The organism is Acinetobacter sp. LT1, assembly GCF_059800965.1.
Genome location: NZ_JBBAXE010000026.1, coordinates 1 through 50,536 on the forward strand (window position 1 = coordinate 1; position 50,536 = coordinate 50,536).

General features: G+C 40.4%; 43 protein-coding genes and 2 pseudogenes. 21 read left to right on the top strand and 24 right to left on the bottom strand.

Annotated elements, in window-relative coordinates:
* From WBW42_RS18185 to WBW42_RS18200, 4 genes and pseudogenes are all read right to left on the bottom strand, one after another.
* Window positions 1-391: pseudogene (locus tag WBW42_RS18185) on the bottom strand (ShlB/FhaC/HecB family hemolysin secretion/activation protein); the annotation flags it as partial.
* Between the two features lie 123 nt (window positions 392-514).
* Window positions 515-1,978, bottom strand: coding sequence for an amino acid permease (locus WBW42_RS18190; protein ID WP_000042090.1), 1,464 nt, complete (start codon window positions 1,976-1,978; stop codon window positions 515-517).
* A 397-nt stretch (window positions 1,979-2,375) separates the two neighbouring features.
* On the bottom strand, window positions 2,376-3,470 hold the full coding sequence (gene astA / locus WBW42_RS18195; RefSeq protein ID WP_032056787.1) for an arginine N-succinyltransferase: 1,095 nt from the start codon (window positions 3,468-3,470) through the stop codon (window positions 2,376-2,378).
* Window positions 3,467-4,702 (bottom strand): aspartate aminotransferase family protein, encoded by a 1,236-nt coding sequence (locus WBW42_RS18200; protein WP_032056788.1) that lies wholly within the window; start codon window positions 4,700-4,702, stop codon window positions 3,467-3,469. The genes astA and WBW42_RS18200 overlap by 4 nt, the downstream gene beginning before the upstream one ends.
* 135 nt (window positions 4,703-4,837) lie before the next feature.
* On the opposite strand from WBW42_RS18200, the gene WBW42_RS18205 reads away from it, so the two are divergent.
* The 9 genes from WBW42_RS18205 (at window position 4,838) to WBW42_RS18245 (ending at window position 14,577) form a co-directional block, all read left to right on the top strand.
* On the top strand, window positions 4,838-5,260 hold the full coding sequence (locus WBW42_RS18205; RefSeq protein ID WP_002120489.1) for an Lrp/AsnC family transcriptional regulator: 423 nt from the start codon (window positions 4,838-4,840) through the stop codon (window positions 5,258-5,260).
* A gap of 328 nt (window positions 5,261-5,588) precedes the next feature.
* Entirely contained in the window at window positions 5,589-7,019 is a 1,431-nt protein-coding gene (locus WBW42_RS18210; RefSeq protein WP_032056789.1) for a gamma-aminobutyraldehyde dehydrogenase, read from the top strand.
* A gap of 28 nt (window positions 7,020-7,047) precedes the next feature.
* On the top strand, window positions 7,048-7,818 hold the full coding sequence (locus tag WBW42_RS18215) for a nuclear transport factor 2 family protein (RefSeq protein ID WP_016802970.1): 771 nt from the start codon (window positions 7,048-7,050) through the stop codon (window positions 7,816-7,818).
* A 55-nt stretch (window positions 7,819-7,873) separates the two neighbouring features.
* A complete protein-coding gene (locus WBW42_RS18220; protein ID WP_001277426.1) occupies window positions 7,874-8,593 on the top strand; it encodes a FadR/GntR family transcriptional regulator in 720 nt (239 codons plus the stop codon).
* A gap of 65 nt (window positions 8,594-8,658) precedes the next feature.
* Window positions 8,659-9,366 (top strand): cache domain-containing protein, encoded by a 708-nt coding sequence (locus WBW42_RS18225; RefSeq protein WP_005075618.1) that lies wholly within the window; start codon window positions 8,659-8,661, stop codon window positions 9,364-9,366.
* Window positions 9,367-9,552: 186 nt separating this feature from the next.
* Complete coding sequence (locus WBW42_RS18230; RefSeq protein ID WP_032037926.1) at window positions 9,553-10,884, top strand: APC family permease; 1,332 nt, start codon at window positions 9,553-9,555, stop codon at window positions 10,882-10,884.
* 18 nt (window positions 10,885-10,902) lie between these two features.
* Window positions 10,903-12,348, top strand: coding sequence for an NAD(P)/FAD-dependent oxidoreductase (locus tag WBW42_RS18235; RefSeq protein WP_163114265.1), 1,446 nt, complete (start codon window positions 10,903-10,905; stop codon window positions 12,346-12,348).
* Between the two features lie 145 nt (window positions 12,349-12,493).
* Entirely contained in the window at window positions 12,494-13,852 is a 1,359-nt protein-coding gene (locus tag WBW42_RS18240; protein ID WP_080777183.1) for an amino acid permease, read from the top strand.
* Between the two features lie 365 nt (window positions 13,853-14,217).
* Window positions 14,218-14,577, top strand: a complete 360-nt coding sequence (locus WBW42_RS18245) for a hypothetical protein (protein WP_002120526.1) — start codon at window positions 14,218-14,220, stop codon at window positions 14,575-14,577.
* Window positions 14,578-14,734: 157 nt separating this feature from the next.
* Here WBW42_RS18245 and WBW42_RS18250 read toward each other — a convergent pair whose 3' ends face one another.
* The 3 genes from WBW42_RS18250 to WBW42_RS18260 are packed head-to-tail and all read right to left on the bottom strand — an operon-like array spanning window position 14,735 to window position 16,469.
* Window positions 14,735-15,415, bottom strand: coding sequence for a DUF799 domain-containing protein (locus WBW42_RS18250; protein WP_025465434.1), 681 nt, complete (start codon window positions 15,413-15,415; stop codon window positions 14,735-14,737).
* On the bottom strand, window positions 15,412-15,780 hold the full coding sequence (locus WBW42_RS18255) for a DUF4810 domain-containing protein (protein WP_005070471.1): 369 nt from the start codon (window positions 15,778-15,780) through the stop codon (window positions 15,412-15,414). The genes WBW42_RS18250 and WBW42_RS18255 overlap by 4 nt, the downstream gene beginning before the upstream one ends.
* Window positions 15,781-15,797: 17 nt before the next feature.
* Window positions 15,798-16,469: a CsgG/HfaB family protein gene (locus WBW42_RS18260; protein WP_032056792.1), complete on the bottom strand. Its 672-nt coding sequence runs from the start codon at window positions 16,467-16,469 to the stop codon at window positions 15,798-15,800.
* A gap of 298 nt (window positions 16,470-16,767) precedes the next feature.
* Between WBW42_RS18260 and WBW42_RS18265 the strand changes: the two genes are divergently transcribed.
* A complete protein-coding gene (locus WBW42_RS18265; protein ID WP_000735016.1) occupies window positions 16,768-17,238 on the top strand; it encodes a hypothetical protein in 471 nt (156 codons plus the stop codon).
* Window positions 17,239-17,369: 131 nt separating this feature from the next.
* On the opposite strand, the gene WBW42_RS18270 is transcribed toward WBW42_RS18265, so the two are convergent.
* Complete coding sequence (locus WBW42_RS18270) at window positions 17,370-17,921, bottom strand: TetR/AcrR family transcriptional regulator (RefSeq protein WP_032056793.1); 552 nt, start codon at window positions 17,919-17,921, stop codon at window positions 17,370-17,372.
* Between the two features lie 920 nt (window positions 17,922-18,841).
* On the opposite strand from WBW42_RS18270, the gene WBW42_RS18275 reads away from it, so the two are divergent.
* Both WBW42_RS18275 and WBW42_RS18280 read left to right on the top strand, forming a co-directional pair.
* Window positions 18,842-19,930, top strand: a complete 1,089-nt coding sequence (locus WBW42_RS18275) for a YjgN family protein (RefSeq protein WP_032056794.1) — start codon at window positions 18,842-18,844, stop codon at window positions 19,928-19,930.
* A 20-nt stretch (window positions 19,931-19,950) separates the two neighbouring features.
* The gene (locus WBW42_RS18280; protein WP_032056795.1) at window positions 19,951-21,051 is read left to right on the top strand and encodes a M48 family metallopeptidase; all 1,101 of its coding nucleotides are present in this window, start codon (window positions 19,951-19,953) and stop codon (window positions 21,049-21,051) included.
* A gap of 11 nt (window positions 21,052-21,062) precedes the next feature.
* Here the strand turns inward: WBW42_RS18280 and WBW42_RS18285 are convergent, their stop codons facing one another.
* The gene (locus tag WBW42_RS18285) at window positions 21,063-21,386 is read right to left on the bottom strand and encodes a hypothetical protein (protein WP_080777072.1); all 324 of its coding nucleotides are present in this window, start codon (window positions 21,384-21,386) and stop codon (window positions 21,063-21,065) included.
* A gap of 529 nt (window positions 21,387-21,915) precedes the next feature.
* Here WBW42_RS18285 and WBW42_RS18290 point away from each other — a divergent pair.
* Window positions 21,916-23,193, top strand: a complete 1,278-nt coding sequence (locus WBW42_RS18290; protein ID WP_032051454.1) for a tyrosine-type recombinase/integrase — start codon at window positions 21,916-21,918, stop codon at window positions 23,191-23,193.
* Between the two features lie 3 nt (window positions 23,194-23,196).
* Here the strand turns inward: WBW42_RS18290 and WBW42_RS18295 are convergent, their stop codons facing one another.
* From WBW42_RS18295 to WBW42_RS18315, 5 genes are all read right to left on the bottom strand, one after another.
* Window positions 23,197-24,045 carry an IclR family transcriptional regulator gene (locus tag WBW42_RS18295; RefSeq protein ID WP_032051453.1) on the bottom strand — a complete coding sequence of 283 codons (849 nt, stop codon included), beginning with the start codon at window positions 24,043-24,045 and terminating at the stop codon, window positions 23,197-23,199.
* A gap of 117 nt (window positions 24,046-24,162) precedes the next feature.
* Window positions 24,163-25,380: a CaiB/BaiF CoA transferase family protein gene (locus WBW42_RS18300; RefSeq protein ID WP_032051452.1), complete on the bottom strand. Its 1,218-nt coding sequence runs from the start codon at window positions 25,378-25,380 to the stop codon at window positions 24,163-24,165.
* 12 nt (window positions 25,381-25,392) lie between these two features.
* Window positions 25,393-26,595, bottom strand: a complete 1,203-nt coding sequence (locus WBW42_RS18305; RefSeq protein ID WP_032051451.1) for a 3-oxoadipyl-CoA thiolase — start codon at window positions 26,593-26,595, stop codon at window positions 25,393-25,395.
* A gap of 12 nt (window positions 26,596-26,607) precedes the next feature.
* Window positions 26,608-28,125, bottom strand: a complete 1,518-nt coding sequence (locus WBW42_RS18310) for a 3-hydroxyacyl-CoA dehydrogenase (RefSeq protein ID WP_032051450.1) — start codon at window positions 28,123-28,125, stop codon at window positions 26,608-26,610.
* A gap of 3 nt (window positions 28,126-28,128) precedes the next feature.
* The gene (locus WBW42_RS18315) at window positions 28,129-28,905 is read right to left on the bottom strand and encodes an enoyl-CoA hydratase (RefSeq protein WP_032051449.1); all 777 of its coding nucleotides are present in this window, start codon (window positions 28,903-28,905) and stop codon (window positions 28,129-28,131) included.
* Between the two features lie 270 nt (window positions 28,906-29,175).
* Here WBW42_RS18315 and WBW42_RS18320 point away from each other — a divergent pair, with 270 nt between their 5' ends.
* The 7 genes and pseudogenes from WBW42_RS18320 to WBW42_RS18350 all read left to right on the top strand — a co-directional run bounded on the left by WBW42_RS18320 (window position 29,176) and on the right by WBW42_RS18350 (window position 37,967).
* Window positions 29,176-30,330, top strand: coding sequence for an acyl-CoA dehydrogenase family protein (locus WBW42_RS18320; protein ID WP_032051448.1), 1,155 nt, complete (start codon window positions 29,176-29,178; stop codon window positions 30,328-30,330).
* A gap of 200 nt (window positions 30,331-30,530) precedes the next feature.
* On the top strand, window positions 30,531-32,249 hold the full coding sequence (locus WBW42_RS18325) for an electron transfer flavoprotein-ubiquinone oxidoreductase (RefSeq protein WP_032051447.1): 1,719 nt from the start codon (window positions 30,531-30,533) through the stop codon (window positions 32,247-32,249).
* 467 nt (window positions 32,250-32,716) lie between these two features.
* Window positions 32,717-34,348, top strand: a complete 1,632-nt coding sequence (locus WBW42_RS18330) for a flavin-containing monooxygenase (protein WP_223848685.1) — start codon at window positions 32,717-32,719, stop codon at window positions 34,346-34,348.
* 67 nt (window positions 34,349-34,415) lie between these two features.
* On the top strand, window positions 34,416-35,849 hold the full coding sequence (locus WBW42_RS18335; protein WP_032051445.1) for an NAD-dependent succinate-semialdehyde dehydrogenase: 1,434 nt from the start codon (window positions 34,416-34,418) through the stop codon (window positions 35,847-35,849).
* A gap of 61 nt (window positions 35,850-35,910) precedes the next feature.
* Complete coding sequence (locus WBW42_RS18340; protein ID WP_050676141.1) at window positions 35,911-36,852, top strand: helix-turn-helix domain-containing protein; 942 nt, start codon at window positions 35,911-35,913, stop codon at window positions 36,850-36,852.
* Window positions 36,853-36,954: 102 nt separating this feature from the next.
* A pseudogene (locus WBW42_RS18345) lies at window positions 36,955-37,074 on the top strand (helix-turn-helix domain-containing protein); the annotation flags it as partial.
* Between the two features lie 290 nt (window positions 37,075-37,364).
* Entirely contained in the window at window positions 37,365-37,967 is a 603-nt protein-coding gene (locus tag WBW42_RS18350) for a sce7726 family protein (protein ID WP_005088780.1), read from the top strand.
* Here the strand turns inward: WBW42_RS18350 and WBW42_RS18355 are convergent.
* The 6 genes from WBW42_RS18355 to WBW42_RS18380 all read right to left on the bottom strand — a co-directional run bounded on the left by WBW42_RS18355 (window position 37,906) and on the right by WBW42_RS18380 (window position 44,577).
* Window positions 37,906-38,985: a beta family protein gene (locus tag WBW42_RS18355; protein WP_005088778.1), complete on the bottom strand. Its 1,080-nt coding sequence runs from the start codon at window positions 38,983-38,985 to the stop codon at window positions 37,906-37,908. The genes WBW42_RS18350 and WBW42_RS18355 overlap by 62 nt on opposite strands.
* The gene (locus WBW42_RS18360; RefSeq protein ID WP_005088776.1) at window positions 38,972-40,216 is read right to left on the bottom strand and encodes an ImmA/IrrE family metallo-endopeptidase; all 1,245 of its coding nucleotides are present in this window, start codon (window positions 40,214-40,216) and stop codon (window positions 38,972-38,974) included. Before WBW42_RS18360 ends, WBW42_RS18355 begins: the two co-directional genes overlap by 14 nt.
* 2 nt (window positions 40,217-40,218) lie before the next feature.
* Entirely contained in the window at window positions 40,219-40,692 is a 474-nt protein-coding gene (locus WBW42_RS18365; RefSeq protein ID WP_005088774.1) for a DUF6932 family protein, read from the bottom strand.
* Window positions 40,693-40,788: 96 nt separating this feature from the next.
* Window positions 40,789-42,225 carry a Tn7-like element transposition protein TnsE gene (locus WBW42_RS18370; RefSeq protein WP_130136408.1) on the bottom strand — a complete coding sequence of 479 codons (1,437 nt, stop codon included), beginning with the start codon at window positions 42,223-42,225 and terminating at the stop codon, window positions 40,789-40,791.
* A 27-nt stretch (window positions 42,226-42,252) separates the two neighbouring features.
* Window positions 42,253-43,530, bottom strand: coding sequence for an ISL3 family transposase (locus WBW42_RS18375; protein WP_000610830.1), 1,278 nt, complete (start codon window positions 43,528-43,530; stop codon window positions 42,253-42,255).
* Window positions 43,531-43,542: 12 nt separating this feature from the next.
* The gene (locus WBW42_RS18380) at window positions 43,543-44,577 is read right to left on the bottom strand and encodes a permease (RefSeq protein WP_000098298.1); all 1,035 of its coding nucleotides are present in this window, start codon (window positions 44,575-44,577) and stop codon (window positions 43,543-43,545) included.
* Between the two features lie 111 nt (window positions 44,578-44,688).
* Between WBW42_RS18380 and WBW42_RS18385 the strand changes: the two genes are divergently transcribed.
* A complete protein-coding gene (locus WBW42_RS18385; RefSeq protein WP_008294929.1) occupies window positions 44,689-45,003 on the top strand; it encodes an ArsR/SmtB family transcription factor in 315 nt (104 codons plus the stop codon).
* Between the two features lie 392 nt (window positions 45,004-45,395).
* On the opposite strand, the gene WBW42_RS18390 is transcribed toward WBW42_RS18385, so the two are convergent.
* The 4 genes from WBW42_RS18390 to WBW42_RS18405 all read right to left on the bottom strand — a co-directional run bounded on the left by WBW42_RS18390 (window position 45,396) and on the right by WBW42_RS18405 (window position 49,662).
* The gene (locus WBW42_RS18390; protein ID WP_032051442.1) at window positions 45,396-46,139 is read right to left on the bottom strand and encodes an SDR family NAD(P)-dependent oxidoreductase; all 744 of its coding nucleotides are present in this window, start codon (window positions 46,137-46,139) and stop codon (window positions 45,396-45,398) included.
* A 473-nt stretch (window positions 46,140-46,612) separates the two neighbouring features.
* Window positions 46,613-47,485, bottom strand: coding sequence for a transporter (locus WBW42_RS18395; RefSeq protein WP_050676140.1), 873 nt, complete (start codon window positions 47,483-47,485; stop codon window positions 46,613-46,615).
* A 125-nt stretch (window positions 47,486-47,610) separates the two neighbouring features.
* A complete protein-coding gene (locus tag WBW42_RS18400; RefSeq protein WP_032051439.1) occupies window positions 47,611-48,669 on the bottom strand; it encodes an alcohol dehydrogenase in 1,059 nt (352 codons plus the stop codon).
* A 90-nt stretch (window positions 48,670-48,759) separates the two neighbouring features.
* A complete protein-coding gene (locus tag WBW42_RS18405) occupies window positions 48,760-49,662 on the bottom strand; it encodes an alpha/beta hydrolase (RefSeq protein ID WP_032051437.1) in 903 nt (300 codons plus the stop codon).
* Window positions 49,663-50,536 lie beyond the last annotated feature (874 nt).

The window sequence follows — 50,536 nt, forward strand, 5'->3', positions numbered from 1 at the left end:
CATTTTGGGCATAGTTCACGATGTTATGTAAACTTTGGGTTCCAATACATTTACCCAAAACATTCTGTGGGTGTTTTTTTATAGCTTTAACCACAAAGTTAAATTGCTGTAGTTCAGACTCAGACTGATCATTTAAAGGGATAAAACTAATTTTTTTAACCACTACGCATGGGCTTTCTTTAACAACTAAATGCTTAAAATCCTGTAATGGCTTGGTGTTTTGGTAAGGAGTTTGCTGAGCAATTTGGTCTTGTAATTGCTGGTTAAGCTCTTTTAAACGTTGATCTTGAAGCACCTGACTGGGCAAAGAAACGTCTTCGATGGCATAGACATATTGGTGGAAACCCGCAAAAAGAATAATAGAAGAAGTTATAAAGTTCTTAGTTAACATCTCATATACAGAATTGTACGTATAATCACATTATTTTACATAAACACAATATATATCTCAATATTTAAGAGCATAAAAAAAGCTAGACACACGCCTAGCTTTAAAAGCATTTCATCTTCTAGATTAAATATAATCAACCTTTTGAGCTTTCAAGATATCAAGCTGCAACATCTTTTTCTTTTTATATTTATAGGCAATAAATAAACCAATAAACCAGATTGGTGAACACTCAAGTGCAATTAAAGTATCATGGTCTAAAGCCAAAATTACGATAGTAAACACTAAAAACAACATGGTCATCCAAGCCATAAATAACCCACCCGGCATTTTATATTTTGACTGGATATGTAGCTCAGGACTTTTCTTACGATAATAAATATAAGAAAGCACAATCAACATAAACGTAAAAATACATAAAATTGAAGTCAGCGCTGAGATAATCGTAAATGCTGTCATGACATTTGGAACAATAAATAAAATAGATGTTCCAACCGTTACACACGCCATTGAAAATACGAGTCCTCTAATTGGAACTTTTCTTTTTGAGAGTTTACTAAAGCTTTTAGGTGCGTCGTTGTCTAAAGCTAAACCGTATAACATACGGCTAGTCGCAAAGATCCCACTATTTGCAGAAGATAAAGCTGAAGTCGCAACAACAAAGTTGATTAAACCTGCCGCAATTGGTAACCCGACCAAAGTAAACATTTCTACAAATGGGCTTTTTTCTGGTGAAACTTTTGCCCAAGATGTGACCGCAATAATACAAACCAACGCGCCCACATAGAACAATAAAATGCGTAAAGGTATAGAGTTAATTGCTTTCGGAAGTGATTTATGCGGATCTTTAGTTTCAGCAGCAGTTGTACCGACAAGCTCAATACCCACAAATGCAAAGATGGCAATTTGAAAGCCTGCCAAGAAACCGGTTACACCATAAGGAAACATCGACTCTGTTTCAAACAAATGGCTCATTGAGGCCTTAACCCCATTTGGAGAAGTAAATCCGGTACCAATTAAATAAATACCAGCCAGAATAAACAGAATAATTGCAGTAATTTTGATGAGTGAGAACCAAAACTCGAGTTCACCAAACAATCGAACGGCCACAAAATTGAGTATGGTCAAGATCGCTAATGATGTAAATGCTGGAATCCAGACGGGTAAATCAGGATACCAAAACTGCATGTACCCTCCGATCACAATTACGTCGGCAATCGCAGTAATAATCCAGTTACACCAGTAGGACCAACCAAGGAAAAACCCCGCCCATGGACCGAGATAAGCTGTTGCAAAATCGGCGAATGTTTTAAAATTCGTGTTCGCAAGCAACAATTCACCCATTGCCCGCATCACGAAGAAAAAGAAGAAACCAATAATTAAATAGGTTAAAACAATTGAAGTACCCGAAACACTTAATGTTTTCCCGGAACCCATAAATAATCCAGTACCAATTGCACCACCGATTGCGATCATTTGAATATGACGATTTGTCAATGAACGCTGCAATTTCTCTTCTTCTTGCTCAGTCATATGTTGACTACCAAGAAGATCTCCTTCCAGGAACTGCTTTCCGTTATTCTTACTCATGTAATATTTACTCCAATTTATAGCAACCGTCGTAAATGCTTTAATAATAAACAAATTATATGATTATTAATTTAGTCCATTAAACCATTCTAAAATATTATTAAATCACTTAAGACCTTATAAATTCCTTTTTAAAAGCCATCACCTATAACAATAAAAATTATTCATCATTCCTTTCCTTCATTATTATATTAACCTGATCTCCAAAATATAATTTCGATAAACAATTAAAATATATAAACTAATTAATATTTTATTGATTTACCCTTTATATAAAAAAGCAGGCTAATTAATTCCAGCTCAGAGAGCAAGATTGTATTTATCCATATACCCATCTTGCGCTAGCGATAATATATTATTCCCTCTTAAATTTGGTGAAATGTATAGTAATTTCCGCTTAATTAACAGCCATTCGAAAATGTTCAGTGGCTTTGAGTTTATTGACCACTTCTGGACTCGAAACTTGTTTAACATGAACACTTAGCACCCGAACTAAAGAGCCATTTTCAACATTCAATTGGTTTGCCTGTTCTTTTGTTAACTGCAATATGTTCTGATGAGGCTGGCTATACACAAGAATGGCGCGATAATTTTCATAGTCATCATTAGCCACAATGTAAGCTTCATCCCCTACAGCGATATTTTCAGGTTGTTCAATTTGAACCGTTACAGACTGACTTTCTTTAATCGCTCTTAAATTTTCGATATCCGCTTGCAGCGTTGCACCACCATCAAAAATATCGATATAGCCTTTATAGCGTAGCCCCTCTTCAAGCAAGAGGTTGTAGGCTGGTCGAGTATTTGGGTGCACAATGCCAATCGCAGCTTTAGCATCGTCAGGTAACATATCGACATAGAGGGGATGTCTTGGCATCAGCTCAGCAATAAAAGCCTTCTGCCCTACACCACTTAAATAATCGGCCTTGGTAAATTCGATATTAAAAAACTTGTGACCTACCGCATTCCAAAATGGTGACTGTCCATTTGCATCAGAGTATCCACGCATTTCAGCAACAATCGTTTCTTCAAAATATTGACGGAATGCTGAGAGAAATAAGAAACGGACTTTAGATAAAAATTTGCCATTTTTATTTAAGCGATAGTCAGGATCTAAAAATAAAGTACAAAGCTCACTACAGTTGGTATGGTCATTACTCAAATATAAAGTAGGTAAAGCGTTATAAACACTTAAGGGTTCAGATGCATGAACTTGTGTTCCTACATGGAAGTTATACCAAGGCTCTTTTAAGCCAAGTGCGACTTCAATACCGCAAACACCGACAATTTTATTGAGTTCAGTATCTTCTAAAACAAATAAGTAAACCTGATCTGCCTTTGGAAGTTCGCCTGCGACTGTCTTACACGCCCGTTCAATACGAGCAGTAAGTTTTTCCATATTTGGCTGCAAAGATGTCAAACCAAAACCTGCCTTTTGCGCCAACAGGTAAAGGTCATTAACATCTTTAGGTTCGATGTAACGAATAATCATCATGCTGCTTGTTCATCCTTTTGAATTTCAACAAAGCGAGCAAGCGCATGTTCAAAGCGTTTTAGGCCTTCATCAATATCAGCAAATGGAATGATCAAAGAGGGCGTAAAACGGACAACATTTGGACCAGCAATAAGACTCAGTAAACCTTCTTCGCCCGCAAGGTTATTGATGTCTTTTGCTTTACCAGCGAATTCATCTTTTAACGCACAACCAATCAATAAGCCTTCACCGCGAATAGTTTTAAAGACTTCATATTTTTCATTTAATTGATTTAAAGCTTTTTTATAGTAATCATGACGCTCCTTAACGCCATTCAGTACTTCAGGCGTATTAATAAACTCAAAGACTGCACCAGCAACCGCACTTGCTAACGGGTTACCCCCATAAGTCGTACCATGTGTACCGACTGAAAAATGCGGTGCAAATTTATCAGTTGTTAGCATTGCACCGACTGGAAAACCACCACCTAGTGCTTTTGCAGTCGTTAACACATCTGGAATAACACCAGAGTTCATGTAAGCATACAGTGCACCTGTACGGCCAACACCGGTTTGTACTTCATCAAAAATCAGCAATGCACCAAACTCATCACACAGTGCACGTAATCCCTTTAAAAATTCTATGTCAGCAGGAATAACGCCGCCTTCACCTTGGATCGGCTCAACAATCACGGCACAAGTTTGCTCATTAATGACCGCTTTTGCAGCTTCTAAATCATTAAAGGCAACATGGTTGATACCGTTTGGAAGAGGTGCAAAGTCTTGTGAATATTTAGGTTGACCACCCGCTGAAACGGTAAATAAGGTACGGCCATGGAATGCATTGTTAAATGCCACAATGCCACTTTTGCCAGCAACACCGCTGTCTAGTCCAACTTTACGAGCTAGTTTTAATGCCGCTTCGTTCGCTTCTGCACCTGAGTTACAGAAGAATACTTTATCTGCAAATGTATTTTCAGTGAGTTGTTTTGCAAGGCGTAGAACGGGTTCATTTGTATAACCGTTACCGACATGCCAAAGTTTTGTTGCTTGTTCTGTTAAAGCATTTACTGCCACTGGATGCGCATGACCTAATGCGTTTACTGCAATCCCGCCTGCAAAATCGATATATTCTTTATTTTCTTGATCCCAAATACGTGAACCCTCTCCACGTACCGGAATGAAATTTGCCGGTGCAAAAACTGGAACCATCCACTCGTTAAAGTCATTACGAGAAACTGCAAAATTATTCATCTTATCTAGTCCATTAAATTGAATTATTAGGCTTAACCGATGCCCCTATTATTCAAAATCAAATTGATTCACAAAATTTGTAATTCAGTCAAAAATGAATTAATTTTTACAAATCTGATAATTGACAATTACAATATGGATAACATTGATCAAATTATTTTAGGTTTGCTTAAAGATAACGCACGGATGTCTGTTACCGAGTTAGCCGAAAAAGTTCACGTTTCACGGGCAACGGTAAAAAAGAGAATCGAATATTTAGAGTCTTCGGGCATCATTACTGGATATACGGTACGGTTTAAACCCAATGCCGAACGCAACGTCATCCGTGCATGGATGAGCATTATGGTTGAAGGGACCAAAGCGCAGTCTGTGATTAAAGAATTACGCCTAGAAAGTGCCGTGGAATGTCTACATAAAACGAATGGCAAATGGGACATTTTGGTCGAGCTACGCTCTGATACTTTAGAAAACTTCGACAAAGTTTTAGAAAGAATTAGAAATATTTCAGGTATTTATAACAGTGAAACTAGCATTCTGCTTGCGAGTCATAAAACTTAATCATTCACTTTAATTTCAAATTATAAGCTCAAAAAATTGATGAGCTAAGTATAAATCTTGGCTCCTCAAGCTGCTCTCGATTAGAAAATTATTCAATTATCTTTCATTAAATCTACTGAACTAGTACGACAATCAACTTCTCCTAAAAATCGTCAATAAATTTTTAATTTTTTTAAATAATCAAAATCAAAAACTTAAAATCCAATTTGATTTAAATTCCTACTTTTTTCACTTACTCCCCTCATCAAAGCATTTGACAGAAAATTTAAAACATAATACATATAGTATTATATGTTATATGTTAAAACCTAAGGACAAGGTATAAAAAATGGCTAAAACTCAACTACAACACTTCATTAACGGCGAATATGTTGCTAGCAAAGGAAATGATTTCTTCGATTTGGTAAGCCCAGTCACTGGTGAAGTTTATGCGCAATCACCGAATGCGACCGAGGCAGAAGTTGATGCAGCTTATGCTGCTGCAAAAGAAGCATTTAAAATTTGGGGACGTAGTACACCATCGACTCGTCAAAAAGCATTACTGAATTTAGCAGATGCTATTGAAGCAAATGCTGATCGTTTAATTGAGGCACAAAGTCGTAATACGGGTCAGTTAAAACATTTAATTGCATCGGAAGAAGTGGGTGCATCAGCAGATCAGGTTCGTTTCTTTGCAGGTGCTGCTCGCCTACTCAATGGCACTGCTTCAGGTGAATATTTAGAAGGTTTAACCTCTTCTATTCGCCGCGAACCTGTCGGTGTAGTTGGGCAGGTTACACCTTGGAACTATCCACTCATGATGGCTGTTTGGAAAATTGCTCCAGCTTTAGCCGCAGGTAACACCGTAGTACTTAAACCAAGTGATACAACGCCTGAAAGTACGCTTTTACTTGCTGAAATTGCTGCACCATTTTTCCCTAAAGGTGCATTTAACGTGGTGTTAGGCCAAGCTCAGGTGGGTTCAAAAGTTGTATCACATAAAACCCCTGCTCTCGTTTCGATTACAGGTTCAGTTCGTGCGGGATTACAAGTTGCAGCTTCTGCCGCAGCAAATCTGGCGAAAGCGCATCTTGAGCTTGGTGGTAAAGCACCTGTAGTGGTTTTTGAAGATGCCGACCTCGATAAAGCAGTTGAAATGATTGCATTAACGGGCTATTTCAACGCAGGCCAAGACTGTACTGCGGCAACACGTGTGATTGTGGCTGAATCTGTTCATGATGAATTTTTAAGCAAGTTAGTTGAAGCTGCAAAAAATACTCGTTTTGGTGAACCCGATGATCAAGACGCACTTTATGGCCCACTTAACAATGCCAACCAATTGAAAAATGTTAAAGCCTTTATCGACAACTTACCTGCTCACGCCAAAGTTGAAACAGGTGGAAAACAAGCAGACCGTCCAGGCTTCTATTTTGAACCAACTGTTATTAGTGGCTTAAAACAACACGATGAAGCAATTCAAAATGAAATTTTTGGACCAGTGATTACCGTTCAAAAATTTACCGATGAAAATGATGCGATTGAAAAAGCCAACGATGTTGAATATGGCTTAGCTTCAAGTGTTTGGACTAAAGACCATGCCCGCGCAACTCGTCTTTCTCGTGAACTCGATTTCGGTACAGTTTGGATCAACACCCATATTCCTTTGACCGCAGAAATGCCACACGGCGGTTTCAAAAAATCAGGTTATGGTAAAGATTTATCTGGCTACGGTTTTGAAGAATATACCCGTGTTAAACATGTGATGAGTTCAAACGAATAATAACAATGCGTTTTGAAAGGAGATCAAAATGAATAAGCAAGAAATGAAAGACTTGGTGACTAAAGCCCATCACGAGCTCTTTAATTTGCACGATACCACTGCTCTGGACCGTTATTTTTCTGAAGACTTTATAGAGCACTCACCACTCGTTGCAAATGGCATTTCGGGCCTTCGCCAATTGGTAGAAGACTGTCCTGACATGCAACACGAAGCTGTGCGTGTATTGGCAGATGGTGACTTGGTTGCAATTCATGGCCGCTTTCAGGGTCTAGATGAAAACCCTTTAGTTGGTTTTGATATTTACCGAGTGAAAGATGGCAAAATTGTGGAACATTGGGATGGTCTTGTGGCAGAAGCTGCGCCGAATGTGAGTGGTAGAACCCAATTAGATGGTCCAACTGAAATCGTCACTCACCATGATCCAGAGAAAAACCGCGAGATTGTGACCTCGTTCTTTAAGAAGTCATTAATTGATGGCAATTACGAAGCATTCAAAGAATACACTCACGACGATCAGTTCATTCAACATAGTCCAGACATTGGCGATGGTGTTAAAGCAGTTATTGATTTTTTGAACAATATCCGTAATGAAGGACAAGGTTTGGTATACTCCAAAACGCATCGCTCCATTGCTGATGGTCAATTTGTCTTGACACATTCCGAAGGAAGTATTGCCGGAAATCGACATGCCTATTTTGAATTATGGCGTGTGGATAATGGCAAAATTGTTGAACTTTGGGATGCAATACCAGCTGTGCCTGAAGATGAACAGGCAGTCCATCAATATGGCGTGTTTTAATCATTTATCCGTTTCATTAAGCTAAGTCTCTGACTTAGCTTTTAGAGAATTCGCCATGTCAGCATATACGATAATTTTTGCACCTATCGCTCAGGCAACTCGATCGGAACAAGTTGTGGAACGCTTGGAAAATGCAATTATCTCTGGATTGCTCAAAAGCAATGAACAGCTTCCTAACGAGGCGGATCTAGCTCGCTTAATGGGAGTGTCACCCATTACGGTCCGTGAAGCTTTAAATACTTTACGCGTAAAAGGTCTGATTGATACACGACGCGGGCGAAACGGCGGAAGCTTTGTTTGTGAGTTGCCCTCAGATTTACTTTTAAACAAGCACCCTCTGCGTCAGGCTTCCAATGAATATCTAGCTGATTTAGGCGAGTTTCATAGTGCAATTTTAAGCCATGGTGCATATTTGGCAGCACAAAGAACTACTGAATATGAACTAGGTAAAATCAAAGAGCTTATTGATCAATTTGAACAGGCCGTTGAACCAGACACACGTGCCCAACTTGATTTACGTTGTTTGTTAACACTTACCTCTTTTGCTCAATCAGCTCGACTGGCAAATCAAGAGTTAACCATACAAGCCGAATGGGCACCGCTCATTGCTGTGCTTTACCAAGATGATCAATTTCATCAACTGGTCGTCGCTCAATACCACCAACTTTTATCATCTTTTGTTCAAGGCAATGAAGATGATGCTGTTATTCAAGCGCGAAAAATCATTTCGATGCTAACAGACCAAATGCTTCGATATAAGTTATCTATCGAATAAAAACAATAAAGTAGAGCACTTATAAAATATCGAGTGAGAAATACGGAATTTTAGGAGTTATAGGAATGACCCAACATTTAGATATAGAAGAGCTTCAAAATTTGTTAAAGACGGTGGTTGAAGAAACGACAGCCATTACAGAAAAGCTGGCAACTAAAGCGAGCAAAATTCTTTCAAAACATGAACCTGAAAAAACAAAAGACGTTAAGCTTTCAGGTTCAGAACGCACGGCTTTGCAAAAAGAAATTAAAAAGGCCTTACAGGAAAGCCATTACAGTCAGGGTATTGGTTTTGCAAGTTATAGCCCTGCAACGCAAGAAGAGCAAGATTATTGGACACTCGAATGGTGGTATAAAAAAGAAGATCAGTTACAACAAGCTAAACTTGAAAACTATCAAAATGCTCAGCGATTTTTAGATTTCCGCTCTTTTGAATGGTTCCATAAACCTGCTCAAAACAAAAGTCCGTGCATCCATGGGCCCTATGTCGACTATATTTGCAATGGTGCATACACCATCACCCTTGCCCATCCAGTCATGATTCGTGATCAATTTATCGGTGTAATTGCTACCGATATTTTAGTTTCCGCACTCGAAAAAATTCTTATGCCGAAACTTAAAAACATAAAACAAAAAGCAATTGTGATTAACGACTCTTCTCGAGTGATTACTTCAAATGATATCACCATCAGAACAGGCACATTATTTAAAGGCCAAAGCCCCGAGCAGTTTCTGGCACGACCGTGTCAATCTTTTCAATTGGTCGTGATCTAGAGTTATATCAAAGATATAAGTATTTGATCTTGCTTTAGGGCATCACCAAGGCGAAACGGCCCCCCACTTTTGTACAAACTTTCTCCAAATAGACGTGTTTATTCAAGTCTAGGGGAAGTTTTGGCTCAAAAATAGCATCGCTTTTCCGGATGAAAAGCAAAACAACGAATTTGAGGTTGAAATGACATGGAAAATAAAACGTCTTCCTTAAAAAAACTGTCTCTTTGGCAAGTCACGATTATTGGTATTGCCTACATGACTCCCATGACAGTGTTTGATACTTTCGGTATTGTCTCTGGCATTACGAATGGACATGTACCACTGGCCTATTTACTCGCACTTGGCGCCATGCTACTCACCGCTTGGAGCTATGCAAGATTCAGTAAAAATTCTGAAAAATCAGGCTCGGCATATAGTTATACAGCTGAAAGTTTAGGGCCTAAAAGTGGCTTTTTTGTCGGTTGGTGCTCTCTGCTCGACTATTTGTTATTACCTCTCATTAATGTTTTGCTAGCCGCAATTTATCTCACAGCCCTTATTCCAAGTCTGCCTTACTGGTTCTGGGTAATTGTGTCGGCAAGCCTAGTCACTTTAGTAAACTGTTTCCGCATTCGGTTACTCGCCAATTTAAGCCTGTTGTTTGTGTTTGCACCGATCATACTCATGGTCATTTTTGTTTATTTAGTGATTAAGGGTATTGGCTCAACTCAAGGTTATGAGCATGTGCTTACATTGGCGCCACTCTGGCATGAGCACCAATCTTTACTCCCTCTCGTTGCGGGTGCCTCAGTTTTGTGCTTTTCATTTTTGGGCTTTGATGCGGTTACCACGCTTTCTAATGAAACCAAACAACCTACCAAAAATATTCCTCGTGCAGTCATGTTAACGACTCTCGCTGGTGGGCTGATTTTCTTCACGGCCGCTTGGTTTATTCAGCTTTATTTTCCAAACAATCTTCGTTTTCAACATCCTTCAGAAGCGTTGCCTGAAATTGTACTTTACGTTGGTGGTGCTTTTTTTCAATCCGTATTTTTATGCGGACAAATTATGAACACAGTCGCCTCTGGCCTTGCTTCACATGCCAGCGCTTCGCGTTTACTGTATATAATGGGTACCGATAATATTTTCCCTAAAAAGTATTTTGGGACAATTCATATTTCATTAGGTACACCGTTTTTTTCGGTTTTGTTTGTTGGTCTTATTTCAATGTCAGCGGTTTTTCTAGACTTAGCGCAAGTCGTCAGCCTAATTAGCTTTGGTGCCCTAGTCGCTTTTACAGCCGTGAATTTCTCTGTTTTTATGAAGTTTTATATTAAAGATAAACAGCGTTCAGGGTTTAAAAATAAATTTCTAAACCTATTTTTACCGCTTATATCAGTCTTTAGCATTATTTGCCTCTGGCTTAATCTCGATTCATCTTCACTCATGTTTGGTTGTTTCTGGTTAGCTTTGGGTGTTCTCCTATTTATCTATAAAACGATTAAAAAACAAAGTATTGCTATTAGTAATGCTTATTAATTTTTAAGGAACTTTATTATGAAAATTATTTCTAAACCTCAACTTTTAAAAGACGTGGAATATAAACCAAGTAAATCTCTACAAGTGGGTAAAGAGTGGAGCTGGTTAAATCCAAAACATAAAAAATTTGATACATCCACGGTTAATGACACTTCGGTAGATAACCCTGCAAACTATTATGAAAGCTCACTTTCTGATTGGCATACATTTGACAGTTTAAAAGCTGATATTGAATGTGATGTGGTGGTTATTGGCGGTGGTTTATTGGGTTCATCTACGGCCTTACATTTAGCTGAACAAGGCGTAGAGACTGTTTTATTAGAAAAAAACCGTGTAGGTAGCGCAGCTTCTGGACGCAATGGCGGACAACTCACCCCTGGTTTAGCTCGCTGGGAAGCTCAAGAAATGGCCGATCGCTTGAGTTATGAAGATGCCAAAAAACTCTGGCATTTTACCTCTACAGAAGCGATGCAACTGATTGATGACATTTCGGAAAAATACCAACTCAACTTTGACCGCAAATACGGCCACATTACCGCCGCCGTTCATGAAGGGCATTTAGTTGGTTTAACACAAGGCGCCGATGCACGAAAATACTTAGGTGAAGACCATACCCGCATTGTGGGTAAACATGAACTCATGGACTATATTAAATCTGACTACTATACAGGTGGTTTAATTGATGAGTTAGGTGGACAAATTCATCCTTTAGCTTTAAACCGTGGCTTAATTTATGGCTTTTACCAAAATGGCGGTACTGTTTATGAGCAAACAGAAGTCCTTTCAATAGAAGAAAAAGCAGATGGTATTTATGTTCAAACTGCAAATGCGGTCGTAAAAGCTAAAAAGTCTGTAGTTTTAGCAGTACACCATGCTTCATTTAAACTTTTATCAGAGCAAAACAATACCACAATTCCGTTCTATACTTATGTTGCGACGACTGCCCCGCTAGAGCTTGATACAAAAGAGCTTTTACCATTTGGGCATCCGGTCTATGACACTCAGTTCCAAATTGATTACTATCGCCCCGTATTTAATAACCGCTTATTGTTTGGTGGCCAAGGCACTGGCACATGCTGGGGTCCAGAGAAAACATTAAATTATCTAGAGCATCGAATTCACACTGTTTTCCCTCAAATTAAAAATCTAGAGATGGATTTTGTCTGGAGTGGCACGACCGATTTAACCGTAAATGGTGCAGTCGATAGCCGTAAGTTTGGTAATAAGTTCCCGATTTATGCTGTTCACGGCTGGAGTGGTCACGGCGTTGCTCAGACGGTACGTATTGGTAAAGCCATCGCGAATGACTTTGTTGGGCAATCTAACGACTTCGAAATGTTATCTAAAATTGATCATCAAAATATTATTTTTGGTCGTACCCTTGCTCCCGTTGTTATTCCCCTCGCTAAAAGCATGTATGGCATCGGCGCAATGATTAATCCGGGCAAAATGGTATCTTTCTAATTTATAAAATAACCGATTTCAAAAAGGGATCCGTATAGCTTTGTACGGATCCTTTTTATTTAGCTGAGTAAAATCCTTTTCAAACTAGGTTATCCCTAACCAATCTATTACAATAGCGCCAGCTTTTTTATTCAGCGCATATATTTTGAGCAACTCATCTTCCCAATTAAAACGCGGACTTAAAAATCGCCATATCCAGTTGATCGCTATGGGTGGTGCTGTCGGGACAGGTTTATTTTTAGGCTCTGCACAAGTCATCCAGTCTGCTGGTCCTTCTATTATTTTAGGTTATGCCATTGTCGGTTTGGTCGCATTTTTAATTATGCGCCAAATGGGTGAAATGATCGTAGAAGAACCTGTGGTCGGTTCCTTTAGTTACTTTGCACAAAAATATTGGGGGAAATTCCCCGGTTTTTTATCGGGCTGGAACTATTGGGTTGTTTATATTCTGGTCGCGATGACCGAATTGACAGCAGTTGCTAAATATGTGCATTATTGGTGGCCCCACATTCCTGCTTGGATATCAGCCTTATTTTTCTTTGTTTTGGTCACATGTTTGAACTTAGGCAACGTTAAATTTTACGGTGAATCTGAGTTTTGGTTAGCCATTATTAAAGTCGCAGCAGTCATTGCCATGATCGTGTTTGGCTTATATTTATTGCTTACCGCGGGTAGTGACTCTATCGCTAGCTTTGCAAACTTATGGCAGCATGGCGGATTTTTTCCGCATGGGTTCTCGGGCCTATTTTATATGCTCGCCTTTTTAATGTTTGCTTTTGGCGGAATTGAACTGATTGGAATGACTGCTGCTGAAGCTGAAAATCCAGAAAAAAGTATTCCACAAGCCATTAACCAAGTCATCTTTCGAATCTTGATTTTCTATGTGGCTTCGCTTGCTATCATCATGTCGCTTATTCCGTGGAATCAGCTTGACCTTGGTGGTTTAGATAAAAGCCCATTTGTCATGATTTTTAGTCAGCTTGGCATTGGTTGGGCAGCGCATTTGCTTAACTTTATTATTTTAACAGCCGCACTGTCTGTTTATAACAGTGGTATGTATGCAAACAGTCGTATGTTATATGGCCTAGCAGTACAAGGTCACGCATCCCAAATTTTTACAAAAGTCAGCAAACAAGGGGTTCCAACGCCTGCTGTTATCTTTTCTTCTATTCTGATTTTTGGTTGTGTATTACTGAACTATTTTATCCCAGAAGAAGCTTTAAGCTATCTCATGTACATGGCTGTAGCTGCACTGGTTTTAAACTGGGCAATTATTAGCTTTACTCATTTAAAGTTTAAACACGCCATGAAGCTTGAAAATAAAGTTGCCAAATTCCCTGCTCTATTTTCACCCTTGAGTAACTATATTGTTTTAATTTTTATTGGCATGATTTTATACATCATGTGGACTCAAGGATTTGAAAAATCGGTGATTTTAATTCCAATCTGGATTACTTTCATGTTTGGATTATATAAATTTTTGAGTTGGAAAAAAGCTCTCTAATATTCAAAGAAGGCTTATTCAAATAGGATAAGCCTTTTATCATTTACCAGCTTGTCACCCTAAGTAACTTCAGAAAAACCCTTCACATTCTATTCATCATTATTGAATTTCTCTCTGCTAGACACATGAATATGTAAACCTTAGTCATTCTAAACATTGGTATTTAATGAGATAATTATTAAAGTACAAGTGTTTACATGATCTATAAATATTTGTGTCAATGTTCAGCTAAAATCAAAACAGACCAGTTTATCGTTACGATCACTCAATAGGCAAAAGATACTGCATCGCAAGACAGGTTCTTTACCCACTTTACTGATTTAGCCCTCAACTGTGTCACTCAATGATGAAAGACAGGAAATTTTATGGAAAAAGCTCTGCAATGTCCTAAGTGTGGTTCTACAGAAATTGAAGCACGTGACCATGACAAATTACTTAGAACAACTGGCGGTGTTTTACTCACAGCTGCCGGTACAACGGCAGGCACTGTAGGTGGCGCTGCGACTGGTGCTACTGTTGGAGCAGCTATTGGTACTGTTGCTGGTCCTTTAGGTGTAATTGTTGGCGGAACTGTAGGGACTTTTGTTGGTGCCATTAGTGCAGGAATTACTGGCGGTGTAGTTGGTAATATTTTTGGTAAGAAAGCTGGCGTAATAATCGACAAGAATATTTTTCAAGATTATCGCTGTTTAAAATGTAAATACCGTTTTAAGCAAAAGAAGTAATTTAAATTAAATAGGAGAACTAGTTACTCTAGCTCTCCTACCTAATCAAAAAATTTATAAACTATCTGGAATAATAAATTTTTATCTAGCATTTCATATAATTAAACTAGATTGCAGCCTATTTTTAATAAAGTAAAACTTTAGTTAAGACTTTAATTTACTTAGCTACTACTCCATCTTGTTGATATTTTGGTGAACGTGGACCATATAACAACCCCATACCCGGATTATAAGTCGTCGGGGTAAAAAGTTGAGTATTTACCATACTCGCTAATGGATAAGCCCGATCAGTAAAGCTGCCAGCAATCTGTTCAACTAAAGCACCGACGACCATTCCAATTAAACCCGCATTACCATCATTACTTGCTTGAACAAGTTTTTTCTCACCTGTCCAAATCACATCTCCAGTTTTTAAATCAACAAGCTTTGCATCAGCACTTACTGTCGCGACACTCTGAATCACTTGGTATTTAGAACCATATTCTTTAATTCGAATATATAAAGCTGCGTCTGCACCAAAAATCTCTTGTAATTTCTGAGGTGCAATAGACTGAGCATCACTGCCATTAGTAACCCCATTCTCTTTAAACATATTGTCTACGACAGAGATTGGGAAAACGTAATAACCAGCTTCTGCCACAGGTGCCACCACAGTAGGCCAATAACTATAAGTCGCTTTTACATCAGGCGAATCATTGACTGGAGGCAATACCAAAATCGATTTTGGCATATGAGCTTTATAAGCTGTAATATCTTTATTAGGTGGTGGAGTAACGGCACATCCAGTAAATGCAAGGCTAGAGATAACCAAACCAGCAATTAGAAATTTCTTCATCATGATTTTGCATTCCCACCATTAGCATTCATTTTTTGCAATAAGCGATCCATTAAAACTGTAGATTCTGGATATACTTGTCGTTCAAGCTGGAAATACTCAATTGCTTTTTGAGAATTATTCTCTTGTAAATACAATAATCCTAAATGCGCATATAAACCTGGCGGAACGGCTAAGCCCTTGCCTTTAGTTTTCTCAATTTCAGCTTCTAATTTTGTGATTTGCGTACTTGGTGTCGCTTTCTCAGGTGAGTTATACATCAAATAGGTTTGATGAGTATAAGTTCCCCAATTATATAAAGGTTGAGGACCAGCGGCACACCCAACCAATCCCATAGCAAGAAAACTGCTTAAAAGAATTTTTTTCATTTAACACATATCCAAAATTATTGAATTGACCAACGGTTATTTTGAATATCTGTTACAAGATTATTAACTGCTTCACGAACAGCTAAATCAAGTACTTTGCCATTTAAAGTCGAATCATAAGAAGCTGTAGAGCCAAAACCTAATACTTCACGAGCACCTAAGGCATATTCACCCGCACCTTGTACGGAATGCACGACTTCAGATGTTTTTACATCAACGACATTTAGATTAACTTTTGCATAAGCAACTTGTTGTTTACCGCGCCCTAAAATACCAAATAACTGTTGATCACCTACTTCTTTACGACCAAATTCAGAGACATCACCAGTAATAACGTAACGAGCACCTTTAATAGATTGAGCAGTATTGCTATAACCTACTTCTTGTTTAATTTCTGATAGATTGTCACGGTTTAAAACTGAAAAATAGCCAGTTTGCTGTAAATGTGTTTCAAGAATAGTTTTCGCCTGCCCGCCTAGACGGTCTACATTATCAGAGAAAACACCTCTCATATAACTAGAGCGATTATCAAACTTACCAATAGAAATAGGAGTTTTTACTCCGGTATATTTTGTTGTAGCAGTAGCAGCAGTGACTTGTGGACTTTGTATCGTTCTTGAAGTTTCAGTAGTTGAACAAGCAATTAAACCGAAAGAACTCGCCATAGTAATGATTAATATTTTTTTCATGTTTACTCTATAAAGATAAATAAATACAAAGAATACATATTATATACAAAAAGACTATCAAATAAGCGAATAAATTAGGACGCTAATAAAAAATTTACTTAATTCGTTTAAATAATTTTTAAAGAAGCAAAAAATTTATTCTATAGATAGTTAATTATATGAAACCTATTATTAGTAAATTAATTATGGTTTGCCGTGTATAGAAAAATCTATCTATGATTTAAAAATCAGCTACTTACTTTACGCTTTAAAGAAGATATGAAACAATTATGCCCTAATACAACTTCTGAAATTACAAATGAAAAAATTATTACTTTTAAGCTTAGTTAGCATTTTCAGCTCATATAGTTTTGCAGAGGACAATAGCTCGATTTATCGGGGACTTGGTACTGGTCCTGAAGATTTTTTAAAGTTTCAAATTCTTAAACAAAAAGGTTTCCTAGCCAAAAAACCTAATATTTCAAGAGCAGACTATAACGATATATACAAACTCAAAAAACCTTATGAATTTATGGGACAAAACGTTGTGCTTATTTCAGATGAATATATGTCTGAATATGTGGGCTGTTGTGTGAGTGAAGGTTGGGGAGCTGTATTTAAGCAAACCACCAATTTAAAATTAATTGAAAAATTTGCAAAAAAGAATCAATGTAATATCGCTCCGATAGAAACCGATAGCACTTACTATGGGTTTAAAATTAGTTCTCTGCCAAAAGGTAATTACTATGAATTATCCTGCCGCGAACGTGATTTAGATGAGTCTCAATAAGTCAAAATTAAACTCTGAAAATAAGAGCCAATATTCCTGTTTAACTTAAAATATCAGACCCATATAAACTAAGTGAGCAAGATGCTTTTGAACTACCTTTTCAAAAGCATCTTGTTCCAAAGCACTATTCATCAAGTTATTTTAAAAAACCGCTCCAACACCTCATCCCTCTCACTCAAACTATTGGTACTTAAAAACCCAAACATCAAACCATCTATTAGATTTAAAACCATATCGGCATCAGGTTTTAAGGCACGAGTTTCCAAACTAAAAATTAGGTCAAAAAGTTCTTTAAGTAGCCATTTTCTATATTCAATCGCCATGCGGTAAGCCCTTGGGTAAAGCAGTTTTAATTCAAAAATAGCTTTAAACAAAAGATGGTAAAAACTATTTACATCAACATGTAAACGGACAATTTCTTTGAGTTTATCGGCTGCGGTTGGGTAGCGGTGTGAATAGACAATTGCCAGCACTTCTTCTTTGAGTCGGCTTTTTTGAAAGATTAGGCACATTTCAACAAGTCGTTCTTTCGAGTGAAAGTAGTTATAAAACGTCGCTTTTTGAATTTTGGATTTTTTGATAATCAGGTCTACACCTGCATTATGAAATCCATGCGTGGTAAAGAGTTGGATGGCGGTTTGAACAACCTGTAATTTTTTGGAAGATATTTCTAAAGTTGGCATAGTTTTACCGTTATAAATTCTTGTTGTTTCTAAATGAGATAAAAAGCCTGTGCCCTTTTTGGGAGAAAAAAGGCACAGCAAAGCCGTAAGACGGTGCTTGGCACATCTCAAGTTTTGTAGTTGCTAAGTTTTAAGTAAAAATGACTTAAAGCCTAAAAACCTTATGGCATTCAAACTGCTTTAAATTTTTAAGTTGTGTCGTTATAGCTTTTGGCAAAGGCTGCCAAGAAATAATGAATGTGCAAAGCCAACTCCTTTTTTATTGGGAGTTCTGCCAAATCATTAAAATTATGGTGGCAGAACGAAAGGGGGTTCGCAGACTGGTCATAGATCCAGCACACCCGTGGGTGTCCCCCTCCCGTTCCACCGTAGAGGGGGCACGAGGGGCTAGACACTAAAGGTATAAAACCTTTAATGCTTCTATGAGACGGTCTGCGACAACCGACTGGCAATGTGGCCAGCATGCGAAGAATAGTATTCAACTCTCTTACAGTCAAGCACACAAAATGACATTTGTTTTAAATTAGATCATTAAAAAGTAAGGATAAATAATGAATGAGTTATTGTTAAAGTTGGGTTTATAACGGGATTGAAATTTATATAGATATATTAGTTTCAACAGGTAAGATTAGAATATAAAAAATGGTAAATGATGAAATTAATGATGTAGAAAGTTTTTCTTAGAATTACTACTAAATTTACAATCACAATAAGTCACCGATGCCTTTAAACCTATTATTTATACTTCTCGCGATAAGCTTTCTGCTCGAAACAACTCAATAAGAATATAATGGTAAAAATAGTTGTTTGCTTTTCATTCTATTTATTTCAATTTATAAAAAATATATAATATTCTCAATAGTTTTCTAATTATCTATTACATTCAATCAAGATCATATATTTTCAATAAAGAGAATAAAATGCAAGACCAAGCTTTAACCTCTCTTCCTCAAGATGTAAATGAGGATCAAAATATTACAACTCCACCAATTTCACATTCAGGAATTCATCATTTTAAATTTCATGGGAATGCCTCAGAATATTTTGGAATCTGGATCGTTAATATTCTTTTGACTATTATTACTTTGAGCTTATATGCACCTTGGGCCAAAGTTCGTCGCCTACGCTATTTTTATGGCAATACAGAATTTTTTGAACGCCGCTTTGATTTTACAGGGATTCCAACCAAGATTTTGATTGGACGTTTAATTGCATTAGGAATTTACGTCGTATTTGCAATTTCATCACAGTATTCAATGATTGCGACTGTGGTTGGACTAGTTGCACTATATGCAGCAGTACCTTGGCTAATTCGCGCTACTTTACGTTTTACGGCAAGAAATAGTAAGTTCGGCAACGCACGTTTTTATTTTGGTGGAACGATAAAAGAATCTTATAAAGTCTTTCTTTTAAGTATATTGGTATATATTTTCACTTTAGGAATCTTTACACCTGTAGCTATTTGGCTATATAAAAAATATTATCTTAACAACTTATATGCTGGCCAACTAAATTTTAAATTAAACGCGAAATGGTCTGCATATATGGCTGCAGTTTATATACCAGTTTTTATTGCAATTGGTATAATTGCTATTTTTTCAATCATTTACTTTGCTATGGCAGGAACAATTTCTGGGTTCTCACCGAATGCTATATTCTTCGGAATATTTACGGTATATGCATTTATTGGATTATTTATTTATCCATTAATTGCTGCACGTATTTTTATTACGACATGGAACAATACTACAGTTGGAAACAGTCAATTTAAAACAGACTGTAACCAATGGCGTTTTGCATGGATTGTAGCATCGAACTGGATTGTAAAAATCTTAACCATAGGTTTAATGTCTGCTTGGGCTGCAGTTCGTATTCATAAATACCAGATTGAATCGATGAGTTTAATTTTATTAGATGATCCAGATCAAATGATGAATCTAGCTCAACAAGAACAAAGTGCTTTAGCTGAAGAAATCAGTGATATTTTTGATATCGACATCTCTTTATAACAATCTGAGTTTAATAATTTATGTCCCACGCAGTAGATATCACTTTCTATGATGGCCTAGTGTCTAAACCATACCCTGCTCAGATTTCAGCTCAATCTGAATCTGAAGTTCTAATTCGGTATGGTGAGCAATTAGAACTTCAGCGTCATTATCAATATACTGATATGAAATTGATTGGTGCGCTGGGACAGTTACACCCAGTAATTGAATTATCTGATGATGCACGAATTGAGTTTCATAGCGCATTACCAGAATGGTTTAATTACACAACTAAAAAGGTTCAACATTCGATCTGGAAATTTGAACGCTCTCCGGGTCTTATTCTTTTTAGTGTAATTTTTGTGATTACTTTTGCGATCAGTCTAGTCAAATGGGGGGTACCAGCAACGTCCCATTATCTTGCTTTTCAATTACCTGAGAATACTTTAAAGAAACTAGGTGATGAAGCCGAGAATTATGTATTAAATAATTGGACTGCACCCAGCCAATTAGCAAAAACTCAAAAAGATCAAATTACTAAACAGTATTTGAATACTGTTGCTGAAAACAAACCAGCCAAATTAGTCTTCCGTCAAGGCGACCAGTTAGGAGCAAATGCTGTAGCGCTACCCAATAATACGATTATTATCACAGATGAACTGATCAAATTGGCACATACGAATCAGGAAATCTTGGGCGTATTAGCCCATGAACAAGGTCATTTGGTTTATCGCCATAGTTTGCAACAAGGCTTAACGAGTTTAGGCCTAAGTATATTATACATTGCAATGACAGGAGATAATTCAGACTTATTTACGTCCTTACCTGCTGCTATGATTGGTGCAAATTACTCACGTAAATTTGAGTCCGAAGCCGATCTATATGCTTTACAGCTGATGGATAGGAAGCATATAGAAGTCTCGCACTTTGCAAATTTCTTACAACGTTTAAGCGATACAACAGAAGAAGGTATCGATAAAAAGAATCAGGCCAACCCAGCAACTTCTCAAGAAGAATCTTCAGCTAATAAACTATCTACAGCTGTTCTTGATACTTTATCCTCTCATCCTGCAACCGAAGAGCGTATTCGAATGGTTCATGATTATGAGAAAAAACAGAAAGGCGCACAAAATAATTTATAGGTACACAGAGTCTATCTAGAAAATTTATGGTCTTTAGGAAGTGGAGCATCACATGGTTGATCCGTCTTTACATTGACCATTTTCACAGGTCCATCATTGTAGATTGTTACCTTGCAGCCTTTTACGACATATTCCTGTTGAATACCACCGTACATTTCATCCTCAGAAACAGCAGATGCAACATCACATGCCTCTTCAGCACGGCATGCAGTCTCCCCTCCACCAGCCTCTACAGCTTCTGCTCCAGCAGCTTCCATTGCGTCTCGAGCACTCTCCTGTACTTCAGCATCTACAGCCTCTATCTTTGCTGCATATATATTTGAAAGATTTATCATAAGAAAAATTGCAAGAAATAACTTACTACAGTGATTTATTAAATTCATGAACTATCCATATCTATTAATTTAAATTTGGTACATATCAGGCGATTTTACTTTGCAAGTTAGGGATGTAAAGGGCTTAGTATTATAAGGAGCTATTCTACCCATAATTATACATATAGCAGCAATAGTCGCCCCTAAAGAATTCATCAAACAATTAAAAGATATTGACCATTATGAGGGTGCGATCAACTACACAATATAAAATTAAACTGAAATCAAAATCTGTCTAACACAATCCAAATTTTTATGGAGGGTAAGATGCGGGATAAAATAATAGATATAAAAAAAGCCCCTGCTTTTAACAGGGGCTTTTCGAATTTGGCGGAAGCGGTGTCCGTCTAACAGCAGTCCAAAGCAATCTAACACAATATTAAAATAAATTATTTTTCATATACTTAATAATTTAATCATCCAAAACCGTCTTGTCTAATCCAATCATTTCCAGTATTTTATGAGGGGTAGGTTGTGGGGTAAAAATAATATGCCAAAGAAATCTAAAGAGCTATCTGCTCTCAGTGTAGCAAAAATCAAAAAGACTGGTCGACATTCTGTAGGCGGTGTTGATGGCTTATATCTAAATGTCGAGGGTAATTCCCGTGTCTGGATTTTGCGTGCTGTTGTGGGTAAACGGTTGGATAAAGATGGGAAGCTAAAACCTCATCGCCGTGATATTGGTATTGGTCCCTACCCTGAAGTTTCTTTAGCAGAAGCTCGTGCTAAAGCCACTGAATTAAGATTACAAATACGAAGTGGTGTTGATCCAATTGCACATAAACAGGAACAGCTCGACAAGCTTCATATTCAAAAGCTTAGAAACAAGACATTCATTGAATGTGCAAAAGTCGTTATTGCTAATAAAACTCGTGAACTCAAAAATGAAAAGCATATCGGACAATGGACATCTACATTAGAAACCTATATCTACCCAACTCTAGGTGATATCAGTATTGGCACAATTACTAAAGTTGATATTGCCGAAGTTCTTAGACCTATCTGGATTGAAAAGAACGAAACAGCTAAACGTATTCGTGGTCGTATCGAAACTATTTTTGATTATGCTAAGGCTATGGGATATTTTGTTGGCGATAATCCTGCTGAATGGAAAGGTAATCTAGAACCAATCTTAGGTAACTTAAAGCAAGAATCACGCCCTCATCCATCTTTACCTTACGAACAAGTTGCTGGGTTTATCCAGCATCTGAGACAGAAAAAAGGGATTTCACCTAAAGCTCTAGAATTTGTAATTTTAACTGCCTGTCGTTCTGGCGAGGTTTTTGGTGCAACATGGCAAGAAATTGATTTTAAGAATAAAGTTTGGATCATTCCTAAAGAAAGGATGAAAGCAGAAAAAGAACACCGTGTTCCCCTATCCCAACAAACCATTAGTTTGCTTGAATCAATTCAAGAATATACTCAACCTCAAGACTTCATTTTCCCTGCTCCTCGTAGTGGCGAAATGCTTTCGGATATGTCCTTAACAACCTTAATCAAGCGGATGCACGAACAAAAGTTAAAAGAAAATGGCTTAGGCTATATTGATCCTAAACAAAATCGAGTGATTACAACACATGGTTTCCGTTCAACATTTCGTGATTGGTCAGCCGATAAAACTGATTATCCTCGTGAAGTCTGTGAGCATGTACTAGCACATAAACTACCCGATGAAGTAGAAGCAGCTTACTTACGTGGAGCTTATCTTGAGAAAAGGAAAAATTTGATGGCTGATTGGGCGAGTTATGCCACATACATAGAAGCCTGACATTCAGCCAATTTCCGCTTTAATATTATTCACCATCAGAATTAATCTTGGTGCAATATCTTCTTCCAGTTTCTCACGGCTTAATACAAAACTTGGCCCACCACAATTGAATACTAAAAGTCCGTGTTGTTCATGCAATAAGGGGACAGCAACTGAATTTACATCTTTCTGCCATTCTCCAATCGAAAAACAACAGCCATAATCTTGGAAATCTTTAAATGCTTTGTCTAACTCTCGATTAATTTTAATCCAGTCATCTTTATTCTTTTCCCGAATGGCATTTAACAGAAAATCGCGCTCATCCGCAGGCATCGCAGCGAGACAAGCCCTGCCCATGGCACTTAAATGGATCGGCAAATAAGTACCGACTGGACGGCGCATTGTTACATTACCTTTACCCTGCACCACATCTAAATAAATCATATTCAGCCGATCACGTGTGGCCATGGCAACCGCTGCACCAGCATAATCTGCTAGCTCCTGCATATGAGGATGGGCTATCGAACGAATCGAAACATTGGCAAGCATTGAATAGCCAAAAGACAGTACCCCTGATGACAATTGAAATTTATTCGAGTTCGGTACTTGCTTAATATATCCTAAACGTGAAAGGGTATGGGTTAAGCGGGTAATGGTCGCTTTAGGTAATCCTGTCATCTGGGACAATTCCTGATTACCTAAATGTTGATATTTGGGTGTAAAGCAACGTAATAATTCTAATCCTCTAGCTAATGCGGTCACATATTGACGGTCATTTTCATCCTGCATATCTTCAATCGGATTCAATAATTCATGACGTAATGGCGCCAAAAGATTTTCTGTCTGTTCTGAATCAATCACGTCATTCGTCATATTATTCCTGCCTAATTAAGCATACTTTGTTCCGCACTGCGGAAATTATAATTCATTTATTATAATTAGGGCAAAGGATAGTCTTCGACAGAATCTCCTTTGCCCAATATTTAAATATTACCCGATGATACCTCTCTGCCTAAGTTCAGCAATCTTTTCTGCATCCAGAATGCCACTTAAGATTTCATCAGTATGTTCACCCAGCATTGGCGGTGCTTTCTTATATTCCACCGGGGTGCGTGACAGTTTAATGGGTGAACCAATCACCGTTAACTTCTCCTTCAACGGATGCTTCATATCAACCAACATATTGCGCGCAATCACCTGAGGCTCCTCAAATGCTTGCTGTAAATTGTTGATTAAACCCACCGGAACTTTTATCGTGTGAATCGCATCTACCCAGTGCCGTGCAGAATTGGTTTTAAAATGGGTGCCGAGTAATTTATCCATCTCTTGACGATGCTGGATTCGTAACGCATTGCTTAAGAAACGCGGATCATTCTGCAGCTCCGGCAAACCAATGGCCTGACACAGCGCAACGAATTGCTTGTCATTTCCACAGGCAATAATAAAGTCCTGATCGGCTGCTTTAAACACTTGATAAGGCACAATATTCGCATGTGCATTGCCATAACGTCCAGGTACTTTACCCGAAGATAGATAATTCATGCCTTGATTGGCTAACGTTGCAACCTGTACATCTAATAACGCCATATCAATATACTGACCCAGACCTGTCATGGTGCGGTTCAAAAGTGCTGCTTGAATCGCAATGGTGGCATAAAGCCCAGTCGTCAGGTCGGCAAAAGCCACACCCACTTTTTGCGGCCCACCGCCCGGAAGGTCATCTTTCTCTCCGGTCACAGACATCAAACCGCCCATACCTTGAATGATAAAATCATAACCCGGTTCTGGCGCACGTGGACCGGTTTGGCCAAATCCGGTAATCGAGCAATACACTAATTTCGGATTAATCGCTTTTAAGCTGTCATAATCCAGACCGTACTTTTTCAGTGAGCCCGCTTTGTAGTTTTCAATTAAAACATCCGAACCTGCTGCCAGTGTACGAACTAATTTCTGACCTTCCAGTGTGGCAATATCAATTGCGATAGAAAGTTTATTGCGGTTAGCAGACTGGTAATAGGCAGCTTCCTGCGTATCTTCACCCTGATCATCCTTCATCCATGGTGGTCCCCACAAGCGGGTATCATCACCTGTTTTGGGACGTTCAACTTTAATCACTTCAGCACCCAAATCCGCCAGAATCTGACCACACCAAGGACCTGCCAGTACGCGGCTTAAATCCAATACGCGAATACCTTCCAATGCACCCATTTTTTATTCCTTTTATGTGCGCTCAATCACCATGGCGAGACCTTGTCCCACACCAATACACAAACTGATTACAGCATATTTTTTGCCGCTACGTTGTAATTCACGTGCTGTCGTTAAGGCAAGACGCGCTCCAGAGGCTCCTAATGGATGTCCGACTGCGATTGCTCCACCATTTGGATTAACACGTGGGTCATCAAAATCGATATCCAAACCTTTTAGACACGCCAATACCTGAGATGCAAAGGCTTCATTGATTTCAATAATATCCATGTCATCTAAAGTGAGATTGGCACGTTTCAGCGCGAGTTTAATGGCATCTACAGGACCAGCACCCATAATACGCGGTTCAATTCCTGCAGCACCAGAAGACAGGATTTTGGCCATCGGTTTGATTCCCAGTTTTTGTTCAGCCGCAGTAGAACCAATAATCAGGGCAGCTGCACCATCATTGACGCCGGATGCATTACCCGCTGTCACCACGCCACCTTCAAATAAAGGCTTGAGCTTTTGCAAGGCAACAAAATCTGAACTTGGACGTGGATGCTCATCGATTTCCACCAGTTTTGGAGACAATTTACGCCCTTGAGACACCTCAACACCTACGATTTCACCAGCGAAAAAACTTGCTTGTTTGGCAGCCTCATATCTCGCTTGGGAAGCGGCTGCGAAACGGTCTGCATCTTCACGCGTTACACCATATTCAACCGCCACGTTATCGCCCGTTTTAGGCATCGTGTCATCACCGAACTGCTTTTCGATTGCCGGGTTCGGGAAACGTGCACCGATAGTTGAATCAAAGACTTTAAGATCACGGCTGAACGATGTTTCTGATTTGGCAAATACAAAAGGAGCTCGAGACATGGATTCCACGCCTCCGGCCAGGATGACCTCACCCTCCCCACAGCTAATTGCACGTGCAGCATCTATCAACGCAGCAAGGCCGGAAGCACATAAACGGTTAACAGTTTGTGCCGGAGTTTTTACATCCAGACCTGCCAATAAGGTCGCATGACGCGCAATGTTACGGCTGTCTTCACCGGCCTGATTGGTATTACCCAGAATCACATCATCAAAGATATTGGCTGGAAGGTGATTTTTTTCTACCAGTGCCTTGATCACATGCGCTGCCAGATTGTCTGGACGGATAGAGGATAACGCACCTGCATGACGGCCAAATGGAGTACGCAGGCCATCGTAAATATAGGCATTTAACATTGTATTAATCCTTTAAATTGTTGAGGTATGAAGCAAAGACAAGTTTAATCGGGCGCGACGCTGCAACCATGGACTTGGACGGTAACGTGGATCACCTGTGTTCTTCGTAATACGTTCCAGAATCTGCAGAATACGTGATGCACCCAGTACGTCCCCCCATGAGATCGGACCATGTGGGTAGCCCAAACCAAGTTTCACTGCCTTATCAATATCTGCTGCAGTTGCAATACCTTGTTGTGCGATATCGCAGGCCAGATTGATTACCATGGCTAATACACGCTGCGCGACAAATCCCATGCTTTCATCAATCACACTGACACCATGGTTATTGGCCGAAAAAATTGTATGTGACTGATCAATATAAACTTTTTTGGTTGCAATCGATGGCATCAAGGTTCGGTGGTTCGCAAAATCGGTGAGCATATCGATACTAACTGCTCGTGTTGCATCGACACCAAAACGCAAAGCTGCAGATGTCGTGTCTTCACCGTAAGTAGCCAGTAAAATTAAACTATCTGCACCCGGTTGCGTGGCTGTATCTAATGTTAATCCTTGCGCTTGCAGATAATTTGTTAGGATGGCTGCATCCTGCTCTAAATCTGTTTTGATCCAGACCGCATTAAATGTTGAAACCTGAGGTACAGTCTGACGAGGCTCTTCATTGATTTTTACGCCATCAACGTATTTGTAGAAACCCTCACCGACCTTACGGCCGACTTTTTTACCTGCCAGCATCTGACGAGTTAAAGCGCTCGGGCGGTAACGCGCTTCCTGATAAAACTGATTGAAAATGGACTCCATCACCGGATGAGAAACATCCAGTGCCGTCAAATCGAACAGTTCGAGTGGTCCCATGCGGAAACCAGCTCCTTCGCGTAAAATCCGGTCAATTTCACTGGGTGAAGTCACACATTCGCCCAGTATTTTCAGCGCTTCAGTACTATAAGCACGACCAGCATGATTAACGATGAATCCTGGTGTATCTTTAGTCCGGACACCCAAATGTCCCATGCGGTTCGCCAGATCCAGTAAGTCGACTACGACTTGCTCATCTGTAGCCAACCCCGCAATCACTTCCACAATTTTCATCAGTGGAACCGGATTGAAGAAATGGAAACCTGCGATACGGCCCTGATGCTGACACGCAGATGCAATTGAGGTCACAGATAGTGAGGATGTATTTGAAACCAGAATAGTTTCTTCAGCCACAATCCTTTCAAGCTGTTTAAACAAAGTTTGCTTGATTTCCAGATTTTCAATAATTGCTTCTACGACCAGATCAACGCCAGCAACCTCTTCAATGCTTTCCAAGATAATCAATCGGGCTAAGGTATCCACAAGCTGCTGTTCGGTTAACTTTCCTTTAGCAGCTAGTTTGTGCAAGGTTACTTTTAATTTTTCCAAGCCTTGCTCAGCAGCGCCGGGTTTAGCATCAAATAAACGGACCTCAACACCCGCCTGTGCTGCAATTTGCGCAATACCCATTCCCATTACGCCTGTGCCAATCAAGGCCATTTTTTGAATCGTCATGACTTATTTTCCTTGATATTGAGGGCTTCGCTTTTCGAAAAAGGCATTGACGCCTTCTTTTTGATCTTGTGTATCAAATAAAATTTGGAAGGCTTTACGCTCTAATGCCAAAGCACCATCGAGTGGCATATTGGCACCTAGTGTTGTGACTTCTTTGATCTGTTCAACGGCAATCGGTGAGAGTTGGGCAATCTGTGTCGCAATTTCAACCGCTTTAGCAAGGGTTTGATCATCCTCAACCACTTCGGAAACCAACCCCATTTTGTCAGCTTCTTCTGCAGAAAAGATCTTTCCTGTTAACACTATTTGCATGGCTTTAAACTTCCCTACCGCACGCAGTAAGCGTTGGGTACCACCAGCACCTGGCATCAGCCCCAATTTGACTTCAGGCTGACCAAACTGGGCTGATTTTCCGGCAATAATGATGTCTGCATGCATTGCAAGTTCACACCCACCACCCAATGCATATCCATTCACAGCAGCCACAATCGGTTTAGGGCAATCAATAATGGCCCGCCAGTACTGTTCCGTATGGCGTAAATACATGTCTACGGTTTTTGCAGTGGTGAAGTCCCGGATATCCGCACCTGCTGCAAATACTTTTTCACCACCAGTAATGACAATTGCGCGGACTGTATCAGATGCAGCGAGCTGCTCAAACATTGCTGCGAGCTGTTGGCGCAGTTCCAGATTCAATGCATTTCTAGTATCTGGACGATGTAGTTCAACAATGGCCACACCATTACTTTGAATATCTAAATTCAATATTTCATTTTCCATAACAACCTACATGTTTCGCATAGCGGTTTATTTAAACCAAATATACCTGTTTTTTTGCAACAATAAAGCCCACAGGAACATAGTTTTAAATTAAAAATTGGCTAAAAATATTTAAAAAACACAAATAAAATACCGCACAGCGGTATTTGATATCAATATTATTGCATTTATTTTTCCATTCTGTCATATTATTTTCATTCCAAAGCATTAGATCACCCCTGCATGAAGCAGAGATGGCTAAATTTACCTATCTAATACAAGGGCTTAAAAATGATTCGCGATCAAGACACATTAAATCAGCTGGTTGACATGATCCGTCAGTTTGTCGATGGCGTTCTTATTCCCAATGAAGAAATTGTTGCGGAAACCGATGAAATTCCAGCTGAAATCGTGCAGCAAATGAAAGAACTGGGTCTTTTTGGTCTCACCATTCCTGAGGAATATGAGGGTCTTGGCCTGACCATGGAGGAAGAGGTTTACATTGCATTTGAACTGGGACGTACCTCTCCTGCTTTCCGTTCACTGATCGGCACTAACAATGGGATCGGTTCATCAGGCTTAATTATTGATGGCTCCGAAGAGCAGAAACAGTATTTTTTGCCACGTCTGGCAAGTGGTGAAATTATTGGTTCATTCTGTTTAACTGAACCTGATTCCGGTTCAGATGCTGCCTCTTTAAAAACCACAGCGGTGAAAGATGGTGATCATTACATTTTAAATGGCACTAAGCGTTACATCACCAATGCACCGCATGCGGGTGTCTTTACTGTCATGGCACGTACCAGTACCGAAATTAAAGGTACAGGTGGAATTTCAGCCTTTATCGTGGACAGTAAAACTCCTGGTATTTCCTTGGGTAAACGTGATAAGAAGATGGGCCAAAAAGGTGCACATACCTGTGATGTGATTTTTGAAAACTGTCGTATTCCTGCATCTGCACTCATTGGTGGTGTTGAAGGTGTAGGTTTTAAAACTGCAATGAAGGTACTTGATAAAGGCCGTATTCATATTGCTGCATTAAGTGTAGGTGCTGCTACGCGTATGCTGGAAGATTCCCTACAATATGCCGTTGAGCGCAAACAGTTTGGTCAAGCGATTGCGAACTTCCAGTTGATTCAAGGTATGTTAGCCGATTCTAAAGCTGAAATTTACGCAGCAAAATGTATGGTATTAGATGCTGCCCGACTTCGTGATGCTGGACAGAATGTCAGCACGGAAGCATCTTGTGCCAAGATGTTTGCCACTGAAATGTGTGGCCGTGTCGCAGATCGTGGCGTACAGATCCATGGTGGTGCGGGTTATATCAGTGAATATGCTATTGAGCGTTTTTACCGTGATGTACGTTTATTCCGTTTGTATGAAGGTACAACGCAAATCCAACAGGTCATTATTGCCCGCAATATGATCCGTGAAGCGACTCAATAATTGTATAACAGGTATTGAGTGTATCTAAAAGGACGGGATTAGTGATTTAAGCTATAACTTGAATACTAATCCTGACTTTTTGATGGCAAGGCTATAAAACCTCCTAGCTCATTTTATCTCTAAGCTAATCACAGCTGAAAGATATTTTCAGTCTTCATCCTTACCAGACAGTTCACAATACAAAATTGGATTTTATGAATATGCAAGAACAAGAAATCGAACGCGAATCAATGGAGTTTGACGTCGTGATTGTCGGCGCAGGACCGGCCGGTCTTTCTGCAGCGATCAAGATCCGTCAACTTGCAATTGAAAACAACCTGAACGATCTGTCGGTTTGTGTGGTGGAAAAAGGCTCTGAAGTCGGTGCGCACATCTTGTCCGGTGCGGTACTGGAACCACGTGCCATGAATGAGCTGTTCCCGAACTGGAAGGAAGAAGGTGCACCTTTAAATGTTCCAGTGACCGAAGACAAGACCTATTTCCTGCTCTCGGATGAAAAATCACAAGAAGCGCCACACTGGATGGTGCCTAAAACCATGCATAACGATGGCAACTATGTTATCTCGCTCGGCAACGTAGTGCGCTGGTTGGGTCAAAAAGCGGAAGAGCTGGAAGTATCTATTTTCCCGGGCTTTGCCGCTGCTGAAATTCTGTACCATGCAGATGGTTCGGTGAAAGGCATTCAAACCGGTGACATGGGCATTGGCAAGGATGGCGAACCGACCCATAACTTTACTCCGGGCTATGAACTGCATGCCAAATACACCCTGTTTGCTGAAGGCTGCCGTGGCCACCTCGGCAAGCGTTTAATTGCCAAATACAACCTCGATAAAGATTCAGATCCACAACATTACGGTATCGGTATCAAAGAGCTGTGGGAAATCGACCCGGCGAAACACAAGCCAGGTCTGGTGATGCACGGTGCCGGCTGGCCATTGTCTGAAACCGGTTCTTCAGGCGGCTGGTGGTTGTATCATGCGGAAAACAATCAGGTGACTTTGGGCATGATCGTCGATCTGTCTTACACCAACCCGCATATGTATCCGTTTATGGAAATGCAGCGCTGGAAAACCCATCCGCTGATCAAGCAGTATCTGGAAGGTGGCAAACGTATTTCTTATGGCGCGCGTGCGGTAACCAAAGGCGGCTTTAACTCGCTACCGAAATTTACCTTCCCGGGCGGATCGCTGATTGGTGACGATGCCGGCTTCCTGAACTTTGCCAAAATCAAGGGCTCACATACCGCGATGAAATCCGGCATGCTCTGCGGTGAAGCAGTGTTTGAAGCCATTGCTGCCGGTGTGGAAAAAGGTGGTGACCTTGCGGTTGCGCGTGTGACGGAAGGCGAAGACTTGTTTGCCAAAAAACTGACTTCTTACACCGACAAGTTCAATAATAGCTGGCTGAAAGAAGAGCTGTACAACTCGCGTAACTTTGGCCCGGCCATGCACAAGTTTGGTCAGTGGCTCGGTGGTGCGTTTAACTTTATCGACCAGAACGTGTTTAAGGTGCCGTTTACCCTGCATGACCTGGTGACGGATTTCGGTGCGCTGAAAACCGTCGATGCGGTGAACTTCAAGCCGAATTATCCAAAACCGGATGGCAAACTGACCTTTGACCGTCTGTCTTCGGTGTTTGTATCCAACACGGTGCATGAAGAAAACCAGCCAGCGCATTTAAAACTGACTGACACTTCGATTCCGGTGAATGTCAACCTGCCAAAATGGGATGAACCGGCGCAGCGCTACTGCCCCGCGGGTGTATACGAAATCATGGAAAATGATGACGGTTCGAAACGCTTCCAGATCAATGCAGCCAACTGTGTGCACTGCAAGACCTGTGACATCAAGGATCCTTCACAGAACATCACCTGGGTAACACCGGAAGGTGGTGGTGGTCCAAACTATCCGAATATGTAAGTCTAATCACTTCAAGGAAGAGGTTTCCCATTTCCCTTCTTTCTAGCAGATGAAGAAGCTTGCAACTAAAAGAGATTGTTTGGATCAGTTACCCAAAATCGTTGAAAAGATTTTAACTCTTCGATTTTTATTTTTTAGGTAATCCTAGCCCTCTCGGGGGCTAGGATTAAAAATTTTAAGTTATTCCAACACGAATGACAAATTGTTCAATGCAAAATAAAAACATACAATATATAAATATATTTTTTAATTAAAACATAAGATTACAATAAAATAAGAATTTTTATTTGGAGTTTGTTTTTTTTCTACAATGATCATTATGTACAATTTTTAGGTTCACCCCATCCAAGCCTTGTGATTGCATTCCTGCGATTCTTTATTCAATGAATAAGCAATGCTATTAATCAGCAATGAATAACCAGCACTGCAGATTTTGAATAAATTCACATGTCGTAATGGAGATTATCATGTCACAAAAAATGGATTTTGATGCTATCGTGATTGGTGGTGGTTTTGGCGGACTTTATGCAGTCAAAAAATTAAGAGACGAGCTCGAACTTAAGGTTCAGGCTTTTGATAAAGCCACGGATGTCGCAGGTACTTGGTACTGGAACCGTTACCCAGGTGCATTGTCGGATACAGAAACCCACCTCTACTGCTATTCTTGGGATAAAGAATTACTACAATCGCTAGAAATCAAGAAAAAATATGTGCAAGGCCCTGATGTACGCAAGTATTTACAGCAAGTGGCTGAAAAGCATGATTTAAAGAAGAGCTATCAATTCAATACCGCGGTTCAATCGGCTCATTACAACGAAGCAGATGCCTTGTGGGAAGTCACCACTGAATATGGTGATAAGTACACGGCGCGTTTCCTCATCACTGCTTTAGGCTTATTGTCTGCGCCTAACTTGCCAAACATCAAAGGCATTAATCAGTTTAAAGGTGAGCTGCATCATACCAGCCGCTGGCCAGATGACGTAAGTTTTGAAGGTAAACGTGTCGGCGTGATTGGTACGGGTTCCACCGGTGTTCAGGTTATTACGGCTGTGGCACCTCTGGCTAAACACCTCACTGTCTTCCAGCGTTCTGCACAATACAGCGTTCCAATTGGCAATGATCCACTGTCTGAAGAAGATGTTAAAAAGATCAAAGACAATTATGACAAAATTTGGGATGGTGTATGGAATTCAGCCCTTGCCTTTGGCCTGAATGAAAGCACAGTGCCAGCAATGAGCGTATCAGCTGAAGAACGCAAGGCAGTTTTTGAAAAGGCATGGCAAACAGGTGGCGGTTTCCGTTTCATGTTTGAAACTTTCGGTGATATTGCCACCAATATGGAAGCCAATATCGAAGCGCAAAATTTCATTAAGGGTAAAATTGCTGAAATCGTCAAAGATCCAGCCATTGCACAGAAGCTTATGCCACAGGATTTGTATGCAAAACGTCCGTTGTGTGACAGTGGTTACTACAACACCTTTAACCGTGACAATGTCCGTTTAGAAGATGTGAAAGCCAATCCGATTGTTGAAATTACCGAAAACGGTGTGAAACTCGAAAATGGCGATTTCGTTGAATTAGACATGCTGATATGTGCCACAGGTTTTGATGCCGTCGATGGCAACTATGTGCGCATGGACATTCAAGGTAAAAACGGCTTGGCCATGAAAGACTACTGGAAAGAAGGTCCGTCGAGCTATATGGGTGTCACCGTAAATAACTATCCAAACATGTTCATGGTGCTTGGACCGAATGGCCCGTTTACCAACCTGCCGCCATCAATTGAATCACAGGTGGAATGGATCAGTGATACCATTCAATACACGGTTGAAAACAATGTTGAATCCATTGAAGCGACAAAAGAAGCGGAAGAACAATGGACTCAAACTTGCGCCAATATTGCGGAAATGACCTTATTCCCTAAAGCGCAATCCTGGATTTTTGGTGCGAATATCCCGGGCAAGAAAAACACGGTTTACTTCTATCTCGGTGGTTTAAAAGAATATCGCAGTGCGCTAGCCAACTGCAAAAACCATGCCTATGAAGGTTTTGATATTCAATTACAACGTTCAGATATCAAGCAACCTGCCAATGCCTAAATATATGGGGGGCATCCCCCATATTCCATTTTGTTTAACATCAGTCATATGCCAGGGATGTCTTATCATGAACTATCCAAATATACCTTTATATATCAACGGTGAGTTTCTAGATCATACCAATAGAGACGTCAAAGAAGTTTTTAATCCAGTGAACCATGAATGTATTGGACTCATGGCCTGTGCATCACAAGCAGACCTGGACTACGCACTTGAAAGTTCACAACAGGCTTTTCTAAGGTGGAAAAAAACTTCTCCTATCACCCGTAGTGAAATCCTCAGAACCTTTGCGAAACTAGCGCGTGAAAAAGCAGCAGAAATCGGGCGCAATATTACCCTTGATCAAGGTAAGCCCCTGAAAGAAGCCATTGCAGAAGTCACTGTCTGTGCAGAACATGCAGAATGGCATGCAGAAGAATGCCGACGCATTTATGGCCGTGTTATTCCACCGCGTAACCCAAATGTACAGCAACTAGTAGTCAGAGAACCGCTGGGCGTATGTCTGGCATTTTCACCGTGGAATTTCCCGTTTAATCAGGCAATTCGTAAAATTTCTGCTGCAATTGCTGCCGGCTGCACCATCATTGTGAAAGGTTCTGGCGACACACCAAGCGCGGTATATGCGATTGCCCAGCTATTTCATGAGGCGGGTTTGCCGAATGGTGTGCTGAATGTGATTTGGGGTGACTCAAACTTCATTTCTGATTACATGATCAAATCGCCGATCATCCAAAAGATTTCATTCACAGGCTCAACCCCGGTGGGTAAAAAATTAGCCTCGCAAGCGAGTCTGTATATGAAGCCTTGCACCATGGAATTGGGTGGTCATGCACCGGTCATCGTCTGTGATGATGCTGATATTGATGCCGCTGTTGAACATCTGGTCGGTTATAAATTCCGTAATGCAGGACAGGTCTGTGTATCACCAACCCGTTTTTATGTGCAGGAAGGTATTTATAAGGAATTTTCTGAGAAAGTGGTGTTAAGAGCCAAACAGATCAAAGTGGGTTGTGGCTTAGACGCATCCTCAGATATGGGACCATTGGCTCAAGCTCGCCGCATGCATGCAATGCAACAAATTGTTGAAGATGCGGTTCATAAAGGCTCAAAATTACTGCTTGGCGGAAATAAAATTTCTGACAAAGGCAATTTTTTTGAACCAACGGTACTCGGTGACTTGTGCAATGACACCCAGTTTATGAATGACGAGCCATTTGGTCCGATCATTGGTTTGATACCTTTTGACACAATAGACCATGTCCTGGAAGAAGCAAATCGATTACCATTTGGATTAGCCTCTTACGCTTTTACCACATCCAGCAAAAATGCGCATCAAATCTCATACGGACTGGAGGCTGGCATGGTTTCGATTAACCACATGGGATTGGCGCTCGCTGAAACACCTTTTGGTGGTATTAAGGATAGCGGTTTTGGTAGTGAAGGGGGTATCGAAACCTTTGACGGTTACCTCAGAACCAAATTTATTACGCAACTCAATTAGAAATGGATCTTGGTGTGCGTAGGCACACCAATTCTCTTTTGACTTTAAGGATGAAAGTTAAATGAGCACAGACAAAGCAAATACGCTGATCAAACCCGAAGATGTCGTGTTATGGATTCCGGGTAATGTCACAATTGACAGCATGAATGCCGGTTGGGAAAACATTGCAATCAGAGGGTACGAATATACCAACCTCGATGTGCATATTCCTGCCATGCGTGACTACATGATCGTCAACTATAAAAAAAGTGCGGCGGAAATGCGTAGAAAAGGCGATGCCTCTTGGGATACCCAAGTGGTTAAGCCGGGTTATGTCTCCTTGTTGACCTGTGGTGAAGATTCCCGCTGGGCGTGGAATGACCATATTGCCGTCACCCATGTCTACATTTCGCATGACTCCATCACCTCAATGGCGAATAAGGTGTTTGATTATGATATCGCTTCGATCCGAATCAGAGACGAAGTCGGTGTGGAAGATCATGTTTTACCTGCTCTGACTTCACTTTTAGAACTAGAATTAAAGCAAGGTGGTTTAGGTGGAAACCTGTATTTAGAGAGCATTAAAAACCAGATCGCCCTGCATTTACTCCGTCAGTATGCCAAATTAGATTTTAAGGAAGGACAGTGCCGTTCTGGTTTTACTCCCCTACAACGCAGACTGTTATTAGAATTTATCAATGAAAACATGAGCATTAAAATTACCCTCGAAGATTTAGCGGGATTAGTCAAGATGAGCGTGCCTCATTTAATGAGAAAATTTAAAGTCGATTTTGGTAATTCCCCTGCTGCCTACATCATGAATCTCAGGGTGCAATTTGCTAAACGTTTGCTCACTTCAAAAAAAGAAATTCCACTGAAAGTGATTGCCAGTGAAGCCGGTTTTTGCGATCAGAGCCATATGACCCGAGTATTTCAAAAATTTTTTGGGAAAACACCCATCGAAATCAGACAGGAACACACCAATCTCGTGTCTGAAAATTCAGTCTCCTCTATTGTTTTTTGAGTACTAAGAGCCACGCAAGAACCTGATTTTCAATAAAGCATCCACTGAAAACCAGTGTGGACTTACATGCATTATTTATGCAAAATAACAAATGTCATGTGAGTATCAAGATATACTTTCTATCGCTATCAAGAACTTGCCAGTACAGGCAATATGGATGCACTCATCAACCAGAGTCGCAGAACTCCAAATTTAAAAAACCGAGTGGATGAGCAAACTGAATAAGCTGTTGTTGATTTTGCAATCCAATATCCAGCTTATGGTCAGCTATGGTCAGACAAAATAGTTGTTAACTAAAGAACAACCAAAATCAAAGTGTTAGATAAGTTCTTTGCTATATAAATGACAAAATAGTTTTTAACTTAAAATAAAAAATTTAAAACTTCCTATTTTCATAATTACAAAATAGTTGTTAACTGTCTACGGAAATTGTTAGTCTTTCTATCGTCTAAGTTTTCTACATTGTATAATACATCTTTAAATATAGGTGAAGTTTAGATACTTTAAAGAAAATGAATGCAACAAATGATCAAGATATTCGTCATGCTTTACACAGTAGATTGCAAAAGCAATACTACGTTAAAGACGATCATTTAGTCGTTGATGAGCTATCTTTAGAGCATGGTCGAAATCGAGTAGACATAGCAGTGTTTGATAACTGTATTCATGGCTATGAAATTAAGAGTTCTAAAGATAATCTACTTAGATTACAAAATCAGTTATCACAATATTCAAAAAGCTTGCAAAAAGTCACCTTTGTTGTAGCAGAAAATCATTTTAAAGATGTAATGATTTCTACCCCTGAATGGTGTGGGCTTATTCTAGCCACTAAAGGTCCTAGAGGTGGCGTAAGTTTTCGTTCTATTAGGCGAGCTAAACTTAATCCAAATGTAGACTTCATTAGTCTAGCTCATATCTTATGGAAGTCAGAAGCTATTGACCTACTGTATCAATATGGTATTACAGAGAGACTTGAATATAAAACTAGAAAAGAATTGTATAAGCAATTGAATCAAGTTATGACTGTCCAACAATTAGCCTTGGAAATTAAAACTAAATTATTGAAGCGTGGTAACTGGAGAGTTGATGAACAACCTTTGTCATATGATGGTTGATTGCCACTTGCTTCCATGTTCCTAGGTTTCCAAAGTTTGCTTTACCATTAGCAGTATCATGAATTCGTTTATCCCCATCAGAGAAAGGAACTCCTTTGTAACCTGGTAGTCCAATAACATTTGCACAAAGAGAAACCATTTGGATCTCATTCCCTCTAAATGCTTTAGCTTTTAAGACGTGCCAATGCTGAGGCAGTGTATAAATTAATTTTGCTGATGGGTTGACCTTCCGCATATCCATAGGAGGGAGAAACTCTATATCATCAGTTGTGTAATCTCCAAAAGTTGGTAATTTATCTTTGAACTTCTTTATAAGATAAGGATATAGCATCCATTCATGGCGAGTAAACAACCCACCAGGCTGTTTAATCTCTCTTAGATTCAGTGAATGTGCTGCTATAACAAAAGAACGATAACTTTTGATGTTGTTTATCTTATTAACTTTCATAAAGATTAAGTTGGAAAACAAAGCATATGGCTCAAATTTATCAGGTGTTTTTAAATCAATAATCAAATCTATATTATTTATATTTAAATCAAACATCTCCAATACTTGATCAATTTCACCATTTATATTTGGCTTATCTAAATCTTCAAGAAAAAGTCTTAAAGCAAGGCCGCAATTTTGTGTACTAATAATTGATTTAATTTCTGTTAAATACCATTTAGACTTTTCGAAAGAAATAACGGGAATTAGTTTACATCCCATAGCAAGACTCTTGGTATATACATATTTTATAACATTTTCTCCATTGTCCATGATTCCTTGTTCAATACTGTCATGAAAGTCTAGAAGAGCAAGTCTAGAACCCCATTTGTCTTTGAGCCGTTTTGGCATCGGCTCAATATGTTCTTGAATGGTTTTCTTTAATCGCTTTTCTTCAAAATCATATTCGATTGGAGGCATTATTATATAAGGGGTGATAAGATCCTTAATCTCTTTTTTGAGTTTAAACAATGCTTGGTATTCACTTTGTCGCCACTTTAAGAAAGGAACATAATGGTTACTCAGAATCATATTCATCACCCCAGAATAATTTTCTTACTTGCTTTAATCCAACTTTTTCATTAAAAATTTGATAATTATTGTTTTCTCTTCTTAATCTACCAGCAATAATACTTGGGTGAATATTTAGATTTCGGGCATCTTCATTTAAGGCATCTTCATTGATATAGAACCTACACATGCACATATCCCATTGTTCTGAAGGAATTAGGTTGTTCAGTGCAAAGTTGTCAGCTTCAATCTCAACCTCATCTTTAGTTATACCTACGTCTTCATCAACTATAGAGGTGCGTTCCGCATTCAGATGAAGAAAAATATGACCTAATTCATGGAAAAGAACAAACCAAAAATTATCTAGGCGATCTTGTCTTAATGTGAGCCCTATTACAGGGATTGAAGTATTTGGCAAAAGCATTGCAGCACCATCAAGATATGTAGATGGTAAATGTGGCTCTACAATTAGTATAATTCCTTTTGATAAAAGAAATTCTTGAGCTTCTAAAGGTCCATTTGAATTAGTAGAAATTCTAACTAAATGATTTAGCCAAGATGAATCTTTATTAAATTTTGGCACCTTAATTTGCTTTGTTATCTCTTTTGCTTTACTGAGAACCTGAATCTGCCATGCAAGCAATGAGTATTCATTGGGGGAGTTTCCATTAAAGTGAAACTTTCTATGTAATGCTAATTCATATTGCTCGTTACCAAAAAGATCTGTAAATCGTGCTTTGATTGCACTTATTGGATCAATATTGCCTGATAATAACCATTTACGTTTTAACATTTCTTTAATTGGAAATTTATTCCAATCAATTGGAGACGTATGTACAGTTAAACTATTCGATATTTTTTCTTCTAAAAAGTCATTTATTCTTAATAAAGAAATAGAATCTAAATGTCTATAAAGGTAGTCTTCCTGTCTTTTTATTTCCTCAATACTAACATTTAAAAGTGCAGCTATATCTTCTTGAGAAATATCATTAGCTATTCTGATATAAACTAGATTTTCTGGGTATTTAAGTATTTCCTTTTTTACAGGAATTTTGTGTTTAAATTTTTGGCTAATTTCTAAGAACTCATCACGCTCTTCAACTAATTCATTTAAAAATACATTTAAAGAATCTAATTCTAATTTTGATATAAAGGGAGCGACAGAAGTATCTTTCTCTACTTCAATAATTGTAGCTTGTATCTGCTTAATTTTTTGCTCTGTTAGACTTAATTCAAAAGAGTTTAAAATCATTTTTACACTCCCTGATTCATTAAAGAAAATTCGGCTTGAAGATCTATTACAATAATCCCTTTTTCCTGATTTGTATGTTTTTCATTCTTAAAAAAGTCTTTAAACAATTTGCCTGATGCTCTTTCTGTACAGTTGGGGAAGAGCTCTCCTCCAAATCGTGCTTTTTGGGCAGTAGTCCCATTACTTAAATCTAGAAAAATTGGATCAACAATATTAAAGTCAACCTGTTCAATGCTCCAACAAGCATCAAAATCACCAGGCATATCTTTTTCAGTGACATAGCTTCCATCAAGGTATAAATACTTACATCCTGACCGAGCGAGTAAATTAGCTGCGTTTACAAGTCCATTAAATAGATTAAGTCTATGCGGATTAAAGGCTAAGGTTTGTTTAACCTCTTGTAATGTAGCAAGATGTTCACCAGGAGGTAAAATCCGCCATGGTGCCCCACATAGTGTTTGAAAACTAGGTAGCATAATTCTTGGTTTTGTTTATTGAATGAACAAATTATAGCAAAAGTTAAAATATTTTTCCTTATCATTTGGTCTGATAAACTGATAATTTTCCTTGATTTAAAATAGATCCTTTAACACATTCATAATTCTTACAGCCCAATTATTAACAGCTTCTGAAGAGTCATTTCCTTGTGATGAAAACCGTGGATGGACAATATGAGTATGGGCATTTGCACCAAATACATCATCAAACAAATCATTTGGCCATGACAGTGATTTTGCGACTAGATGAGTCTTAATTTTATCTAAATAAATCTTCCAATCATCGGTTGTCAGGTAGATTAACTTAGTTGATATACTTTTTACCCCATCTGATGTATCTAATTCAATGAGAAGAAAGTCATCACTTCTATAGCAAAGGTGAACAAACTTAATGGTTCGTAGTTTATCTTTACTGATTCTATGACACTCGGAACGCCCAACTTTCGTAAGCTCATGGGTAAGTGATTCATATAGCACACATTGATGTGTAGATTGAAGCACTTGTATCATCGAGTTGAAATCATGATAGCGTTGGGCATATTTCTGATCATAATTTGTGTAGTCCTTTTTCCCTCCTACATCTGCCGCAGGTAAATCGCCTGCACTATTTGCCTCGTCTGTACTCGCTAAATGACCAGAAGCCGATTCATCATTTTCAGCATCCGTGCTTTTCTGTCCTGTTATTTTGGTTTTCCCTTTCTTGTTGATGGTCAATGGTTTTTTGAAACTCACCCATGACTCATTACCATCCAAAATACGAATTCCGTGCTCTATGGACGCTGTCGTACCATCTTCAATTGTAGGGTCAAGCGTACTACTATATTCGGGTTTGTAGCCTTGTTCCGATTGTTGTCCTTCCGTCTTGATTTGAGTGAAAGATGGGTGATCAAAACTAATGTCAGTAGGAATATCAGTATCGATTTCTATGCCAACAATTTCTTCAACAAGAAAAGCATCTTGTGACCTATTATATCTTCCTCGAAAATGGAGTGTCCAACCGTCCATTGAGGGTGGATCAAATTGAAAAATCCATTTCTTCCATCCATCCTTATCAATCAGTTGAGTATTAAAATAACGACAAATGCTTTCAAATGACTGTTTGGCATTAGGATCAAGTAGTAACCAGGCTAATAGACATTGGGTTCCCTTTTGATTTACAAGTTTTAAAGGCATTGTATTTTCTAAAAAGACAATTACTGTTTCCTCATTATCTTGGCATATTGCAAATTCATTTTGAATGGTCGTTGTACTGAGGCTTGCCCGACAAAAATAAGAGTTAATGAGAAAAAGTGTTCTTGCAAGCTCAAACTGTGGTAGATGAATAGTGACCTGATTGGGTCCTTCTATAATGAAACTAGTTTGTATTCCCTCAAAATATGTAAGATTTGAATCCGTTGATAATTCATCAAAATCTTTTAAAAGAGAGGGGGTTAGAAAATTCTGATCAGACAAAGTAATCACTAGATTCGGTTTAGATAATTGGGTATACGGATTTAATGGTTGATGGGGCACCTTTACCCCACCAACCTGATACCATTATCAGATGGTTGATAGATCGACTCCGTAGTTGAGTTCCTCTGCGAAGTCCGGCAGTCCGTAACCGATGGTTTTCTTGTAGAAAGGAGAGACCTTCGCAGTCGGTGCCTTCTTCTTGTGCTTCGTGGTGTAGAGCATTCGTGCCCGCATCACCTCGAAGGAGTAACCGCGCCCTTCACGGTTCTTGTCCTTGGCCAGTCGGTTGATGGACTCCGTGTAAGCGTTGGTGACGGGCATGTCCGTCTCGAAGTAGGTCATGGTCTCTTCGCGCCAGTTTCCCACTGCCCTGACCAGATCGCTCCAGACTTCCTTTTGGCCCTTCGGGATGGTGGCTATCCACTCGTCCAGGGCGGCTTCTGCCTGGAGCCGTGTGGTGGCGTCCCAGATGCCGTAGAAGCGCTCCTTGTGCTCGTAGGCGGCCAGCAGTTGCGGGAACGCGCCTGTCCAGGTCTCCATGATGAGGCGCTCCCGGTCTGAGACTTCGTGAGCGCGTTTCAGCAGGATTTTCCGGTCTCCCTTGAGAGTCCGGCTCTGGGACGGTTTCAGCTCCTTTCTGAGGCCCTTGCGCACTCTCTCTAGGGCATCGTTGGCCATGCGCACCACATGGAACTTATCGACCACGATACGGGCCTGGGGCAGCACAGCCTTGACCGCTGCCCGGTAGGGGTTCCACATGTCCATGCTGACGATCTCGACCTTCTGCCGGTCTTTCAGCTTCATCAGGTAGTTGGTCACCACGTCCTGGCGGCGGGTGGCCAGCAGGTCGAGCAGGGTTCGCTCCTCAATGTTGGTCAGAATGCAGCGGTAGCGCTTGTTCAGGTATAGCTCGTCAATGCCCAGGATGCGGGGCGTCTCGAAGCGGTGCCAGCGCCCCAGGAACTCGGCGCGGGCGTTGAAGATGTCGCGCACCGTCTTCTCGTCCAGGCCGGTCTGTGCCGCCACAAAGGTGTAGGGGTGGTTGAAGGATTCCTTCTCCACGTACTCATGCAGCCGCAGTGTCATACGGAATCCGTCCACCATCTCCGGTAGCTGGGGCCTGAATGTTGTCTTGCAGGCCCGGCAGGTGTATCGGCGGCGGACCACCCAGAGAGTGACCCGCTTGCCGTGGATGGGCAGATCACGATAGGGAACGTCACGCTTGCCGAACCGCACGAACTCACCCTGCACGCCGCACCCCTCGCAGGCTACTGGTGTAGGTGCTTCAAGCCGAAAATGTATGTCTTCATTCTGCTCATCAGAATCCACCAACTGGTACCCAGGAAGGCTTAACGAATTAATCATCTCCCGCCTTGATCAGAAAAACAGGTAGGTGGCGTAACCGGCAATCATCGCCATAGCAAAAATGACTGCTAAAAACGCCGCTAAAAGCTTCAGCGTGAACAAAGAGCGCAACAGAATGAGCTCAGTCAGGCTGGCTCCGGCACTGCCGATGATCAACGCTAGCACCGTCCCGGCACCCACGCCTTTGGCCATCAGAGCCGCTGCCAGAGGTATGACGGCTTCAGCGCGAATATACAACGGCACGCCGATGACAGCGGCAACTGGAATGGCAAAGGGATTATCTGGGCCTGCATACTGCTCCAATAAGTCAGTGGGCATGAAACCATAGATCACGCTGCCAATCGCAATACCGATGAGCAGGTAAGGCAACACATCGATAAAGTCCGACCAAGCTTCCCGCCACACACCACTGTACTTCCCTTCTTTCTTAACCGTGACAGTGGGTTGACTGTCACAGCATTCGCTAGACGTAGAGACTGTTGTCTTCCTATCAGCCCCGCAAGAAGCCGTCTTCGGAGTGGTGTCGCAGCTGTTGGTGCCGCAACTCGATGCGGTCGATGTAGCACTGCACGGGCTTGCTGATGAACTACATCCACTGCTCTCTTGTGTCGCCGTCCGGCGCACATAACGCTCGAAGCCAAGCGTGTGAAGCAGCCATCCGGCACCTACCGCGACCACCAAAGCGGCGAGCACATAGATAGCAGTAAGTGTCCATCCAAACGTGGCAACCAGCAGGCCGACGACGATAGGATTCAGCAACGGAGATGAGAAAAGAAACACCATCATCGGCCCAAAACCGGCCCGTGCCCGAATCAACCCTTTCAACATGGGGATAGTCGAGCAACTACAGAAGGGCGTTATAGCTCCTAAACCAGCAGCAAGAAAATAGCCTCGCTTCCCACTGGAAGTCAGTAACGCTTCCACCTTGGATGGTGGGATGTGACGTTGAAGAACTCCGACCAGCAAGCTAATGCCAATGAATAAAACCGATAGCTCGATAGCGAGAAAGGCGAACATGCCTAGAGCGTCTTGGAGTTGAGATGACATTCAATATTACTCCTATATTTCTAGTATTGTCGAAATGATGTACGCAGCCTACTTGCGTTTATCCGACCTGTCAACTATAATTCTAGAAACATCGAATTATTGGGGCGTGCTATGGATCACGAAAAGGTTGCAGCCAGCTTAGCTGAGCTAGGGAATAGTCACCGACTGTCCGTGTTCCGCTTTCTGGTCAAAGCTGGCCATGATGGGGCTTCGGTCGGAGATATCCAGAAGGGGCTGGGTATTCCTGCTTCGACGCTATCACATCACCTTGCGCGCATGGCCAAGGTAGGGCTGATCCGGCAGGAGAAACATAGCCGCACGATTGTCTGTATATCCGAGTATGGGCACCTAGAGAATTTGATCGGTTTCTTACAAGAGGAATGTTGTGCAGGTGTCCGGATTGCGCATGAACCAGAACCGCTTTGACGCTTGCCCAGCTCTCGCTGTCCTCCCTAGTCAGCATCGCTATGAAGACTCAGGCGAAGGTGGAAACAGAAAATTGGCAGTAGAGTAGGCTGAAGAGGATCAATCAGATAATCCGCTGAGAAAGATTTTCTTCTTTACATCTTTGGCATTTTATCAACCAGAAATTCCGGATACCCTTTATGTTTTGCTAGTACACGAAACTCTGCAATTTGCAATATAGTGATAGCTAATCACTATGAATGGTAAGATACAAGCTAGTACACATAAGAAGATATTACTTCTTCTCAGGCAGATTCGCAGCAAAGAAAAATTTTCCCTTACAACAATAGATAAAAGAAAAGAGGGTATCACCCCTCTTTCCTCTTTATATGGGGGTATCTTCTACTCATTTTTTATTTCGAGGTATATGCACCATCGACCACATACTGACTACCGGTCACAAATGAAGCATCATCAGAAAGTAGGAAGGCAACAACCTGAGCAACTTCTTCCGGCTGTCCCAAACGACCAATCGGATGTAGTTTTACCATTTCTGCTTCTTCAAATTCTGCAATCAAAGGCGTTTTGATATAGCCAGGATGTACTGAATTAATGCGAATCCCTTTATCTGCATATTCCAATGCCGCCGCTTTCGTTAGACCCGTTACGCCATGTTTTGCAGCGACATAGCCTGAAATATTTTGAATCCCGATCAAGCCTGCAATAGAAGCGGTATTGACAATCGCTCCGCCCCCTGCGGCCAAGATTGCAGGAACTTCATAATGCATGCTGTAGAAAACCGCATTCAAGTTCACATCAATCACACGACGCCATCCTTCAATGCTCAATTCTTCGGTGGAGTTAACTTCACCCAGAATTCCCGCATTATTGAAGGCCAAATGCAGTGCACCAAAAGTGCTGACCGCAAACTCGACTGCAGCTTTCATGTCTTCAGGCTCAGCAGTATTGGCCTTATTCGCAGCCGCTTTCCCGCCTAAAGCGACAATTTCGTCCACAACTTTCTGTGCTGCTTCCAGGTTAATATCTGAAACCACTACACTTACACCCTGTTGAGCCAAAAGCAGTGCGGTGCTTTTACCAATACCTGAACCAGCGCCAGTAATTAAAGCGACTTTATTGTTGAATTTATTTGACATATTTTTTTCCATTTCAAATTTTAAGCATCAAAGCTTGTTTCATATTTTAAGATTCAAGAAACCAGATCCGGTAGATGACTCGTCTGCCAAGCGACAACCCGTCTGATATCAGGCTTGCGATTCACCCTGTAGACGGTTTTCATTCCTAAATTCTGTATTTCCAAGTTATATAAACAAAAGTGCTAATCTATGGGGAATTCCCAGGATCCAAACAAATAGAATGCCATGAAAGCATCTTTTGCCAAGCGCTGTGCTGTATGTTTCCTAGACAAACCACCAACGATAACTGCAACTTTTTGAACTCCTTACAATTTCCTTATTTTCTTTCCCCTTCATCGCATAAAAATAGTTTTTGCATTCACAACAAAATCAGCATGAATAGTTTTTAAACTCACTGTACATATTTTCTATATTGATGACCAAGCTGGATATTGAATTGCAAAATTCTATACAGCCTGTTCAACATGATCGATTTAGAAGGCATACAGTAAACGTGACTGAAGTCCAGAAATTTCCAAGCCATTTTCAACATTCACATCTTGTCGCCATTGTAATAATAGCTGCAGATTCGGCTTGATATTGGTAGAAGCAGAAACGACAAAGGTATCTTTTCTATCACTGCCACGTTCAGTGACACCATTCACCTTTTCTTTACCGCCATCGGTATGTCTCCAGGTGACAGCCAAATTGGATTTATCGGTCACTTTATAGAGTGCGGAGAAATCTGTCTGGAAAAAAACCTCTTTCTCAATGTTGGTATATTTTTGCTCGCTATAAAGTTCAAACTGCCCCACCCCCTCAAGCGCAAATTTATCAGTTAAAGCATGGTAATAACCGGCCTGAACATTATATTGATAGCGATCATTACTGATGGCAAAACCCTTCGTTTCATTACTGCCGGTAGGTACGGTCAAAAAACCACCGAAACCAAAATAGCGCCCTTTTTCAGCATCATGCAATGGCCAGGCGATACCACCCACAATTAAATCACCGACACCCGAGATATCATCAGCGCCATTCATCTTTTGCTTGGCAAAAGGCAAGAGGAATTGAGGATCTACAATCCAATCCCCTACTTCAATAAAACGAACGTAACGCAATATTCCCAAATCAATGCTTAAATCGAGATCATCAGCGACTTTATCACCATTTGCATACGCCTTATCCGCTTCCGTATGCTGGTAATAGGCAACCGCTAAGTTGGTTCCCCCTGGAAGTGCTTGATAATCCCCGGCATCAGAACTCACCCCTGCGGCTTGCAGGTCCAAAGCGGCAGTTAAAGCAAAGACCAAAGCAGCTATTTTTTGATTTGAACGATGATAGAAATAGTTTTTCATTTGTTTCATTTTTAACTCTCCGTTGTTTTGACTCATTTTTTTAAAATGAGTCTTCCTAGCACAAAGACCACTCAGGTCTTTGCGCAATTTCTTGATTTTGATTTGGGTATTAAATATGGAAAAACGTTGGGTGATCAGTTTTCGTGCATAAGCACAATACGCCCGATGACGTTGCCATCTTTCAAGTCTCCAAATGCGGAATTGATCTGCGAAATTGGCAGTTTTTTCACGGGAATGGCTGACATGTGGGTTTCTTTCACCAGCTCCACCAGCTCTCTTAATTCCTCTACCGTCCCTACATAACTGCCCTGGATTGTGAGTGGTCTCATTGGAATCACCGGAATGGAAAGCTTAATTTCTCCCCCCATCAATCCGCAGATCACAATATGCCCACCACGTGCAGCACTCGCCAAGGCAAGGCTCAATGTTGGATTACTGCCAACCAGATCAAGGATCAGACGTGCACCACCGTCAGTTGCCTGAATCAGCTGTTGAGCAGCATCCTCACTTCGGCTATTGATGACCGATAATGCACCGGCAGCACGTGCTGCTTCCAGTTTGCTGTCATCAATATCAACTACGATTGCGCCTTTGGCTTGCATAGCTTTGAGCAACTCGAGTGCCATCAGCCCTAAACCACCGGCACCAATGATCACCACCGGCTCGCTTTGAATCAAATCACCGAATTTTTTCAGTGCACTGTATGTTGTCACGCCTGCACATGCCAAAGGTGCAGCTTCAGCCAGATCCAGACCTGCAATATCCACCAGATATCGTGGATGCGGCACGATGATATATTCGGCAAAACCACCCGGCTTGGCGATGCCTAACTGTTGCGGTTTGGCACACAGGTTTTCTTCGCCACGTTTACAGTAGTTGCATTCACCGCAACCAATCCATGGATGAACCAAGCTGACCATGCCGACCTTGACTGATTCCGCATCTGGACCGACAGCAACCACCTGACCTGTAATTTCATGACTTAAGGTTAAGGGTGGCTTCAGCCCACGATCTGCAAGGGATAAACGCTTGCCCCCACCTAGATCATAATAACCTTCCCATAAGTGTAAATCCGTATGGCATAGACCTGCGGCTTTTACATGGAGTAAAACTTCAGTACCTTTCGGTTGCGGAATTTCTTTCTCAACGTCTTCGAGTGGTTGTCCATGATGCGTCACGCAGTAACAGTGCATGAATCTCTCCTTTGAAACAATAAAATAGACGGCCTTGTAGTGAACAAAGTCTTTTATTCACTAAGTTTTATACGCCGTGTGGGCACTGATTTATGCTTTAAACCACTGCGCAATTTTCGCTAATTCTTGATCAGCTTCACTTGCACGCCCAGCTAGGAAAGGAAAAACGTGCTGCATGTTGTCCACCACAGATAAAGTCACATCAACACCCTCTTTTTTTGCAATATCAGCAAGACGTGTTGCATTGTCTACAAGTGATTCAACTGATCCGGCATTGATATACAAACGTGGGAAAACCTGATAATTGGCTTTTAACGGATTCGCCAATGGATTTGCCGGATCACCATGTTCACCCAAGAACATTTGTGACATGCCTTTAAGCAGATCCACTGTAATCAAGGCATCAGTGGCATCGTTGCTGATCAGGGTTTCACCTTTGTGCTCCATATCCAGCCAAGGAGAGAATGCAATCACTGCTCCTGGCAACTCAATCCCTTCATTTCGTAGATTGAGTACGGTTGATATCGCCAGATTCCCCCCCGCAGAATCCCCTGCGGTCAGCATATTTTTTGCAGTAAAGCCACGCTGGAGTAGTTCTTTATATACTGCTGTCACGTCCTGAATTTGTGCCGGGAAGACATGTTCTGGTGAACGTCGGTAATCAACCACAAATGCGGATACCCCTAAATACTTGGCCAAATGCCCCACCAGCTTACGGTGACTGGCCGAAGAACCGACCGCAAATCCACCGCCATGGGTATAAATGATGACTTTGGATAAGTCAGCATCTTTCGGATAAATCCAAAGACCTTCTACACCTGCCACAACATCGAATTTATAAGACACTTCTTCCGGTTCCAATGTAGGTTGATGCCATTCATCAAACATACTGCGAAAGTCTTCAATGGTCATATTCGGATTTTCCTGCATCCGTCTTGACCAGTTCGCATATAAATCGAAAAGAAATTGAGTATTGCTTTGTGTGCTATTCATTTTAAAATCCTTGATTTGATATTTAAGGAATAAATCCTAGTTTTATTCCATGAAGATATAAAAACTTGAGTGCCATCACTCATGGCTAGACACTCAGAAGATCCAAATCTAAAGAGTGGCTTTGCATCACTGGTTTGATACAATTTTTTGCATGACTAAGTAATCTACGGATAATCTAACCGTTTCAAATTAGTATTTTAAAATGTAAAAAATACATACCAGCGAATGTTTTCTGCAAAATCGCATCCTGTTCAATATAGCTTTTGATCCTACTTATTCTCTTTTCTATTCCAGTCCGTTATAAAAAAGCTTTCATTCATTTTCATGCAATCATGAGCTATGAATGTTCTTAAACATTAAACGATTGTGTGTATGGCTGACTTGTACATTCTTGTACTTATTTTTGTATAAAATGATCAGGCTCATCAATTTATGGGAAAAATTACAATTCGGGTACAATATCTTTCCTGTTTCATGAATCTATTCAACTCATTAAACTTACGACCCTCAACTGCCCAAAATCATAGGATCTGCCGATCCACTTGCAGAATTAGCAATGCTAAAACATGAACTCCAAAGAGTTACTAAAAAAAGAGCATATTAAAAAAAAGCCGTGGCATATTTCGCAAGCCAGTTCAAGTCAGGTATGTCTTTATTCAGTACCTCAGTTAAACTTTAGATTTTCATAACGATGGTTATTCTGCATGGCTAAATACGCTAATCAGCAAAAAACTCTCCAAAAGATAGGCACAGAAACACATATTGAATAGCCACCGATTTTGTAGACACCTTTTAGTTAGATAAAATGGCTAATTAACGAGGTGCTTATGAGCAGTAAACGATACCCTGAAGAATTCAAAATTGAAGCAGTAAA

What these genes read in the sequence shown, in the direction of transcription:
- WBW42_RS18190 (WP_000042090.1), bottom strand. Translation starts at nt 1,978, where the DNA reads ATGAGTAAGAATAACGGAAAGCAGTTCCTGGAAGGAGATCTTCTTGGT.
- astA (WP_032056787.1), bottom strand. Translation starts at nt 3,470, where the DNA reads ATGATGATTATTCGTTACATCGAACCTAAAGATGTTAATGACCTTTAC.
- WBW42_RS18200 (WP_032056788.1), bottom strand. Translation starts at nt 4,702, where the DNA reads ATGAATAATTTTGCAGTTTCTCGTAATGACTTTAACGAGTGGATGGTT.
- WBW42_RS18205 (WP_002120489.1), top strand. Translation starts at nt 4,838, where the DNA reads ATGGATAACATTGATCAAATTATTTTAGGTTTGCTTAAAGATAACGCA.
- WBW42_RS18210 (WP_032056789.1), top strand. Translation starts at nt 5,589, where the DNA reads ATGGCTAAAACTCAACTACAACACTTCATTAACGGCGAATATGTTGCT.
- WBW42_RS18215 (WP_016802970.1), top strand. Translation starts at nt 7,048, where the DNA reads ATGAATAAGCAAGAAATGAAAGACTTGGTGACTAAAGCCCATCACGAG.
- WBW42_RS18220 (WP_001277426.1), top strand. Translation starts at nt 7,874, where the DNA reads ATGTCAGCATATACGATAATTTTTGCACCTATCGCTCAGGCAACTCGA.
- WBW42_RS18225 (WP_005075618.1), top strand. Translation starts at nt 8,659, where the DNA reads ATGACCCAACATTTAGATATAGAAGAGCTTCAAAATTTGTTAAAGACG.
- WBW42_RS18230 (WP_032037926.1), top strand. Translation starts at nt 9,553, where the DNA reads ATGGAAAATAAAACGTCTTCCTTAAAAAAACTGTCTCTTTGGCAAGTC.
- WBW42_RS18235 (WP_163114265.1), top strand. Translation starts at nt 10,903, where the DNA reads ATGAAAATTATTTCTAAACCTCAACTTTTAAAAGACGTGGAATATAAA.
- WBW42_RS18245 (WP_002120526.1), top strand. Translation starts at nt 14,218, where the DNA reads ATGGAAAAAGCTCTGCAATGTCCTAAGTGTGGTTCTACAGAAATTGAA.
- WBW42_RS18250 (WP_025465434.1), bottom strand. Translation starts at nt 15,415, where the DNA reads ATGATGAAGAAATTTCTAATTGCTGGTTTGGTTATCTCTAGCCTTGCA.
- WBW42_RS18255 (WP_005070471.1), bottom strand. Translation starts at nt 15,780, where the DNA reads ATGAAAAAAATTCTTTTAAGCAGTTTTCTTGCTATGGGATTGGTTGGG.
- WBW42_RS18260 (WP_032056792.1), bottom strand. Translation starts at nt 16,469, where the DNA reads ATGAAAAAAATATTAATCATTACTATGGCGAGTTCTTTCGGTTTAATT.
- WBW42_RS18265 (WP_000735016.1), top strand. Translation starts at nt 16,768, where the DNA reads ATGAAAAAATTATTACTTTTAAGCTTAGTTAGCATTTTCAGCTCATAT.
- WBW42_RS18270 (WP_032056793.1), bottom strand. Translation starts at nt 17,921, where the DNA reads ATGCCAACTTTAGAAATATCTTCCAAAAAATTACAGGTTGTTCAAACC.
- WBW42_RS18275 (WP_032056794.1), top strand. Translation starts at nt 18,842, where the DNA reads ATGCAAGACCAAGCTTTAACCTCTCTTCCTCAAGATGTAAATGAGGAT.
- WBW42_RS18280 (WP_032056795.1), top strand. Translation starts at nt 19,951, where the DNA reads ATGTCCCACGCAGTAGATATCACTTTCTATGATGGCCTAGTGTCTAAA.
- WBW42_RS18285 (WP_080777072.1), bottom strand. Translation starts at nt 21,386, where the DNA reads ATGATAAATCTTTCAAATATATATGCAGCAAAGATAGAGGCTGTAGAT.
- WBW42_RS18290 (WP_032051454.1), top strand. Translation starts at nt 21,916, where the DNA reads ATGCCAAAGAAATCTAAAGAGCTATCTGCTCTCAGTGTAGCAAAAATC.
- WBW42_RS18295 (WP_032051453.1), bottom strand. Translation starts at nt 24,045, where the DNA reads ATGACGAATGACGTGATTGATTCAGAACAGACAGAAAATCTTTTGGCG.
- WBW42_RS18300 (WP_032051452.1), bottom strand. Translation starts at nt 25,380, where the DNA reads ATGGGTGCATTGGAAGGTATTCGCGTATTGGATTTAAGCCGCGTACTG.
- WBW42_RS18305 (WP_032051451.1), bottom strand. Translation starts at nt 26,595, where the DNA reads ATGTTAAATGCCTATATTTACGATGGCCTGCGTACTCCATTTGGCCGT.
- WBW42_RS18310 (WP_032051450.1), bottom strand. Translation starts at nt 28,125, where the DNA reads ATGACGATTCAAAAAATGGCCTTGATTGGCACAGGCGTAATGGGAATG.
- WBW42_RS18315 (WP_032051449.1), bottom strand. Translation starts at nt 28,905, where the DNA reads ATGGAAAATGAAATATTGAATTTAGATATTCAAAGTAATGGTGTGGCC.
- WBW42_RS18320 (WP_032051448.1), top strand. Translation starts at nt 29,176, where the DNA reads ATGATTCGCGATCAAGACACATTAAATCAGCTGGTTGACATGATCCGT.
- WBW42_RS18325 (WP_032051447.1), top strand. Translation starts at nt 30,531, where the DNA reads ATGCAAGAACAAGAAATCGAACGCGAATCAATGGAGTTTGACGTCGTG.
- WBW42_RS18330 (WP_223848685.1), top strand. Translation starts at nt 32,717, where the DNA reads ATGTCACAAAAAATGGATTTTGATGCTATCGTGATTGGTGGTGGTTTT.
- WBW42_RS18335 (WP_032051445.1), top strand. Translation starts at nt 34,416, where the DNA reads ATGAACTATCCAAATATACCTTTATATATCAACGGTGAGTTTCTAGAT.
- WBW42_RS18340 (WP_050676141.1), top strand. Translation starts at nt 35,911, where the DNA reads ATGAGCACAGACAAAGCAAATACGCTGATCAAACCCGAAGATGTCGTG.
- WBW42_RS18350 (WP_005088780.1), top strand. Translation starts at nt 37,365, where the DNA reads ATGAATGCAACAAATGATCAAGATATTCGTCATGCTTTACACAGTAGA.
- WBW42_RS18355 (WP_005088778.1), bottom strand. Translation starts at nt 38,985, where the DNA reads ATGATTCTGAGTAACCATTATGTTCCTTTCTTAAAGTGGCGACAAAGT.
- WBW42_RS18360 (WP_005088776.1), bottom strand. Translation starts at nt 40,216, where the DNA reads ATGATTTTAAACTCTTTTGAATTAAGTCTAACAGAGCAAAAAATTAAG.
- WBW42_RS18365 (WP_005088774.1), bottom strand. Translation starts at nt 40,692, where the DNA reads ATGCTACCTAGTTTTCAAACACTATGTGGGGCACCATGGCGGATTTTA.
- WBW42_RS18375 (WP_000610830.1), bottom strand. Translation starts at nt 43,530, where the DNA reads ATGATTAATTCGTTAAGCCTTCCTGGGTACCAGTTGGTGGATTCTGAT.
- WBW42_RS18380 (WP_000098298.1), bottom strand. Translation starts at nt 44,577, where the DNA reads ATGTCATCTCAACTCCAAGACGCTCTAGGCATGTTCGCCTTTCTCGCT.
- WBW42_RS18385 (WP_008294929.1), top strand. Translation starts at nt 44,689, where the DNA reads ATGGATCACGAAAAGGTTGCAGCCAGCTTAGCTGAGCTAGGGAATAGT.
- WBW42_RS18390 (WP_032051442.1), bottom strand. Translation starts at nt 46,139, where the DNA reads ATGTCAAATAAATTCAACAATAAAGTCGCTTTAATTACTGGCGCTGGT.
- WBW42_RS18395 (WP_050676140.1), bottom strand. Translation starts at nt 47,485, where the DNA reads ATGAAACAAATGAAAAACTATTTCTATCATCGTTCAAATCAAAAAATA.
- WBW42_RS18400 (WP_032051439.1), bottom strand. Translation starts at nt 48,669, where the DNA reads ATGCACTGTTACTGCGTGACGCATCATGGACAACCACTCGAAGACGTT.
- WBW42_RS18405 (WP_032051437.1), bottom strand. Translation starts at nt 49,662, where the DNA reads ATGAATAGCACACAAAGCAATACTCAATTTCTTTTCGATTTATATGCG.